This is a genomic window from Rheinheimera sp. KL1, assembly GCF_001275035.1.
GTDB lineage: Bacteria > Pseudomonadota > Gammaproteobacteria > Enterobacterales > Alteromonadaceae > Pararheinheimera > Pararheinheimera tangshanensis.
This window is the reverse complement of the sequence record NZ_LAMX01000006.1, coordinates 57672-113838: the sequence shown is the minus strand read 5'-3', so window position 1 is coordinate 113838 and position 56167 is coordinate 57672. Positions and strand designations below refer to the sequence as shown.

59 protein-coding genes and 1 pseudogene (2 of these 60 only partly in view) are annotated in these 56167 nt (G+C 47.1%); 32 read left to right on the top strand and 28 right to left on the bottom strand.

The features are described 5' to 3' along the window. Together WH43_RS02695 and ilvN are read left to right on the top strand one after the other, a co-directional pair. Positions 1–549, top strand: the 3' end of a protein-coding gene (locus WH43_RS02695) for an acetolactate synthase 3 large subunit (RefSeq protein WP_053423115.1). 1191 nt of this gene lie to the left of the window's left edge; the window shows 549 of its 1740 coding nt (coding positions 1192–1740); its start codon lies off the left edge, out of view; it ends in the stop codon at positions 547–549. Between the two features lies 1 nt (position 550). Further along, positions 551–1042, top strand: a complete 492-nt coding sequence (ilvN, locus tag WH43_RS02690; protein ID WP_053423114.1) for an acetolactate synthase small subunit — start codon at positions 551–553, stop codon at positions 1040–1042. Positions 1043–1103: 61 nt separating this feature from the next. Here the strand turns inward: ilvN and WH43_RS02685 are convergent, their stop codons facing one another. Further along, the gene (locus WH43_RS02685) at positions 1104–2396 is read right to left on the bottom strand and encodes a cation:proton antiporter (protein ID WP_286049411.1); all 1293 of its coding nucleotides are present in this window, start codon (positions 2394–2396) and stop codon (positions 1104–1106) included. Between the two features lie 187 nt (positions 2397–2583). After that, a complete protein-coding gene (locus WH43_RS02680) occupies positions 2584–3828 on the bottom strand; it encodes an NRAMP family divalent metal transporter (RefSeq protein WP_053423113.1) in 1245 nt (414 codons plus the stop codon). Positions 3829–3995: 167 nt separating this feature from the next. Between WH43_RS02680 and WH43_RS02675 the strand changes: the two genes are divergently transcribed. After that, positions 3996–4259 carry a hypothetical protein gene (locus WH43_RS02675; RefSeq protein WP_053423112.1) on the top strand — a complete coding sequence of 88 codons (264 nt, stop codon included), beginning with the start codon at positions 3996–3998 and terminating at the stop codon, positions 4257–4259. A gap of 215 nt (positions 4260–4474) precedes the next feature. Here WH43_RS02675 and WH43_RS02670 read toward each other — a convergent pair whose 3' ends face one another. Beyond that, entirely contained in the window at positions 4475–5041 is a 567-nt protein-coding gene (locus WH43_RS02670) for a GNAT family N-acetyltransferase (RefSeq protein ID WP_082335657.1), read from the bottom strand. 78 nt (positions 5042–5119) lie between these two features. Between WH43_RS02670 and WH43_RS02665 the strand changes: the two genes are divergently transcribed. Both WH43_RS02665 and WH43_RS20245 read left to right on the top strand, forming a co-directional pair. Further along, complete coding sequence (locus WH43_RS02665) at positions 5120–6460, top strand: NAD(P)/FAD-dependent oxidoreductase (protein WP_053423111.1); 1341 nt, start codon at positions 5120–5122, stop codon at positions 6458–6460. Between the two features lie 80 nt (positions 6461–6540). Beyond that, the gene (locus WH43_RS20245; RefSeq protein ID WP_286049410.1) at positions 6541–6732 is read left to right on the top strand and encodes a hypothetical protein; all 192 of its coding nucleotides are present in this window, start codon (positions 6541–6543) and stop codon (positions 6730–6732) included. Between the two features lie 168 nt (positions 6733–6900). On the opposite strand, the gene WH43_RS02655 is transcribed toward WH43_RS20245, so the two are convergent. Continuing rightward, positions 6901–7413 (bottom strand): substrate-binding periplasmic protein, encoded by a 513-nt coding sequence (locus tag WH43_RS02655; RefSeq protein ID WP_053423109.1) that lies wholly within the window; start codon positions 7411–7413, stop codon positions 6901–6903. A gap of 76 nt (positions 7414–7489) precedes the next feature. Here WH43_RS02655 and WH43_RS02650 point away from each other — a divergent pair, with 76 nt between their 5' ends. Together WH43_RS02650 and WH43_RS02645 are read left to right on the top strand one after the other, a co-directional pair. Next, on the top strand, positions 7490–7765 hold the full coding sequence (locus WH43_RS02650; protein ID WP_053423108.1) for a GNAT family N-acetyltransferase: 276 nt from the start codon (positions 7490–7492) through the stop codon (positions 7763–7765). A gap of 81 nt (positions 7766–7846) precedes the next feature. Then, positions 7847–8383: a glycine zipper 2TM domain-containing protein gene (locus tag WH43_RS02645; RefSeq protein ID WP_053423107.1), complete on the top strand. Its 537-nt coding sequence runs from the start codon at positions 7847–7849 to the stop codon at positions 8381–8383. A gap of 644 nt (positions 8384–9027) precedes the next feature. On the opposite strand, the gene WH43_RS02635 is transcribed toward WH43_RS02645, so the two are convergent. Further along, positions 9028–9363, bottom strand: coding sequence for a YceK/YidQ family lipoprotein (locus tag WH43_RS02635; RefSeq protein WP_053423105.1), 336 nt, complete (start codon positions 9361–9363; stop codon positions 9028–9030). Positions 9364–9821: 458 nt separating this feature from the next. Here WH43_RS02635 and WH43_RS02630 point away from each other — a divergent pair, with 458 nt between their 5' ends. The 6 genes from WH43_RS02630 (at position 9822) to WH43_RS02605 (ending at position 18443) form a co-directional block, all read left to right on the top strand. Continuing rightward, positions 9822–10205 (top strand): DUF1294 domain-containing protein, encoded by a 384-nt coding sequence (locus tag WH43_RS02630; protein WP_082335656.1) that lies wholly within the window; start codon positions 9822–9824, stop codon positions 10203–10205. Between the two features lie 97 nt (positions 10206–10302). Further along, the gene (locus tag WH43_RS02625) at positions 10303–11472 is read left to right on the top strand and encodes a dipeptidase (protein ID WP_053423104.1); all 1170 of its coding nucleotides are present in this window, start codon (positions 10303–10305) and stop codon (positions 11470–11472) included. Positions 11473–11497: 25 nt separating this feature from the next. Then, a complete protein-coding gene (locus WH43_RS02620; protein WP_053423103.1) occupies positions 11498–14818 on the top strand; it encodes an MHYT domain-containing protein in 3321 nt (1106 codons plus the stop codon). After that, on the top strand, positions 14818–15798 hold the full coding sequence (locus WH43_RS02615; protein WP_053423102.1) for a response regulator: 981 nt from the start codon (positions 14818–14820) through the stop codon (positions 15796–15798). Before WH43_RS02620 ends, WH43_RS02615 begins: the two co-directional genes overlap by 1 nt. A gap of 115 nt (positions 15799–15913) precedes the next feature. Then, positions 15914–17842: an alpha/beta hydrolase family protein gene (locus WH43_RS02610; RefSeq protein ID WP_053423138.1), complete on the top strand. Its 1929-nt coding sequence runs from the start codon at positions 15914–15916 to the stop codon at positions 17840–17842. 61 nt (positions 17843–17903) lie between these two features. Further along, a complete protein-coding gene (locus tag WH43_RS02605; protein ID WP_053423101.1) occupies positions 17904–18443 on the top strand; it encodes a hypothetical protein in 540 nt (179 codons plus the stop codon). A gap of 13 nt (positions 18444–18456) precedes the next feature. Here the strand turns inward: WH43_RS02605 and WH43_RS02600 are convergent, their stop codons facing one another. From WH43_RS02600 to WH43_RS02585, 4 genes are all read right to left on the bottom strand, one after another. After that, positions 18457–19023, bottom strand: a complete 567-nt coding sequence (locus tag WH43_RS02600) for a GNA1162 family protein (RefSeq protein ID WP_053423100.1) — start codon at positions 19021–19023, stop codon at positions 18457–18459. Between the two features lie 119 nt (positions 19024–19142). Next, positions 19143–19430 (bottom strand): cell division protein ZapA, encoded by a 288-nt coding sequence (locus WH43_RS02595; protein WP_053423099.1) that lies wholly within the window; start codon positions 19428–19430, stop codon positions 19143–19145. Positions 19431–19432: 2 nt separating this feature from the next. Beyond that, a complete protein-coding gene (locus WH43_RS02590) occupies positions 19433–19681 on the bottom strand; it encodes a hypothetical protein (RefSeq protein ID WP_053423098.1) in 249 nt (82 codons plus the stop codon). A gap of 127 nt (positions 19682–19808) precedes the next feature. Then, the gene (locus tag WH43_RS02585) at positions 19809–20003 is read right to left on the bottom strand and encodes an alternative ribosome-rescue factor A (RefSeq protein ID WP_053423097.1); all 195 of its coding nucleotides are present in this window, start codon (positions 20001–20003) and stop codon (positions 19809–19811) included. Between the two features lie 281 nt (positions 20004–20284). Here WH43_RS02585 and WH43_RS02580 point away from each other — a divergent pair, with 281 nt between their 5' ends. From WH43_RS02580 to WH43_RS02570, 3 genes are all read left to right on the top strand, one after another. Further along, positions 20285–20836 carry a porin family protein gene (locus WH43_RS02580; RefSeq protein ID WP_053423096.1) on the top strand — a complete coding sequence of 184 codons (552 nt, stop codon included), beginning with the start codon at positions 20285–20287 and terminating at the stop codon, positions 20834–20836. A 144-nt stretch (positions 20837–20980) separates the two neighbouring features. Beyond that, positions 20981–21634 carry a DsbA family oxidoreductase gene (locus tag WH43_RS02575; RefSeq protein WP_053423095.1) on the top strand — a complete coding sequence of 218 codons (654 nt, stop codon included), beginning with the start codon at positions 20981–20983 and terminating at the stop codon, positions 21632–21634. 31 nt (positions 21635–21665) lie between these two features. Next, the gene (locus WH43_RS02570) at positions 21666–22613 is read left to right on the top strand and encodes a M14 family metallopeptidase (RefSeq protein WP_053423094.1); all 948 of its coding nucleotides are present in this window, start codon (positions 21666–21668) and stop codon (positions 22611–22613) included. A 62-nt stretch (positions 22614–22675) separates the two neighbouring features. Here the strand turns inward: WH43_RS02570 and WH43_RS02565 are convergent, their stop codons facing one another. After that, positions 22676–24811: a TonB-dependent siderophore receptor gene (locus WH43_RS02565; protein ID WP_082335654.1), complete on the bottom strand. Its 2136-nt coding sequence runs from the start codon at positions 24809–24811 to the stop codon at positions 22676–22678. A gap of 155 nt (positions 24812–24966) precedes the next feature. Continuing rightward, positions 24967–25308 carry an FKBP-type peptidyl-prolyl cis-trans isomerase gene (locus tag WH43_RS02560; protein ID WP_053423093.1) on the bottom strand — a complete coding sequence of 114 codons (342 nt, stop codon included), beginning with the start codon at positions 25306–25308 and terminating at the stop codon, positions 24967–24969. Between the two features lie 126 nt (positions 25309–25434). On the opposite strand from WH43_RS02560, the gene WH43_RS02555 reads away from it, so the two are divergent. Continuing rightward, entirely contained in the window at positions 25435–26310 is an 876-nt protein-coding gene (locus WH43_RS02555) for a substrate-binding periplasmic protein (protein WP_053423092.1), read from the top strand. A 2-nt stretch (positions 26311–26312) separates the two neighbouring features. On the opposite strand, the gene WH43_RS02550 is transcribed toward WH43_RS02555, so the two are convergent. Further along, positions 26313–27593, bottom strand: coding sequence for a nitrate regulatory protein (locus WH43_RS02550; RefSeq protein ID WP_053423091.1), 1281 nt, complete (start codon positions 27591–27593; stop codon positions 26313–26315). Positions 27594–28046: 453 nt separating this feature from the next. Between WH43_RS02550 and WH43_RS02545 the strand changes: the two genes are divergently transcribed. Next, a complete protein-coding gene (locus tag WH43_RS02545; protein ID WP_053423090.1) occupies positions 28047–28901 on the top strand; it encodes a formate/nitrite transporter family protein in 855 nt (284 codons plus the stop codon). A 2-nt stretch (positions 28902–28903) separates the two neighbouring features. After that, a complete protein-coding gene (locus WH43_RS02540; RefSeq protein WP_053423089.1) occupies positions 28904–30616 on the top strand; it encodes a bifunctional protein-serine/threonine kinase/phosphatase in 1713 nt (570 codons plus the stop codon). A gap of 22 nt (positions 30617–30638) precedes the next feature. Here the strand turns inward: WH43_RS02540 and WH43_RS02535 are convergent, their stop codons facing one another. From WH43_RS02535 to nirB, 4 genes are all read right to left on the bottom strand, one after another. Further along, a complete protein-coding gene (locus WH43_RS02535) occupies positions 30639–31835 on the bottom strand; it encodes an alginate export family protein (protein ID WP_053423088.1) in 1197 nt (398 codons plus the stop codon). A gap of 96 nt (positions 31836–31931) precedes the next feature. After that, positions 31932–32810, bottom strand: a complete 879-nt coding sequence (gene cobA / locus WH43_RS02530) for a uroporphyrinogen-III C-methyltransferase (protein WP_053423087.1) — start codon at positions 32808–32810, stop codon at positions 31932–31934. 83 nt (positions 32811–32893) lie between these two features. Next, complete coding sequence (gene nirD, locus WH43_RS02525; RefSeq protein WP_053423086.1) at positions 32894–33253, bottom strand: nitrite reductase small subunit NirD; 360 nt, start codon at positions 33251–33253, stop codon at positions 32894–32896. A gap of 1 nt (position 33254) precedes the next feature. Continuing rightward, entirely contained in the window at positions 33255–35816 is a 2562-nt protein-coding gene (nirB, locus tag WH43_RS02520; RefSeq protein WP_053423085.1) for a nitrite reductase large subunit NirB, read from the bottom strand. Positions 35817–36402: 586 nt separating this feature from the next. On the opposite strand from nirB, the gene WH43_RS02515 reads away from it, so the two are divergent. Then, the gene (locus WH43_RS02515) at positions 36403–37758 is read left to right on the top strand and encodes a Fic family protein (RefSeq protein WP_053423084.1); all 1356 of its coding nucleotides are present in this window, start codon (positions 36403–36405) and stop codon (positions 37756–37758) included. Between the two features lie 17 nt (positions 37759–37775). Continuing rightward, positions 37776–38255: a hypothetical protein gene (locus tag WH43_RS02510; RefSeq protein WP_053423083.1), complete on the top strand. Its 480-nt coding sequence runs from the start codon at positions 37776–37778 to the stop codon at positions 38253–38255. Between the two features lie 56 nt (positions 38256–38311). Here the strand turns inward: WH43_RS02510 and WH43_RS02505 are convergent, their stop codons facing one another. Together WH43_RS02505 and WH43_RS02500 are read right to left on the bottom strand one after the other, a co-directional pair. Next, a complete protein-coding gene (locus tag WH43_RS02505) occupies positions 38312–39274 on the bottom strand; it encodes a S41 family peptidase (protein ID WP_053423082.1) in 963 nt (320 codons plus the stop codon). Between the two features lie 64 nt (positions 39275–39338). Then, positions 39339–39743, bottom strand: a complete 405-nt coding sequence (locus WH43_RS02500; RefSeq protein ID WP_053423081.1) for a hypothetical protein — start codon at positions 39741–39743, stop codon at positions 39339–39341. A 361-nt stretch (positions 39744–40104) separates the two neighbouring features. Between WH43_RS02500 and WH43_RS02495 the strand changes: the two genes are divergently transcribed. From WH43_RS02495 to WH43_RS02485, 3 genes are all read left to right on the top strand, one after another. After that, positions 40105–41115 carry a branched-chain amino acid aminotransferase gene (locus tag WH43_RS02495; protein ID WP_286049414.1) on the top strand — a complete coding sequence of 337 codons (1011 nt, stop codon included), beginning with the start codon at positions 40105–40107 and terminating at the stop codon, positions 41113–41115. 143 nt (positions 41116–41258) lie between these two features. Next, on the top strand, positions 41259–41627 hold the full coding sequence (locus WH43_RS02490; protein WP_053423079.1) for a PadR family transcriptional regulator: 369 nt from the start codon (positions 41259–41261) through the stop codon (positions 41625–41627). Beyond that, positions 41624–42394, top strand: coding sequence for a permease prefix domain 2-containing transporter (locus WH43_RS02485; protein ID WP_053423078.1), 771 nt, complete (start codon positions 41624–41626; stop codon positions 42392–42394). The genes WH43_RS02490 and WH43_RS02485 overlap by 4 nt, the downstream gene beginning before the upstream one ends. A gap of 49 nt (positions 42395–42443) precedes the next feature. Here WH43_RS02485 and WH43_RS02480 read toward each other — a convergent pair whose 3' ends face one another. Further along, the gene (locus WH43_RS02480) at positions 42444–43667 is read right to left on the bottom strand and encodes an NADH:flavin oxidoreductase/NADH oxidase family protein (protein ID WP_053423077.1); all 1224 of its coding nucleotides are present in this window, start codon (positions 43665–43667) and stop codon (positions 42444–42446) included. Between the two features lie 413 nt (positions 43668–44080). Between WH43_RS02480 and WH43_RS02475 the strand changes: the two genes are divergently transcribed. Both WH43_RS02475 and WH43_RS02470 read left to right on the top strand, forming a co-directional pair. Next, positions 44081–44572, top strand: a complete 492-nt coding sequence (locus tag WH43_RS02475) for a hypothetical protein (protein ID WP_053423076.1) — start codon at positions 44081–44083, stop codon at positions 44570–44572. Further along, positions 44572–44787 carry a helix-turn-helix transcriptional regulator gene (locus WH43_RS02470; protein ID WP_082335653.1) on the top strand — a complete coding sequence of 72 codons (216 nt, stop codon included), beginning with the start codon at positions 44572–44574 and terminating at the stop codon, positions 44785–44787. The genes WH43_RS02475 and WH43_RS02470 overlap by 1 nt, the downstream gene beginning before the upstream one ends. A gap of 105 nt (positions 44788–44892) precedes the next feature. On the opposite strand, the gene WH43_RS20240 is transcribed toward WH43_RS02470, so the two are convergent. From WH43_RS20240 to WH43_RS02460, 3 genes are read right to left on the bottom strand one after another with little or no spacing between them, the layout of a single operon-like run. Beyond that, positions 44893–45084 (bottom strand): hypothetical protein, encoded by a 192-nt coding sequence (locus WH43_RS20240; RefSeq protein WP_286049409.1) that lies wholly within the window; start codon positions 45082–45084, stop codon positions 44893–44895. After that, the gene (locus WH43_RS20235) at positions 45069–45332 is read right to left on the bottom strand and encodes a hypothetical protein (RefSeq protein ID WP_286049408.1); all 264 of its coding nucleotides are present in this window, start codon (positions 45330–45332) and stop codon (positions 45069–45071) included. Before WH43_RS20235 ends, WH43_RS20240 begins: the two co-directional genes overlap by 16 nt. Continuing rightward, positions 45289–45900, bottom strand: coding sequence for a nucleotidyltransferase domain-containing protein (locus tag WH43_RS02460; protein ID WP_053423135.1), 612 nt, complete (start codon positions 45898–45900; stop codon positions 45289–45291). Before WH43_RS02460 ends, WH43_RS20235 begins: the two co-directional genes overlap by 44 nt. 206 nt (positions 45901–46106) lie before the next feature. Here WH43_RS02460 and WH43_RS02455 point away from each other — a divergent pair, with 206 nt between their 5' ends. The 4 genes from WH43_RS02455 (at position 46107) to WH43_RS02440 (ending at position 48221) form a co-directional block, all read left to right on the top strand. Further along, positions 46107–46397, top strand: coding sequence for a nucleotidyltransferase family protein (locus WH43_RS02455; RefSeq protein ID WP_053423075.1), 291 nt, complete (start codon positions 46107–46109; stop codon positions 46395–46397). Next, positions 46394–46762 (top strand): HepT-like ribonuclease domain-containing protein, encoded by a 369-nt coding sequence (locus tag WH43_RS02450; RefSeq protein ID WP_053423074.1) that lies wholly within the window; start codon positions 46394–46396, stop codon positions 46760–46762. Before WH43_RS02455 ends, WH43_RS02450 begins: the two co-directional genes overlap by 4 nt. A gap of 371 nt (positions 46763–47133) precedes the next feature. Beyond that, the gene (locus WH43_RS02445; protein ID WP_053423073.1) at positions 47134–47760 is read left to right on the top strand and encodes a hypothetical protein; all 627 of its coding nucleotides are present in this window, start codon (positions 47134–47136) and stop codon (positions 47758–47760) included. Positions 47761–47927: 167 nt separating this feature from the next. Continuing rightward, positions 47928–48221, top strand: coding sequence for a hypothetical protein (locus WH43_RS02440; RefSeq protein ID WP_053423072.1), 294 nt, complete (start codon positions 47928–47930; stop codon positions 48219–48221). A 12-nt stretch (positions 48222–48233) separates the two neighbouring features. Here WH43_RS02440 and WH43_RS02435 read toward each other — a convergent pair. Beyond that, a pseudogene (locus tag WH43_RS02435) lies at positions 48234–48428 on the bottom strand (threonine ammonia-lyase, biosynthetic); the annotation flags it as partial. A 116-nt stretch (positions 48429–48544) separates the two neighbouring features. On the opposite strand from WH43_RS02435, the gene WH43_RS02430 reads away from it, so the two are divergent. After that, a complete protein-coding gene (locus WH43_RS02430; RefSeq protein WP_053423070.1) occupies positions 48545–49486 on the top strand; it encodes a hypothetical protein in 942 nt (313 codons plus the stop codon). Between the two features lie 79 nt (positions 49487–49565). Here WH43_RS02430 and ilvA read toward each other — a convergent pair whose 3' ends face one another. The 4 genes from ilvA to ilvG all read right to left on the bottom strand — a co-directional run bounded on the left by ilvA (position 49566) and on the right by ilvG (position 55152). After that, on the bottom strand, positions 49566–51071 hold the full coding sequence (gene ilvA / locus WH43_RS02425; protein ID WP_152342768.1) for a threonine ammonia-lyase, biosynthetic: 1506 nt from the start codon (positions 51069–51071) through the stop codon (positions 49566–49568). 77 nt (positions 51072–51148) lie between these two features. Further along, on the bottom strand, positions 51149–53002 hold the full coding sequence (gene ilvD, locus WH43_RS02420; protein WP_053423069.1) for a dihydroxy-acid dehydratase: 1854 nt from the start codon (positions 53000–53002) through the stop codon (positions 51149–51151). Between the two features lie 222 nt (positions 53003–53224). Further along, positions 53225–53497 (bottom strand): acetolactate synthase 2 small subunit, encoded by a 273-nt coding sequence (gene ilvM / locus WH43_RS02415; RefSeq protein WP_053423068.1) that lies wholly within the window; start codon positions 53495–53497, stop codon positions 53225–53227. Then, entirely contained in the window at positions 53494–55152 is a 1659-nt protein-coding gene (gene ilvG, locus WH43_RS02410) for an acetolactate synthase 2 catalytic subunit (protein WP_053423067.1), read from the bottom strand. The genes ilvM and ilvG overlap by 4 nt, the downstream gene beginning before the upstream one ends. Positions 55153–55589: 437 nt before the next feature. Here ilvG and WH43_RS02405 point away from each other — a divergent pair, with 437 nt between their 5' ends. After that, positions 55590–55850, top strand: a complete 261-nt coding sequence (locus tag WH43_RS02405; RefSeq protein WP_053423066.1) for a DUF1289 domain-containing protein — start codon at positions 55590–55592, stop codon at positions 55848–55850. Between the two features lie 10 nt (positions 55851–55860). Here the strand turns inward: WH43_RS02405 and WH43_RS02400 are convergent, their stop codons facing one another. Next, on the bottom strand, positions 55861–56167 hold the 3' portion of the coding sequence (locus WH43_RS02400) for a hypothetical protein (protein ID WP_053423065.1). Its footprint extends 224 nt past the window's final position; the window shows 307 of its 531 coding nt (coding positions 225–531); its start codon lies beyond the right edge, outside the window — the gene reads right to left on this strand; its stop codon occupies positions 55861–55863.

Genomic DNA, 56167 nt, shown 5'->3' with positions numbered 1-56167 from the left:
GTCACGTCCGACGTAGGCCAGCACCAGATGTTTGCCGCTCAGTACTACAAGTTTGATAAACCCAATCGCTGGATCAACTCAGGTGGCCTCGGCACTATGGGCTTTGGTTTACCTGCCGCTATGGGCGTCAAACTGCATTACCCTGAAGCTGAAGTAGTCTGCGTCACAGGCGAAGGCTCTATTCAGATGAATATTCAGGAGCTGTCGACCTGTAAACAATATGGCTTGAATGTAAAAATCATCAACCTGAATAACGGTTATTTAGGCATGGTCAAACAGTGGCAGGACATGAACTACGACAGCCGCTACTCCAGCTCTTACATGGATTCCTTGCCTGATTTTGTCAAACTGGCCGAAGCTTATGGCCATGTGGGTATTCGTGTCACCAAAGCTGAAGAGTTAGAGCCTGCGTTAGAGCGCGCTTTTGCCCTAAAAGACAAGCTGGTGTTTTTAGATATTCATGTCGACCCGACCGAGCATGTCTATCCAATGCAAATACCAGGTGGTGCTATGAATGAAATGTTTTTAAGCAAAACGGAGCGGACTTAAAATGCGGCATATTTTATCTGTATTGCTGGAAAACGAGTCCGGCGCTTTAGCCCGTGTGGTGGGTTTATTTGCTCAGCGCGGTTACAACATTGACTCGCTCACTGTCGCGGCAACAGAAGACCCGACCATCTCGCGTCTGACGCTGGTGACCCGCGGTGATGATCAGGTGATAGAACAAATTACCAAGCAGCTGCATAAGCTAATTGAAGTAGTGAAATTGACTGATTTAAGTGAATCTGCTCATATCGAACGTGAGCTAATGATGGTCAAAGTCAAAACCACAGCTGAACAACGCGAAGAAGTAAAACGTTGCGCAGATATCTTCCGTGGCCAGATTATTGATATCACAGCAAATACCTACACCATTCAGGTAGTAGGCACTTCGGACAAACTGGAAGCTTTTATTCAGGCGTTAAACGGCACGCAAATACTGGAAACAGTCCGCAGTGGTGTGTCTGGCATATCCCGCGGTGAACGGACTTTGAGTTTGTAATAACCCTGGTTTTAATTCGATGAATAAAGCGGACCGAAGTCCGCTTTATTATTTTAATGCTCTAGCTTTGGTTTTCACTTGCAACCTGCGCTGATACAGGGCTTTTATCCAGTACTTGCTTTTTCATATGCCGGCCATACACCAGCTCAAACAGTGGTGTGGCCATCAGTGTGGTCACTATCGCCATCAGCACCATTATGGAGAACAACGCAGGTTCTATCACGCCAAACTTCAGCGCTATATTGATAATAATCAGCTCCATCAGGCCACGGGCATTCATTAAAGCACCAACAGCCATAGCGGTTCTATTGTCGCTACCAGTGAGACGGGCCGCGGCCCAGCAGGCTATGCCTTTAGCAAAAACTGAAGCAGCCAATATCACCAGAGCAACAGACATCACTTCCCAATCAGCCAATATAGTCAGCTGGGTTTTTAAGCCTGAGTAGGTGAAAAACATCGGTAATAAGACAAAAATGGTGATTTTTTCTAAACGTTTACGTAAGTGCTCCACTATGGCACCACGGGGCATGGCGATACCTAAAATAAAACCACCAAAAACAGCATGCAGGCCAACCCATTCCATCGAATAGGCAGAGATAGCAAAAAGTACTAGCAGGAAAGCAAACTGCCCCCAGCTTATTTCGCCTTTGGCTTCAATCCTGTCGGCCAGAGGCTGCAACCAGCCCGTGACTTTGGTAAACATTAAACTGGCGTACGCCACACCGCCCACGACAGCTTTGACCGCTAACAAAGCACCACCACCAAAACTAGCCAGCACCACAGCCATTACAGTCCAGGCCGCGGCATCATCTATAGCACCGGCCGCCAGTGCCAGAGCACCCAACGAAGTACCAGATAAACCCCGCTCGTAAATAATTCGGGCCAACATAGGGAAAGCGGTAATAGCTATAGCAGCCCCTAAAAACAATGCTGCATTGCCGTAAGAAATATCTGCGGCAAATAGGCCTGGCATGTCCAGCAGCCAAATACATAACAAAGCTGCAACAGTAAAAGGCACCAGCATACCAGCCAAAGAAACTGCAATAGCACTGCGGGCCTGTTGTTTAAACAAGCCGGTATTAAATTCCAGCCCGACTAAAAACATATACAAACCTACGCCTACCTGAGCGCCAAAATACAGCACAGGCATAGTGTCGGCAGGGAATATCTGTTGTTGAATATCTGGCCAGAACAAGCCAAATAACGAAGGACCTAACACCACGCCCGCTATCATCTCGCCAACTACTTTCGGCTGACCAATAAAACGCGCCAGATAACCGAAAAGTTGCGCCGCGACCAAAATAACAGCCAGTTGCAACAAAAAGGTGCCCACAAATTCCAATGAATTCATCATTTATACTTCTATTATCGTTGATGTATAGGTTGTTGTTTTATCGGGGAAAAGGTTGTGTTCTGTTGCCTTGCTGCCAGTTTAAACCGGTCTCTGAATTCGAGACTACAGAGCGGTTTAAACCAGCGCAAGCAGATTTGTGTAAATACAGCTTAAGCGAATGATTGTATGGGCATTTTATTTATTCAGGTTATTTACTCAGGTACCACCAGATAAACAGCAACGCAAAACCAAATAAATAAGTTAACCCTAGCCAGGATAGCAAGCGGATCCAAGGTTGCATCAGATGCTTCTGCTGACCCCGCATCAGACGATAATTCAGCCAGGCAAAGACCGGAGTCGTGACAAAAGCCAGACTCATGGCAAAAGTAAGCATAGGGCCAAGCGTAGATTTAAAAAACAAAATTACCGCCATACCAGAAGCAGCCTGCGCCAGCAGCCAGTAGTTGTAGCTATGTTTTCGTTCTGCTTTTTGCCAGCCTAAAAGTTGAAAGGATTCATTGATAGTACGGGCATAACCATCCAGCACCGTCAGCGTAGTACCAAACATACAAAGAAAAGCGACCAAAGCCACTAACAGCTTTGACCAATCACCTATAGTGCTGGCATACATGGAAACAAACTGGTTGGTGTACGCAGCGCCTGCTAATTCAACTTTCTGATCCGAGCCATATTGCACCAAAGCACCTAAAGCCAGAAATACCAATGCCAGTGCTGTCGTGCTCCAGTAGCCTAAGTTAAAGTCAAATAAACCATCTTGTGTATTCACCGGCGTATGCTGCTGCTTGGCTTTGAGCCACAACGAGTTAATAGCGGAAATTTCAATAGGAGCAGGCATCCAGCCCATCAGCGCTACTAAAAAGCCCAAATACATCAACTGCCATGGTGAAGGGCCGACAAAATCTGCTGCCGCCGTTGGACCTTTGTTAAAGGCGATGATAGCCGCAGCCACTGTAGTGATCGTTAGCAATACCATCACCCATTTGGAAACCTTATCGAGTAACTTGTATTGACCTGCTAATAAAATCAGCAAACATACCGCTAACAAAATCAAACAAAGCAGAGTCAGAGATAACTGCACCGGCATAAAAAACTGCAGCAAACTAGCGGTCAGTAGCAACACGCCAGCTGTATTAACCACAGCAGCTATTAAATTCAGCCAGACAAAACTTAATAAATAATCCCGGCCTTGTTTTTGATACCCCTCAAGCAAGGTTTCACCACTGTGCAGACTGTACTCCACTCCAAAACGGAAAAAGGGGTACTTCAACACGTTCACCAGCAAAATCAGCACTGCCAGTTGCCAGCCAAATAAAGCTCCAGCCTGAGTGGAAGCCACTATATGTGAGCCACCAATAGCAGCAGTAGCCAATAAAATTCCTGGCCCTAAGGCTTTTAGCCTGCTGTGCCAGTTCGACGAATATCCCTGTTGCATAAGTTTTTGTTTTTATATTTAAAAAGTCGTGGCCCAGCTTAGCCAAAGCCAAAGTGGAACACCATCAGACTCACGGAAAAAATTCAGAGGTCGGTCCTTCGGCTTGCCGCTTTGTCTATGCTCTGGCATGCTGCGCCCTTAGATACATATGCTTGGGAAAATACCGAATGAGTCAGGAACCCTTAGTCGATCAGGAAATTATTTTTGAAGTGCTGGAAAATCAGCTAGCCGACAATAATCCAAAACAAGTGAAAGAAACCCTGATGCGTCTCTGCATGACAGGCCACAGCAGGGAAGATGCTTTGGAACTGATGGCCTGCGCCTTGGCACCAGAAATGGAAGCCGTGATTGAACGTAATGAAACGTTCAATTTGCAGCGTTATATCGAACATCTGGCGTTATTACCGGAAATGCCCTGGGTGACAGAATAAGCTGGCTTAGTACAGGCAGAACGCTGGACGGGCGGGGAAAAACCCGCGCTGCTGCAGCGCCAAGGACGCAGCATAAAATCCAAAGGCATTGGGGGTGCAGCAAGGCGACAAGCGAGTAAATCCCCATGAACATAGTTGTCCTATGTGATTGGGGTGAATTCTTTATTGTAAGAGCAGGCAGTCAACGCCGCTGCAGCGCCAAGGACACAGGATGTTCAGAAATAGATTATCATCTCGGCAGCCTCACACCGACAATCAAAACCGCAACGCACGCATTCATAACCGTTGTGGCTGTCTTGCCGCCATTTATCCGGATGAATTTTTACCAACTGACCACCTTGTTTGGTGAAATACTTGACAGCGGCATTACCCGGACTTTGTCTCCATAAATGCGCCACTCCTGCTTTTGCTCCTTGCTGTTTCAGCGCAGTGATAGAGCGGTTCATCAGTTCACCGCCAATACCCCGCCCTTGCCAAAGTGGCGCTATGGTATTGCATTTAAAGTAGCTGGTATCAGCTATAGCGGTTTGCCAAAGATCAGTGCTGCACCACAGATCAGGTTGCCATTGCCCTGCTGCCCAGCATAAACGAAACCCCACAAGTTGCTGATCAGCATAGGCCACGAAGCTGGCATCTATGCCTTTTTTGATACTTAACTGATGGTAATAAGCCAGCGACTGAGCATCCAGATAGCCATCACCATGTACCTGATTGGCTAATTGCAACAAGGCCACGTAATCCTGCAACTGCAGCTGGCGGTACTCAATAGCGCTGGAAAACATAAAACACTCTTGGTTTTTTCTATAGTTCTTGCCATGATCGCCAAAATGCTCATCCAATACAACTAAAAGGAAAAACGGATGTACGACCCGCTGCTAGACCCCCATCCAGGCCAGGGCCAACCTTACCCGAACAGTTATTGGGCTGCTCATTCAGGCACAGCTCCTGCGGATGATGGTCAGTTAAAACAGGATTTATCTGTTGACGTGGCCATTATTGGTGCTGGTTATACCGGCTTGTCCTGTGCTTATCATCTGGCGACCGGGCATAATGTCAAAGCAGTGGTGCTGGAAGCCAATCAAACCGCTTGGGGCTGCAGCGGTCGTAATGCAGGTTTTGTACTGAAATCTTCGGGTCGAAAACCTTATTCAGTGATGCGGGCTCAGTATGGCGAAGCCGCTATGCATGGTATTTACCGGGAATTTTGTGAAGGTCTTGAAACCGTCAAATCACTGATCGCTACAGGCATAGATTGCGACCAGCAGGAAGCAGGTTATCTGCGAATGGCACACAAGCCCTCTATGGTAAAAACTCTGCAGCAACAAGCCAGCTTATTACAAAAAGAGTTTGGTTATCAGGTGGAGTTGTTCAGCCGTGATGAACTGCACCAGAAATTTGTCGCAGACCAACATGCATACGCCGCCTTACGTTTTTATGATGGTTTTGGGGTGAACCCACTGAAACTGGCCTGGGGTTATCAACAACTAGCGCGACAAGCCGGAGCTAAGATTTATAGCGCCAGCCCTGTCACCGATTGGCAACAGCAGGGTGAGCAGCAGTTGCTGATCACGCCACAAGGCTTAGTGCGGGCCAAAAAAGTAGTGATCGCCAGTAATGGTTACACACCCAAACTGTTGCACAGTGGCGTGCAGTCCCGCACTTTGCCTGTGTTATCACAAATTATTGTCACTGAACCTTTGTCTGAAGCTCAACTGGCGGCCTGCAACTTTTTAACCTCGCAGGTGATTATGGATACCAGAGCACTGAAGTATTACTACCGCAAGCTGCCGGATAACAGAATTTTGTTTGGTGGTCGTGGCGCTATTACAGGCCAGGGCGCTGAAGATCCTTATTTTGCGAAACGTCTGCTGGAAGTACTTAAACTCAGCTTTCCGGCTTTGCAATCGCTGCGTTATGAGTACAGTTGGTCAGGCTGGATTTGCATGACGCTGGACGATATCCCCCATTTGGCACAGGCCGATGATAAAGGCAATGTGCTGTACAGCATGGGGTACTGTGGCAGCGGCCTGACCTTTTCAGTGCAGGCTGGTAAACGTTTGGCAGAAGGTTTAATGGGTATCGCTTTGCCGCAAATCCCGCTGTATCAGACTGCTTTGCCAAAATTCCCGCTACCTGCACTGCGACGTTTAGGACAATGGGGTTATTTTCACTACGGTATGGTAAAAGATCGCTGGTTTTGATGGCCCACGCAGCAAGTGTTTGGGGTAATTCAGCAGACTGAGGTAAACTAAGCGCCATATCTGGCGTGAGAAAAGAAATCATGAGTTCAAGCAAAGCGTTAAAAAAGAAGATCAGTAAAAGAGCTAAACAAAAGAAAAATATTCTGGTGAAAAACTCTATCCGCCTGAAGCAAAAGGCGGAGGAAGCTCAGGCCGCCTCAACGGAGGCTACAACTGTGGAGCCTGCAGTTGCTGATTTACATCCGAAAAATACTTCAGCTGCAGCTGAGTAAAAACAGGCTCTTGCTGTACTTCAGCCAGAGCCTTATTAAATTTGTTTCTTAATCTCTCATTTTTAAAAGCAGCACTATATAAGCTGGCTGGAAATACAGCAGCTATATCAAAAGGTTGCATACTCTGCCCTGCTTCTTTGGCGTAATAATAAAAGATGTTTCTGTCCATCACCACCACTCGCAACGCTCCAGTAATAACATTTGTAGCTGCTGACTTTGGTTGGCTACTTCCTGATAATTTGCCATAAAAGGCACCAGTTGCTGGTATTCCGGGCCCAGCAGGATACGGGCATTGTGAAAAGCGACCACAGAATAAGGTTTTAGCTGCGCTAATTGATGCAGTTGTAAGCTTTTTGAGGCAAGACTAGCCGCAACATTCTGATAACGAATATAGGGTTGTGAGTAATACAACTGTGGCTGTGCTTGATCAGGTTTTTGTAACGTGGCGATGTCTGCTTTGCCATCCAACATCAGATCTTTGATTCGGGCATTAGGCACATGTAAAAACACTGCGTCATAACCCATTTTTTTCGTCAGTAAACGTAGTAAATCCAGTTCGTAACCAGAGCTATCGTTCAAATCTATATAAGGAGGTTTATCCAGTCCTACCAGTATGGTCAGTTCAGTCTTAGCTTGCAGACTAAAACTAAAGGCGATACATAAAAACAACAACCATCTCATGCGTATACCTCTATGCCAACCGGAAGAAAGTCTTTAATCTGAATCAAATGTTCCTTAGCCATCAAAGGCAATCTTAATGTCAGAATCAGTTGCAGTCAGGCACTACCCCCAAGAACAGCGGTTTGTAATTCAGTGGGTCAATGAACAAGCGGAACTTTTATATAGCCTTGACCTAAATAGCCGGAAAATCAACTTTTACCGCACTTATGTTCCGGAAAGTGCCAGAGGGCAAGGTTTGGCCCGAAAATTGGTTGAGACTGGTCTGCAATGGGCTACAACGCAAGGCTATGAAATAGAGGCAAGTTGCTCTTATGTGCAAAAAACTGAACCTTGGCCTTGCGATTCAGTTTGAGTACAGCTTGACGCGCCTAAACTCCTGTCAACTTGATTGCTAAAGGCAATTGAACTTTATAACAGTGAATTGAGGTACAGCATGAACAAGTCTCTTATTGCAGGTTTAGTAGTAGGTGGTATCGCCGTTACTGCTTTAGGCTCTATGGCAGGCTACAGTTATTTAGACAAAGAACCGGAATATGCGGAAGTCGTGGCGAGTAAAGCCGTATATGAAAGCTATAACGTCCCGGTTGAACAGTGTACCGATCAGATAGTGCAACAAAAGAAAGCTGTCCAGGACCAACACCAAATCGCAGGAACAGTATTAGGTGCTGTAGTCGGTGGTGTGCTGGGTAACCAGGTCGGTGGTGGTTCAGGCAAAAAGATTGCTACTGTTGCAGGTGCTGCGGCTGGTGGTTACGCCGGCAAGCAAGTGCAAACTGACATGCAAAACAAGGATGTCGAAGCGACAACACGCCGCGTCTGTAAAACAGTACAGAAACAGGAAAAGCGAGTCATAGGCTATGATGTCACTTACCTGCTGGACGGTAAAGTCCACAAAACCCGTTTAAATGAAGAACCGGCTGAGCGTATTCCGGTAAAAGATGGCCAGCTGCTGACAGCAAGTGCCAACTAAGCAAAATTCATAGTGTGTCCGCAAATGCCCCTTAACGGGGCATTTTGTTACTTAACCTGAACTCGGGTTAATGAGTGTCGGCGCTCTTTGATTTAACCAATAAAACCCATGAAGTAAAATTATAGCTTTTAAACGCTGGACTTTTTACCGACGGAATGTGCAGATTTTTGTGGATCTCAAGGCGCTTTGTCGTGCGCCATAGCGAGCTATGGTTAGACGGAGCAACGCAGAGAGGCGCAAAAAGATGCATATTCAGCGACGCGGCTTATCCCTAGTTCAGGTTACTTCACGCAAGCATTTTAGAAATCATCCCTTTTATTTTTCCGTTTTCCTTGCGGCTTACCTAAACCAGACCTACGGTGCTAAAAGAACATGTGCTCTCACATTAGGTTCTTTGTCCTGTGTCTGCGGTACACTTCAAAAGTTTGGCCGCCGTTTTTTTGCTGAGCATAGCTCTGTTAAGCTCACCTGCAAAAGCGAAGACAGTACTGTCTCACGAACAAATCGCCCATCTACAGCAAAAAGGTAAAGTCACCTATTGCATTGATCCTCACTGGCTACCCTTTGAAGCCTTATCAGAGCAAGGTCAATATACGGGGATTTCAGCCGAGGCCACTTGTACGGCACGATAGTAAAAACACGCTTTAGCGCACTACTTTAAGTGAACCATCCTTCAGCTGACGGCTGATAGTGTAAGGCAAAGCAAGAGTATCAGTGACAGCGCAAAGTAGTGTATCTATAGCCCAGACAGGCACGTCCGCCGCAGTGGTATAGCTGGTTTTATTTGGCTCGCCATACATCTGGCAAAAGTTATGTGAAACTCCGCTATAAATCCGGGGAATAGAGTGGCAATAACTTTTCTTATCGTTGTAGCTGATGCTGACTTTACCCTGATCAGGAGCCAGAGTTTTGACCGTACCACAACCAACGAAAAACAGGGTTAGCGTGAACAGGCTAAGAGCGTGGATCTGTTGTTTCATTTAATTTCCTTTTATTAACTATATTGAATTTGCCAGCTCTAAAGCACCTGCCCCAAAAACCAGCAACAGCGCCGTTTTCTATGCCTGCTTTTTACACAACCATGGTCGATATTGATAACTTCAGTTAAAGCACCTCCCACTTCAATTACATTTCTTACCATTTATTAACCTTATTTCCAACTACTCCTGTAAGACCATCCCAAAAGAGGGAGCTCTGCTGGATAGATCAGAGCTGCTAAATGCAAACAAAGCGCAGCGGGTAGTAGTCAGAGAGTTCATAGAGTTTTCCATTCAGAGACGCACAGAACAAAGTCTGGCTGGAGTGAAACATATCTTCAGAAAAAACAATAACAAAGAGCTCTGGTTCAGCAGCATTTCAGCTAGTATTCTTTAGAGTCAACAGGCTTTATAACCTCTTTGCTCTGAACTCTTATCAAAGGCTTCCAAAGGATCAGTCCATGCAATCGAACACCAGCACTTTACGCTTTAGTTTAAAACTCAGTATTGGCCTTTTTGTGCTGCTGACCTTGTGGTTGCTTTATCTGGACTGGCAATTATTAGTACCGGCCTGGTTGAAATATGTATTCTTGTTGATCAACGCTGTGGCCTTGTTTGGTTACTGGCGCGATAAAAAAGCGGCGGAACAACAGGCTTGGCGCACTCAGGAAAGCACATTGCTGCTATTAGGTTTAGCGGGTGGCTGGCCAGCAGCTTTTGTCGCTCAGCACTGGTTGCGGCATAAAAACCGTAAAGTCAGTTTTCAACTGCTGTTCTGGCTGACGGTATTACTCAACACTTCAGCTCTGTATAGCTTATGGTTATCTGGCTGGTTGCTGCCATAACAGCAAAAACTGCGACCAGATAGCTATACCCAAAGCACAAAGCGCGATAGATTAAGAAAAAAATAACTGCATTGCAGTGAAAACTATCGAGGGATCTATGCGCTTTACTCTACTTAGTATCAGTTTAATAGCCGCTTTGAGTTTGCAGGCTCAGGCCGTGGACTTCACGCAACAAGCGAATAAAATCGCCCAAAATACGCTTATTATCGACACTCACATCGACGTGCCTTACCGTTTATATGACGACTGGGAAGATGTGACCAAAGCCACCAAAAGAGGTGAATTTGATTACCCCCGCGCCAAAGCCGGTGGTTTAAATGCGCCTTTTATGTCGATTTATATTCCATCCTCTTATGAGAAAAAAGGTGGCGGTTATTTGCTGGCGAACCAATTAATCGACAATATGGAAGCTTTGGTAGGCCGCGCGCCGGATAAATTCGCCATGGCCTACAACAGCGCCGATTTAGCCAAACACTTTAAAGAAGGCAAAATATCTTTAGCCTTGGGGATGGAAAACGGCACACCCATTGAAGGTAAATTGGAAAACCTGCAGCACTTTTATGACCGGGGTATTCGTTACATCACCCTCGCTCATTCTGAAAGCAATCATATAGCCGACTCCAGCTACGATTTACGCCGCCAGTGGAAAGGTTTAAGCCCTTTTGGTAAAGAGCTGGTGAAAGCCATGAATGAAACCGGAGTGATGATTGATATCTCTCATGTGTCTGACGATGCCTTTTATCAGGCCGTTGCGATCAGTAAAGTACCGGTGATCGCCTCTCACTCTTCATTACGCGCTTTTGTGCCGGGTTTTGAGCGCAATATGGACGATGACATGATCAAGGCGTTAGCAAAAAACGGTGGTGTGATCCAAATTAACTTCGGCTCGGCTTTTGTCGTTTCAGCAGCCAATCAATGGGGCTTGCAGCGGGACGGTGCGTTTAAAGCCTCAGGCCAAACCGATAAAGACGCTTTTACGGCAGAGTATAAAAAGAAAAATCCTTATCCATTTGCCTCTTTAGAAAAGGTGCTCGACCATATCGACTATGTAAAAGATCTGGTCGGCATCGACTATGTCGGCATAGGCTCTGACTTTGATGGTGTAGGTGATTCCTTACCTGAACAGTTAAAAGATGTGTCTATGTACCCTAACCTGATCCGTGGCTTATTAGAGCGTGGTTACACAGAGCAGGACATTGAAAAAGTACTGTCCGGCAATACATTGCGGGTTTGGCGTGCTGCAGAGGATTATGCAGCTAAACATTAATACAGCGTAGTAAGAGGTTAAAGTAATGGATTGGTTACGTCAGTTGTTCGAGCACCCGGCCGATCCATTACTGCTCTGGGGTAGTTACGATCTCAGTTTGGTGCTGCTGTCGTTTTTAATAGCTGTGTTTGCTTCTGCCATGGCGATGCAGGTGACAGCTCAGGCCATCAGTGTCAGTAAAAGGTCGTTGCGCCTGATGATGCTGGGCAGTGGCAGCATCGCTCTTGGCGGCGGTGTCTGGTCGATGCATTTTATTGGCATGCTGGCTTTTACCTTATGCACAGACGTCAGTTATCACTTCGGTATTACCGCTTTGTCCATGCTGCCCAGTATTGCTGCCTCCTGGGTGGCGATGGATCTTATTAGTAAAAAACACCTTAGTCTGCCACAGCTGTTGCTCGGAGGGCTGCTGGTAGGCGCGGGCATAGGTACTATGCACTATGCCGGTATGGCCGCAATGCAAATGTCAGTGGCGTTGCGTTATGACTTAGCCATCTTTTTACTCTCTATTCTGGTGGCTGTTGTACTGGCTATTCTCGCTCTTTGGATCCGCTTTGGCTTAAAACGCTTAAATCTGGCCCCTCACTGGCTGACGCTATTAAGTAGTGTAGTGATGGGCGCTGCTATCAGTGGCATGCATTACACCGGCATGGCGGCGGCACGCTTTGTTCCGCCAGCAGGTTTTCAGCCAGACTATCAGGCCGGTGAACTCCCTATGGTGCTGGCGATGGGCATCACCTTTACCACTTTGCTGCTCAGCAGCTTAGTGGTCGCTATAAATCTGTTATTGAAGTACCGGGAAGCCAGCGCAGCAGCCAAAACCAATGCAAGCCGTTTGTTGGCGATGATGGATACAGCAGTCGATGGCATAGTCACTATTAATACTCAGGGGTTGATCCAGGGCATGAACAAAGCCGCTGAAAAAATTCTTGGCTGGACTCAGGCAGAGTTGCTGTATAAAAACGTCAATATCCTCACTCCCGCTGCTATCCGCCCTGATCACGACTCCTACTTAGAGAACTACCTGCGTACAGGCGAAGCGAAAATTATAGGGGTAGGCCGTGATGTGGAAGCTGTGCATAAAGATGGCCATACTGTGCCGGTGCGACTGGCAATAGGTCATGCCAAATTACCGGATGAAGACATTTTTGTCGCTTTTATCACTGACATCAGCAGCCGCCTGCAAATGGAACAGGCACTGAAAGAGAATGAAGAAAAATTCCGCTCTTTAATTGGCAATATCCCTGGAGCAGCTTATCGCTGCCTGTTTAATGAAAACTGGGATATGGTATTTATCAGCGATGCGATTGAAACCTTGTCCGGCTACCCAGCCAGTGACTTTATGTTGCCGTCTCCCAAACGCAGTTGGTCTGATCTAGTGCATCCGGATGACAGAAGCACCACTACTCAGCTAGATCTATATCAGGGACATTTCACTATTGAGTATCGGATCAGGCACAAAGATGGCTCCATCCGTTGGATATTGGAATATGGCGAGGCCATTAAATCTGCACAAGATGAAATAGTCTGGCTGGACGGTTTTTTGATGGATATCAGTCAGCGCAAGCAAATGGAAGTGGAGTTGCTGCAGGCAAAAAACAAAGCGGAGCTGGCCGCTGAAAGTCGCAGTGCTTTTCTGGCCAATATGAGCCATGAAATCCGCACGCCAATGAATGCCATTATTGGCTTCAGCGACTTGTTATTAAGCTCAGATTTGTCTTCTGAACAGAAAAAACATCTGGCTACTATCCATGGTTCAGCCCACTCGTTATTGCATTTACTCAACGATATTCTCGACAGTGCCAAGCTGGAAAAAGGCAAACTGGAGCTGGAATTGCAGGATTTCTCTTTGCCTGCCGTGCTGGATGCCGTGGTGTCCACTTTGTGGCTTCAGGCGCGGAAAAAGCAGCTGGAGTTAAAGCTGGAGCTTGACCCGCAACTGGGTGAGTTTTATTACGGCGCGCCAGATCGGCTACGTCAGGTGCTCACCAATCTGATTGGTAATGCAATTAAATTTACCGACCAGGGCTCGGTACGGGTTCAGGTTGCCCCTAGTTCGCAGCAGCAGATCAAATTCAGTATTGAAGATACCGGCATAGGTATAGCGGCTGATCGTTTACCACATATTTTTGATGCCTTTACTCAGGCCGACGCCTCCATGAGCCGTCGTTTTGGCGGCACAGGTCTTGGCACCACCATCAGTAAACAGCTGGTCGAACTGATGGGCGGACAGATCACAGTGCAAAGCAGCGAAGGGGTTGGTAGCTGTTTTGAATTCAGTCTGCCACTGAAGGAGGGTAAAGCCAGTACTGCACAGCAACAAGGTTATGTCCCCGCCCTGCCTGCGCTGAACGTGCTGATTGCTGATGATATTCCACAAAATCTTGAATTGCTGAAACTGCTGCTACAACGAGCTGGTCATCAAGTGGTCGCTGTAACAGACGGCATCGAAGCGGTTCAGACAATGCAACAACAGCAGTTTGATTTGGTATTGATGGATATCCAGATGCCACATTTGGATGGTTTGAAAGCCTGCCAACAAATACGGCAGTGGGAGCAACAACAGAACAAAACCCTGTTACCCATTATTGCTTTAACAGCCAGCGTGCTGGATGACGACAAAACCGCAGCGAAGGAAGCAGGAATGCAGGGCTTTGCCAGCAAGCCGATAGATTTTGCCGCTTTATGTTTTGAAATCGCAAGGGTGCTGGCTATTGAAGTCCGGGAGCCTTTGTCACTGCAGGTACAGACAACCTCCTCCGATCTATTAGTGAATGTCCCCAAAGCGCTACAACTTTGGGGCAATCTGGCAACCTATCTGCCCCAACTGCACGCCTTTTTGCAGCAACAACGGCAAACAGTGCTGCTCGCTTTAGAACAGCTTAACTGTGGCGATTATCAAGCCGTACAACAACAAGCTCATGCTATCAAAGGCGTCAGCGCGAATTTAGGTCTGGATCCGCTGAGCAAAGCCTGCGCCGAACTCGAACAAGCGGCACGGCAACAGCAACAGCAACGAGCCACAGAAGTCCTGGAAAAAATTCTGGCCTGCTGGCCTAAGTTTGAAGCCGAATACCAAAAGCTGCTGTCTGACCAACCTGCAGTACCAGAGGATCAGGTGCACCCACTGAATGATCAGCAACTGACTTCTGTGTTAAGTACATTACAACAGTCGTTATTGCACCATGAACTGGACGATCAAGGTATAGAGCAGTTGTCTCACTACAGCGGCGAACACCAGCCTATGATTCTAAAGCTACTGGATGCCATCAACGATTTTGACTTTAGTCTGGCCCTGCAACTGCTACAGCAGTTACAACAAAAGTTGGGTGGAGAACAGCTCTGATGACAGAAAAACAAAGCTTGTTACTGGTCGATGATGAACCCACCAATTTAAGAGTGCTGCGCACTGTGTTGCAGGAGCAATACCGTTTATTGTTTGCCAAAAGCGGCGAAGAAGCCTTACAGCTGCTGGAAAAGGAACAAGCGGATTTGATCCTGCTGGATGTCATGATGCCAGGCTTAACAGGTTTTGATGTCTGTGCCCGCTTAAAAGCCAACCCGCTTACCTGTGCTATTCCGGTTATTTTTGTCACTGCCTTAAAAGATGAGATGGATGAAACCAAAGGCTTTGAAGTAGGAGCTGTGGATTACATCACCAAACCTATCAGCCCTGCCGTAGTGCGGGCTAGGGTAAAAACTCATTTGTCTTTGGTGCAGGCACAGGAGTTAAAACAAACCCGGTTGCAGGTGATCCAAAGATTAGGCCGCGCTGCTGAATACAAAGACAATGAAACGGGCCTACATGTGATGCGGATGAGTCACTATGCGCAGGTACTGGCGCTGGCATATGGCTTTAGCGAACAAAAAGCCGAAGACTTACTGCATGCTGCTCCTATGCACGATATAGGCAAAATAGGTATAGCCGACAGTATTCTGCTCAAACCTGGCAAGCTGACAGCTGAAGAATACCAGGAGATGCAAAAGCATCCACTGATAGGGGCAGAGATCATTGGTGACTGCGAATCTGATTTACTAAAAATGGCCAAAGCTGTGGCTTTGTATCACCATGAAAAATGGGATGGTACTGGTTACCCCTTTGGCTTATCCGGTGAACAAATTCCCATCGAAGCCCGTATTGTGGCTTTGTCTGATGTGTTTGATGCGTTAACAAGCGCACGGCCTTATAAACAGGCATGGACCATTGAAGCTACGCTGCAGCACATCAGAGCGCAAAAAGGCCTGCACTTTGAACCTGTCCTGGTTGATTTACTGGAACAAAATCTGCAGCAAATCCTTGAAATTAAACAGCGCTGGGCTGAGTAGCTCACTTGAGTCTGCTGCGCTGATACCGTACATTGATGAAGCACGCTACAGCTCTGATCAACAGGCAGTAAAGGCAGAGCAGGTTGAAAACTACATCAATAAACAAGGACTTTGTATGAAGCACACTCCCCTTTACCTGGCGCTTTTTGCCGGCAGTTTACTACTCAGTGCCTGTGATAAAACAGCAAAAACCGATACCACCACTGTAGCTGCAGAGGCTGCACCGGACAGCAAAATGGCCGCAGTCCCTGCATACACGCCAGCACAGTTTTATGCCACCAAGTCCTATATGGGCAACGACATTAACCACAAAGCTGACGCGCTATTGGTGGCGTCCGATGAAACAGGTGTATTTAACCTGTACAAAGTCAGTCTGGATGGCAAAACCTGGACGCCGCTGACCCAATCCACCACCGAATCTATGTTGCCTGTAGGTTGGTTTCCGCAAGATGACCGCGTGCTCTACAAAGCTGATCAGGGCGGGAACGAACTACATCATGTCTATGTGCGGGAACTCGATGGCTCAGTCAAAGACTTAACACCGGGTGACAAACACAAAGCCGAATTTGTCGGCTGGACTGATGACAATAAATTCTGGCTGATGACAAATGAACGTGATCCTAAGTTTTTTGACTTGTACAGCTACGATAGCAGCAACTATCAGCGCACTTTGGTCTATCAGAACAATGAAGGCTACGACATTGGCGCGTTAAGCGATAACGGCCGGTATGTAGCGCTATCCAAAGAGCGCACCAATGCAGATAACAACCTGTATCTGCTCGATTTGCAAAGCACGGAAAAAAAACCAGTGCATATCACCCCGCATCAGGGCAATGTGTCGCATGGCATTTATGGTTTTAGCCGCGATAATAACCAGCTGATTTTTGGCTCAGACGAAAAATCAGAGTTTAGCGAAGCTTTTGCTTACAACATTAATGAAAAGGCCGTACAACCCTACAGCAAAGCCGACTGGGACATTATGTACATTGGCTTTAGCAAAGATAATAAATACAAAGTCGAAGCAGTAAACGCCGATGCCTCTACTCTCATCAGCATCACTGAACTTGCTACAGGAAAAGCCCTGCAGTTGCCCGAGCTGCCTGCCGGTGATTTACGCGGCGTGACTTTTTCTGATGACAGCCAGTATTTAAGCTTCTACGTCAATGCCGACAACAGTCCTTCGAATTTATTTGTCTGGAAATTATCTGAAACTAAAGCAGAGCGTCTCACTCAGGCACTGGATAAAGCCATAGATGAAAATGTGCTGGTAAAAAGTGAAGTGGTACGTTTTCCAAGCTTTGACGATTTAGCTGTGCCTGCACTGCTGTATAAACCGAAGCAAGCCAGCAGCACAGCCAAAGTTCCGGCTTTGATTTGGATCCATGGCGGCCCGGGCGGACAATCACGCACTGGCTACAGCCCTGCGATTCAACATCTGGTGAATCAAGGCTATGCGGTGCTGGCCGTCAATAACAGAGGCTCCAGTGGTTATGGTAAAACCTTCTTCCATCTGGATGATTTAAAACATGGCGAACACGATTTGCAGGATATTGTCTACGGTAAAAAGTACCTGCAATCATTGGATTGGGTGGCCACCGATCGCATTGGCGTGATGGGCGGCAGCTACGGCGGCTACCTGACCATGGCAGCTATGGCATTTACCGATGAGTTTAAAGTGGGAATCAATATTTTTGGTGTCACCAACTGGGTTCGCACCTTAGAGAGCATTCCAGCCTGGTGGGAATCCTTTCGCGAGTCTTTATATGCAGAACTGGGTGACCCTGCCAAAGATGGTGAACGTTTACGCCGCATTTCACCAGTGTTCCACGGTGATAAGGTGAAAAAACCAGTGCTGGTGGTGCAAGGTGCCAATGATCCCCGGGTATTGCAGGTGGAAAGTGATGAAATGGTAGCGGCTATTCGCGCGCAGAATGTACCTGTTGAGTATGTGTTATTCCCGGACGAAGGCCACGGTTTTATGAAAAAGGAGAACCGTATTAAAGCGCAGGAGGCTTATTTAGCCTTTTTACAAAAATACCTGTAGCATTTAACCAAGCAGGGGGCAGGCATAGAGCTCAGCCCCCGTTAACAACAACTTGAGTCTTATGAAAACCTATTCCAGCTTTGTTTTGATCAGCAGCTTGTTATTAACCTCTTGTGCTATGCCGCGCTACACGGAGCGGCTGCAGCAACCTATGCCTTTACCTGAAGGCGAATGGACTGTGACTCAGAGTAATCCAAATGACATGGAAAATGTCACAGAAATACGCTGGCAAGCGGTGGATTCAGACAACTATGTGCAAAGTTTTGTGTTTGAGCAACAGCCCAACAGCGATCTGATGAAAACCAAAACTATTGATGATCAACAAGGTCAGCGTAACTGTGATGAGCTGTTTGATAGTCAAATCTTAAGTACAGAGCCGGTCAATGGCTATCCGGCCTTGGTCTGGGTGTCTGAGTGTAAAAGCAAAAACGGCGCTTATTCCAAAATTCTGCATAAATCCATTGCCGGAAAACAGTCGCTTTATGTGTTTAACAAAGTTTGGCGCAGCTTACCTTTGCAAACCGAATGGGATCTATGGCTGGATTACACCCATAAAATCCAAGTCTGCGATAGCAACAGCAAAAGTCAGCCTTGCAAATAACTCCATTCTCAATTTAGCGATTAGCCGCCAGAACTTCCGGAAAGTTTGAAAAAGCTTGTTTGGTCACCACACTGGCGCGATTTTCGTAAGCCGTAGAGGCTTCAAAAAATGCTCTGTGGATCAGTTCAGACAATATATCGCCACCCAGAAACAAATGAGTTTTAGTGTATTTGTCCTGATGGCTCCAGAGCTCCTGATCTGATTTAGTCGACACCAGTTTAAACTCAAGTTCCACTACGGATTCAGCAGCGATCACAGCTGAGTAATCCTTATTCCAACGCTGAACATCAACATAAAGAACAGCATCAACATCTGTCAATGCAGGGACTTCCGTCAGCTGGCGTTGTTTGGCATCTACAATTTCAAAGCCGTGCTCTGCGACAATGTCCGGCACTTCCTTGTCAAAAGCCTGTACCAATTCGGCAGGCACGGCATCACTACCATGCACTACTATCATCAGTTTTTTTGGCGTTTCTTTATACAGCTGAGCGTATTTTTGCTGATGCTCTGCGGTTGAACTACAGCCGCTGAGTAGCGCCAGAGTAAGAGCAGCACTTAACCAGAGATTCGCTTGTTTCATAGGGTCCTTCCTTATCAGTCAATACAGGTTCTGTTGCGCCTGTAACTCACAGGCTTGATCACTAACTCTCATTCTGGCTGAGGCATCTGAACCAAAACTTAATCAGTTCAATAAACTGTTCATTTTTTAGCTTCGATTAACGCCATTAACTTCACCAAACGCTGCTGACATTCCTCTAACTGTGGGCTTTGTTGTGTTACCAGTTGCTGCCCCATATTTAAGGCGGCCAGCACTATGCTTTGTTCCATCGACAAATGTCCGGCACCCTGCCGTACCTGTGCAATTTTGCTATTGAGCAGCCGCGCAGACTCCTGCAACCCGGCTTGTTCATGCAAAGAGCAGCGCAACCAGTATTCCCGACCGGCTATCACTACTTTTTGCTCAACGACCAATGGCTGCTTTAACATGGTCAGGCCGACAATTGCTGTTCAAACAACGCCGTTAATTGCTGCAGCTTTTGCTGCGCCCGTTGCTTTTGATCATCCGATTCCATCGCATGCAACTGTAAGGTTTCCAGCTGGTCTGTGCTTTTTTTCAATTCCTGCTGCAACTGTTGCTCTTTTTGACCCAGTTGCTGTACTTGCGCTGTGAGCTGTTGATTCTCCGAAATTAATTTCTGAATTAACTGCTCTAACTTGCTGAATTCGGCTTCAAACATAAAATTCCCTTAATGCATTAGTGGGTTGAAAATTAGCTATCACAAGCGAGTCATTGCTTACCTGCAAAGGCAGAATGAACCTGAAGGGTTGAACCTGAGCTGAATAATAAGAAGGGAATGAATAAATTTAGCGGATGACACCAACAAAAAGGGCAGAGTGATCACACTTCTGCCCTTGTTTAAACTTCTGGCGGCTGTAGGAGCCTTTGCCTTTTTTCGCCTTCACCACCTGCATCTGAAATAACTTGCTGGTGACTAAAGCTTTGAGTGCATTATCCCGGATCTCACCGCGGCCATGCTCAGCCGTTGTCTTTTTTGCCATAAGGCCTCCTGTGTAAAAAACGCGCAAAGTGTAGAGCCAAAACTCAACGGAGTAAATCGCTGACACTGATTTATTTTAGCTCCATCGGCTTTGTCATAAAGCAACTCATCCAAGCCAGAAGAAGCCATGGAGTATAGATAGCCGACAATGAGCAGCAGTACTGAATCAAAAATCGTTAATCTCTGGTTCACAATAATTAACATAAATTCATCCAGGTCCTCTGATGGACAACTGGTATGCCCGGGAGGCCTACAGCGTTATCTAATTATTTAAGGAAAAATATGTTAAAAAAAATTGCAGTAGCATTGATGGGTTTAAGTTGTTCAACGGCCGTATTTTCGGCTCAGGCGGAACAACCTCTCTATTTTGGTGCTCAGTACAGCCAGCAAAGTGTTGATGATGCCGACTGGGATTTTGGTTTGGTCTCTGGTGTGGCTGGATATAAGTTTAATGATATTTTCGCCATTGAAGGCCGTTTCGGTGTGGGAGTGCAGGATGAAGAGTATTCAGGAGCATTAACCCGAGTCAAACTGGGCATAGATAACAGCTATTCAGTGCTCGGTAAAGCGTCCTGGCCAGTGCTGGAAACCTTATCTGTTTACGGTATAGCTGGTTTTAATAAAACCAAATACGACATCAATATCAATGATGAAGACGGCATACTGGACGACAGTCATAGTGAAGATGGTCTGATTTATGGCGCAGGCGCTGAGTTGCGTATTACTTCTAATCTGAGTATCAATTTTGAATACGCCGTCTTACCTGAATTAGGCGATGACGAAGACAACTTAGATGTAGACAGCCTAAGCACTGGTATTACCTATCGTTTCTAGCTTTATGACTCCCCAAGGCGGATCATGTCGCCTTGGGGTTCACGTCGAACACCGTCGGACTTGCGACAAAAATCCGTTTTAGTCTTGATATTCCCCGGCATGGTAACCAGATCCAACCTAATTCCCGCTGATTCAGGATCTGTGATGAAAAACCTGCATATAGATTTAGTTTCCGATATTGCCTGCCCCTGGTGCGCCATAGGCTATGCCCGGCTTGAAAAGGCCATGGACAGTATCAAGGACAAAGTTAGCGTCAGTATTCAGTGGCGTGCCTTTGAACTTAATCCGGATCCAAACTTAATCCCTGAACCTATTCTGCCTGCGCTGAGTAAAAAATATGGTCGCAGCGAAGCTGAAATGCGGGCGAATCAGGATTCGATGATCAAGGTTGCGACTGATCTTGGGCTGAACTTCGATAAAATGCAGCAACGCTTTACCTGCAATACCTTTGATGCACACCGTCTGGTGAAATGGGCTGCGGCTTTTGATAAACAAACCGCGATGAAACAGGCCCTATTTGAAGCATACTTTGGTTTTGCCGACGATGTATCCAAAGCTGAAGTTCTGCAACAGTGTGCGGAAAAAGCAGGACTTAATGCAGAGGAAGCGTTAACAGTGCTGCAATCAGATCGGTTTGTTGATGAAGTCCGGACCGAAGAAGCTCAGTATCAGCAAGCAGGCATCAGTTCAGTGCCGGCTTTTGTCATCAATCAGCGATACTTAATTTCCGGTGCTCAGGACCCAGCTACCTTGGCGGCGAGCTTGCTACAGATTGCCGATGAAATGACCACTGAATAACAATAAGCTGATTAAAAATAAAAGGTGCAGTATGAGCCCAAACAAAGACTTTATTTATCACATAGGCACTGTCGGCAAGCCCTGGGGCGAAGCGGAAAAACAGCAGTGGCTGAGTGAACAACAGATCAAACGTAGCTATAAAGACGAAGTGCTGACACCACTGCAGCAATTTTTGCCTAATACAGCTGAACTGCTGAATTACGGTACTCTGGATTACAGCGCTTTTAGTTTACCTGTCTATGAGCTTTTTGCTGTTCGCAGCAAAAACTGGCAAGAGGGTAAACCTGTAGTGCTGGTGACGGGTGGTGTACATGGTTATGAAACCAGTGGTGTGCAAGGTGCATTACAGTTTATTAAAGAACACTTCAATCACTACAGCGACAAAGTAAACCTCCTTGTTTTGCCTTGTATCAGCCCCTGGGGTTATGAAACCATCAACCGCTGGAATCCAAAAGCTGTAGATCCGAACCGTTCTTTTGGTGCAGAAAGTCAGTCCGACGAAGCCAGCCTGGCTATGGCTTTTGTCCGTCAGCATAGAGCGGAGGTTCTGGTACATATCGACCTGCATGAAACCACGGATTCGGATAACAGTGAATTCCGCCCAGCCAAAGCCGCCCGCGACGGCACTGTAAATCACAACTGGAATATTCCTGATGGTTTTTATCTGGTCGGTGATAGCAACAAACCGGAAACTGGATTTCAGCGCGCTATTATCGAAGCGGTACAAAAAGTCACTCACATAGCCGAAGCGGACGAACAAGGTTGTCTGATCGGTGAAAAGCTCGCCCAGTTTGGTGTAGTGAATTATCCAAAACGTGCTTTGGGTTTATGTGGTGGTATGACAGAGGCTAAATTTGTCACGACCACTGAGGTCTATCCGGATAGCCCGAAGGCCAGCCCAGAGCAATGCAATTCGGCTCAGGTGGCGGTGATTTGTGCAGGTGTGGATTACGCTTTAGCAAAAGGGTCAGAGTTTTAACTCTGACCCGCTCATCTGCGGCTTATTCAGGTATCAGGTCAGAGCCAAGGCTCTGCCCCTGATTAAAACGAGTAAGTCGCGCCTAAAGTGAAGTTACGTGGTGTGCCATAGCCGTATTGGTCAAAGAAACCAATCTGGCTGTAGTAAGTTTCGTCAAACAGGTTGTCGACGTTAAACTGTACAGACAACTGTTCTGTTACTTCATAACGAGCCATCAGGCTAACCAGGCTAAATGAATCCTGTCGCAGAATTTTTGGCGCTGTGCCGCTGTACTGCTCATCTTCCCAGCTGATGCCACCACCAATAACTAAACCTTGTAACTCATTAGTAAAATCATAGGTTGTAAAGAGGTTCAGCTTTTTACGTGGGTGATCAGTATTTACTTCAGTGCCAGCTGCGTCTTCGGCTTTAAACTGAGAATAGCCAGCAGAGATATTCCAGTTGTCCATTAACTGGCCAATCACCTCCACTTCAAAACCTTCACTTTCGACCCCCTGAGCCGCACGATACATAGCTTCAGGCAGATTGTTCCCTACAGGAGGAAAAGTGCCAATAGCCTGAGCAAGATTGTCCTGCTCCACTTTAAATACAGCAACGGCAGTTTGTACGGCACCATCCAGGAAAGAGCTTTTTAAACCTAATTCAGTGTTGGTGCCTTCCAATGGGTCAATAAACTCGCCAGAAGCGACACGGGCATTTTGTGGTTTGAAGATTTCAGTCTGACTGATATAAGCGTTATGGTTTGCATTCAGCTGGTACATTAAACCGGCGTAAGGTACAAACACGCTGTCATCGCCATAGTTTTCAACAACACCGTAATTTACACCAGTGCGCTCCCACTTCGACAAACGACCACCCGCAATCAGTTTTAAATCATCAGTCAAAGATAAACGAGTTGCCGCATAGTAACCATCCTGCTCTGTTTCTAAATCAACAGCCACAGCTGGAGAAGCAGAGAAGGTCGGCTCGGGATAGGTGCTACCTGTCCATTCATAAAAATTGCCTACAGGAACAGAAGCCGAGGTTTGGGCAAAAGTGACTGTATGAGCTTCCTGTTTGCTGTTTAATACACCAACGACAAACTCATGACTCTGCCCTAAAAGCTGGTAATCCCCTTTTAACTGCAGATCTAAGCTGTTTTGCGTGCTAACACCTGAGCTTTTATAAGGCCATGGAGACAAACCTAAACCTGTCTCTTTGTCTGGTGAGCCGAAAAGGTATAACAATTGAGTGTCTGCAGTATTTTGAGTCTGATTGAAACTGGCTTTCGCCTGCCAGCCATTAGAGAAGTTATGCACCAGATTGGCAAAATTGTTCTCGTTGGTAGAGGCCCAGTAAGTCCAATCAGCTGCGGAAGTGATGCTTCTGTCCCAATTGGTTGCAGTGCCATCACTAAACCAGGCGGCTAACCCACCCCAGGTCGAACCTTTAGGATCGTTGTCCTGATAGCTACTACCGAAACTAACAGAAGTTTGTTCCGTCAAATCAGCATCGACTACCCCATAAAGCACAGTTTTGTCGTCTTCAGGGATATCCATAAAGCTGTCACCGACTTCTTTTTTCGCAACTAAACGTACACGTACATCGCCTTCCGCATCTAAACCAGTCGATACATCAGCTGTGATAAATCTGTTACTCCAACGGCCAATACCCGCATTCACATAACCTTTCAACTCAGCTGAATTGGCGTGTTTACGCACTAAGTTAATAGAAGCAGAAGGATCACCAGCACCAGTCAGCAAACCTGTAGCACCACGCACTACTTCAATACGTTCATAAATCGACACGTCCGTGATGGTTTCGCCTGAATCTCCGGCTAAAGACCAGGCTAAAGGCACACCATCAATCTGATATTTATCAATATCAAAACCACGGGCGCTGAAGGTGTTACGCGTCGTATCCAACTGTTTAGCCGACACACCGACTGTCTGACTAATCACTTCATTGATACCGCTGAAGCCCTGGTCGATAATGCGCTGAGAAGTAATAACACTGACAGATTGAGGGGTTTCAAATAAAGACAAACCTAAACCAGTAGCCGTATCAATGTTTTCGTTAACAGTGTAGTGCCCTGTGACCGAAATCTTTTCAATTTCTTTTTCAGCCTTGTCATCTGCTGCCTGAACAGCACCCACCACACAAGCTAATTGCACAGCCAATACCACTGGCAGCTTTCTGAATTTCTGTTGTAACGCCATGATTACCCCCCAATAAAATTGAGCGAATAATACACTAATACGAATTGTTATCAACTAGATTTAGATAAACCACAGCGCAGTAAGAGCGCCGAATGTAAGTGGTTTCAAATTTATAACTGACTGATAACCAAAACATAACCACTCAGATATGAATGTCAGTCATCTCTGGTCAGCACTTCCAGCAGTTCTATCTCAAAAATCAGGTTTGAATTCGGCGGTATCATAGTGCCAATCTGGCGCTCACCATAAGCCAAATGTGCTGGCACCCATAACTTACGTTTGCCACCCACCTGCATGCCTTTTAAGCCTAAAATCCAGCCCTGAATCACTCTGTTATTGCTCAAAATACACTGAAAAGCTTCACCTCTTTTATGGGAGGAATCGAACTCTGAACCATCTTCCAGCCAGCCTCGATAATGAGCTGTGATTAAAGCCCCGCGTTCAGCTGCTTTGCCTTCGCCCACCACCACATCTTCAATTTTTAATTCGTCAGTCATCTCTTTACCCCCTTCAACTTTTGCTGCTGATTATAATCGGCAAAATAACATCAGCAGAAGACAGCCGACTAACCTTGTCGCTGAAATGTTCTATAGTTTCAGAAGCAACGCCATGGAGTGCATAAGATGTCTGTGATGATGGCCCGGTTCTATCCCCTAGTCTGTTTCATTTTTCTGCTGCTACCCTTTTTAAGTGGCGCTCAGCCACAACAAGTGATCTACTCCTGGCCTATGTCCATGTTGGGTGATGTCCGTGGCAGCTATCCGATTGCCTTGTTGCATCTGGCGATAGAGAAATCCGGTACTGACTATCAACTGGTGCCAAGCGGCCAGGTGATGACCCAGCACAGAACCTTGCGCCAGCTGGGTTCGAATAACGGCTTGGATGTGGTCTGGACTATGACCTCTCCGGAACGGGAAAAAGAGTTGCGGCCTATTCGTATCCCTATAGACAGAGGCTTAATAGGCTGGCGTTTATTGCTTATCCATCAGGACAATGAGCAAAAAATTCAGCAACTGGACGAAAGGCAGTTAAAAAACAGTCCCTCCGTGCAAGGCAGCGACTGGCCTGATTACCCTATTTTAAAAGCCAATCATTTTCGGGTATTAGGCAGCGGCGACTTTGATTCGATGTTTAAAATGCTCAAAGCCAGGCGTATTGATTACTTCCCTCGATCCATCACCGAGATCTGGCCAGAATTGCAACAAAGACCAGGCATGTCTTTGGCTGTAGCACCCAAATGGGTGTTACATTACCCAGCAGCTTTGTATTTTTTTGTGCAAAAAGACAATATCGAACTGGCCAATGCGATAGAAATTGGGCTGTTGCGCGCCATTGAAGATGGCAGTATGCAGCAACTGTTTTTACAACACTTCAGCAGCGCCATACAGCAGGCCGACTTAAAATCCAGAACTGTGATTCAATTAGCCAATCCCATTCTTCCCGCTGAAACTCCGTTAAAAAACAAAATGCTCTGGTTTGATCCTCAGCTAGGTTATTGAAACTAAGTATTCACAGGCTTTAACGCTTTTACCACCGCATCGGCTATCTCGGCAATACGACACTGTTGCTTCATGGCACTTTGTTGCAACTGGCGATAGGCCTGCTCTTCGGTCAGCTTTTTATACTGCATCAGCAATAACTTAGCGCGGTCTATCAGCTTTTGTTCAGTGATAGCACGGCGGGCATCGGTCAGCTCTGCATGCATCTGGCGAATATGTTGCGACTGTTCGGATAACAGCTGATAGAAAGATCGACTTGGCGCCTGAACACTTTGCTCACCGACAGGTTGCGGCAACACAGAAGCGCCATATAAACCCGGCATACTGGAGTCTATCAGTAAGGTTAGGCCTGAACTGGCAGGCAGCGCTGCTAATTCGGTCAGTTTGGACTGATGGTGCTGCAGTTGTTGCTGTGCTGCATCTACAGTGGCTGAAGTCAGTTGCTGTAATTGAGCGGTCAATTCCGCCTGCAATAAGTGCATGGCATCCATTCGTTCAGTCGCAAACTGATACCAAAGATCACTGACCGCAGGCACTGGAGCTTTAGTACCTGCCAGTTGCCGGATCATAGCTCTGAGTTGCTGCTGTTGTTTGGCTGCTGTGGCCTGCTCCAGCACATCCCACTGCTGCTGTTGCTCTGTGGTGGCAAATTCAAGAAATACAGCAGAGCTATGCTGCTGCGCCTGTTGCAGTAATAATAAACGCTCCGCTAACTCAGTGCTCAGTTGACCAGAAGCCAGACCCATAGCCCCCCAGGCGCGTTCCTGTCCGGCATATTCTTTGGTTTGCAGTAAATTGAATAAAGCCACCAGCTGACGGCTAATAGCTGCGTCACAAGATAAATCGGCAGACTCAAGCACCACGGCCAGCCAGGCGGCAATTAAGCGGCTACAGGCTTCGGTCGACTGCAATGCTGTACATTGCTGTTTACCCACCTGTTCGCGTAACTCAGCCAGATGATCCATACCTTGCAGCGCCAGACAGACTCCGCTTAATAAACGACTACTGTTGCACGATTCAGTTGCCTGCAGATACTGAGCTGTGAGTTGACTGCGTAGCTGTTGCTCTGCTTTTGTGCTGTGCACCAGCTGTTGCTGACGCTGTAATGCAAACAACTCAGAACCAGATGCCAGAAAAATATTGCTGATACCACGCTCACGCTGCAACTGATGGACCAGCTCACTGATAAGGGTCACCAGCAAACAAGTCTCTGAAAGCTGCTGCAGCGCTTTGATTTCCGCCTGTTTGGCGGCCAGCAGAAACTGAGCTGTCGGATGATTCATGGGCTGCCCTGGGTTGCAGATAGTCCCATACTCTAGCAATGCTTATTCCATACCCTTTATATCAGCCCGCAGCCCCTACCCATACTGGATTGCTGGCAAAAATCGACTTGGTTTTATCATGCAGCATAAAGCAGTAACGCCCCGTAATAGTGCATAAAATGCACAACAATGGCACCTCCCTGTCGCACTAACTCAAGCTCAGCCTTGCAAAAGCTAAGCAAAATCAAGGCATTGATATAAAAACCTCTGCTGGCATTAAAGTTGCTCAGTGAAATAGGCAGAGGTGCTCTACACCTCCGAACATAGAAACACTAAGCACTACCCATACAAAAATGATATTCAGGACAAAGGCGTCCCGAGATCGGCTGGCAACAGCATGATCCGGACGCCTTTTTTGTTTTCAAAAAACACGACCTGAACAAACCAACAGTAACAACAGGAAGAGGTGAAGCTATGGCTTATTTAGTACCAGCCGAATTTGTGACCAAAATGGTCGATGCCGGCGAATCCAAAATTTTTATGTCGACCCGTGATACCTTGATCCGCTCTTATATGGCCGGTGCTATTCTGGCTTTGGCTGCAGTATTTGCAGTCACAGTAGCTGTCCAGACTGGCTCCTTTTTAGTCGGTGCCATGCTGTTTCCGGTCGGTTTTATTATGTTGTACCTGATGGGGTTCGACTTACTGACAGGTGTCTTTGTATTAACGCCACTGGCTCTGCTCGACCGTCGCCCTGGTGTCACAATACAAGGCATATTACGCAACTGGGCTCTGGTGTTTAGCGGTAATTTCCTTGGGGCTTTAACTGTGGCCGCCATGATGGCTTTTGTCTTGACCATGGGCTTTCATCTGGAACCAGACGCCGTCGGACAAAAACTGGCTGGTGTAGGTGAAGCCCGTACTTTAGGTTATGCCGAACATGGTGTGGCTGGCTGGATGACCATATTCCTGCGGGGCATGTTATGTAACTGGATGGTGTCTATGGGGGTGGTTGGCGCTATGATTTCCACTCATGTCAGCGGCAAAGTGCTGGCGATGTGGATGCCTATTATGTTGTTCTTTTTTATGGGTTTTGAGCACTCAGTGGTCAATATGTTTTTGTTCCCTTTTGCCATGATGATGGGCGGTGATTTCTCTGTGATGGATTATCTGATCTGGAACGAAATCCCAACGGCTTTAGGCAATCTGGTCGGTGGTTTAGCCTTTACCGGTTTAACCCTGTACAGCACTCACTATAAAACAGCACCCAAACGTCAATTGGCCCCGAAACCAACAGAAAGCCCGGCAGCAGCTTTGGCCAAAGCCTGATCATGCTGTTGTCAGCCTCCTTACAAGTCTCCATAGGCCAGCATTCTGTTGCTGGCCGTAAGGCGTTAAATCAGGACAGTTTTGGCGCTTATCTGCCGAAAGAGCCGGAACTCAGCAGCAAAGGCATCACCTTGGCAGTAGCAGATGGCATCAGCACCAGCACTGTCAGCCAGATTGCCAGTGAAACTGCGGTAAAAAGCTTTCTGGACGATTATTACTGCACCAGCGACGCCTGGTCAGTGCCTCATGCCGCCTTACAAGTGCTTAAAGCCAGCAATAACTGGTTGTATGCGCAAAGCCGCAATGGCCCTTTTGGCTCAGACCCGGACAAAGGTTATGTCTGTACTTTTAGTGCCTTAATCTTAAAACAGCGCCACGCCCATTGGCTGCATGTGGGGGACAGCCGGATTTACCTGCTGCGCAACCAGCAACTGGAGCAACTAACCAGAGATCATCGTGTCTGGCGTGGCAGCAGCAGTTTTTTAAGTCAGGCGCTTGGCGCGGGCGCTGTGCTGGAACCGGATTATCAAAGTATTCCTTTGCAGCAGGGGGATTTGTTTTTACTGGCGACAGATGGTTTGTTTGAGGTGTTGCCAGAGGCTCAGTTGATCACTTTACTGGAAGCTGAGGCAGATTTACCTCTGCTGGCTTTGCAACTAACCGAAGCTGCTTTAGCAGCAGGTAGCCAGGACAATATCACTCTGCAATTGGTGCGTATTGAGCAGTTGCCGACCGACAACAATTTACCTCAGTGTCTGGATCAACAATTACCTTTACCTGCCTTGCTACAACCGGGCGATACACTGGATGGCCTGGAGGTGATAAAAGCGCTACAACAAAGCAGTCGCAGCCATGTCTATCTGGTGCAGGATACAAATACAGAACAGTTGCTGGTACTGAAAGCTCCATCCACAGATTTAGCAGAACAGCCGGATTATCTGGAGCGGTTGATGCGCGAAGAATGGATAGCTAAAAGAGTCAACAGCCAGCATGTCATGCGTTCAGCCAGTATCAACAGGCCCCGCACTGCGCTTTATACCTTATTTGAGTATGTCGAAGGCCAGACTTTAAAACAGTGGCAGCTGGATCACCCTAACCCGACTCTGGAACAAGTGCGGGGTATTATTGAACAGCTGGGTAGAGGCCTGCAGTCGCTACACCGCAGTGAAATTCTGCATCAGGATATTCGTCCAGACAACCTGATGATCACACCGCAAGGCATAGTGAAAATTATCGATTTTGGTGCTGCCCGGCTGGCTGGCTTGCAAACCGATGACGAAGTAGCAGGCGACATTCCAGGTACAGCCTTGTACACAGCGCCTGAGTATTTTTTAGGTCTAGCGGGTACAGAGCGGTCGGATTTATATTCGCTGGCAGTGCTTACCTACCAACTCCTGTCCGGCTGTTATCCTTATGGCGCTGATGTTGCTCGGGCTAAAAGCAGCAAAGCGCAGAAAAAACTGCGTTATCAGTCAGTGTTAAGTAAAGACAGCGAACTGCCAATCTGGCTGGATCTCACCTTAGAAAAAGCGCTGCACCCCGACCCGAATAAACGTTATCAGGCTTTGTCTGAGTTTTTATACGACTTGCGCCACCCCAATGCTGAGTTTCAAAAGCCACTGAGCTTAATTGAGCTGCATCCGCTTTGGTTCTGGCAATGTATTTGTGTATTGCAAAGCTTAGTGATCCTCTATTTAGTGGCTGCCGCGAATTAAACGGACAGCCATTTCACTTGCTTTAATACTTAGCCAACCACTGTAACCAGAATTTGCTGGTGTCTGTATGCAATAAATTCGCCTGATAATCCGCGTATTTCAGCAAGACCGCGTGCTGAGCGTTCAGGTTATAACTCAGCTGCAAATCCAGCTCTTTGCCATAATCCGCCTCACCTTCCGCAGCATCCAACCAATGATAAAAGGCCATCAATTCCAGCTGGTCCAGTTTATAACCCAGTTTCAGATACTTATCTTCAATGCCGTTGGCAGGGGTAGAGAGAAACTTATCAGCAAGACCCTGAAACTTATGCAAAGTAGCCAGCGGTGTAGCAAAACCTATGCTGTTGTCAGAACCCAAGACTTCAACCCCAAGCCCACTTTGCCATTGGTCCAGCCAAAGGTTAGCTTCCACAGTCCAGTACTCTGCGTCGTAGGAATTTGGGTTATCGCCTGCATCCTGCTGGCGGGTGTAAGAGCCATACAGCATATAACGGCTGCTTGGGGACAACACCTGACTGTACTGATAATCCAGCCCCAGCGTTTGGTTTGACACTAAAGGCGCATCGTCAAATTCCATCTGATACACAAAAGCGCCGAGCTGATGGTTAGAGTTGGGCTGATAACGTAAATCCAGCAAATGTAAATCCGAACTCCAGTCGCCTTGTGGGCTTTTGCTGCCAAAGACCCGGTTCACTTTACTACTGTAGCTGTAATCTAGTTTGAGTTCAGCAGATAAACTCGTCTGATAACGCACTGCATCAAAGGTCTGTTCGTTCTGGCGCCAACCTACACCACCAACAAAACGTTCATTGGCTAAGTTAATACGCTGGCGACCAATTTTTAGTGTCTGCTCACCACTTTGATACATTACAAAAGCCTGATTTAAATCAGCACCAGCAGGGTCAGCCACCAGTGGATAAGTCGTTTTGCCATTGATACTGTCGTTGTAATTTTTATCCCCTATCGCAGCGACATAATCAAATTCGCCACCTGCTGACCAGCCATGACTGAATTGTTGCGTCAGGCTAAAACGAGACAACAGCGTGCTGGCCAAGGCATTTTCGGCAAGACCATCCTGATCCACAGCTTCCAGCCGGTAACGGAATAACATCTTTAGTTCTGGTGCAGTGAAAGCGCTAGAAGCAGTTTCAGCAGCACTGACTGAAACTGCAGTGCAAGCAGCCATTACAGCCAAAGCGGGCAAAGAGTAACAACGCATACAAATTCCTTCTGTTAAGGCTAATTTTTGGCAAAGCTTCGCCTGCTGGCGCTTTAAAGCAGCCAGAGGACAAAACGAATCAGGTTTTACGAAGGGTTAGCTGGTCACAGTGAGCTGTTGCAACAAGCTCAAATCCACTTTCATCCGTTGCTTCAGCACCTCGCCCACCACAATCAGGGTTGGGCCATTCAATGGGAAAGCAGCAAGACGATCACTGATATCAGCCAAAGTACCCTGCAGCTGGCTTTGCTGTGGGGTACTGACCTGATCCAGCAGCGCAATGGGCGTATAGTCCGGCCAGCCAACTGAAACTAAACCGGCACAGAGTTGCTGCAAGCGGTTCAATCCCATATAAACCACCAGGGTTGGGTTAGAACCATTGGCTCTGTATTGATAACCAGACCAGTCGGGTTGTTTAGAAGGATCTGCAAACTGCGCCGTTAAAAACTGCACTGAAGTAGCACAACCCCGGGCAGTCAGCGGAATACCGCAATAAGCCGAAGCAGCGCAGGCGCTGGTGACGCCTGGCACTATCGCAAAAGCAATACCTGCCTGTTCTAGCGCTGCGGCTTCTTCCGATACCCGGCCAAAAATCGCTGGGTCGCCACCTTTGAGCCGCACCACTAAACCACCTTGCTGGCCATATTCCACAAGCAACTGGTTAATCTCTTGTTGTGGCATGGCATGACGGCCGGCTCTTTTGCCGACAAAAACTTTTTTGCAGCGCCGTGGCGCTATTGCCAACAACTCAGCCGACACTAAAGAGTCAAACAACAGCACATCAGCCTGTTGCAATAAACGCTGGGCTTTGACTGTGAGTAGTTCAGGATCACCAGGCCCTGCACCTATCAGCACCACCTGACCTTTGCCAGCTGGTTTTTGCTGCTCTGTTGCTGCTGTTTCACCTTTCCAGTTCCAGCCTGATAGCCATTGCGCTGTCAAAGGTGAACGCAATAAATTACTGATTACACTCATGTTGCTACCACCCTTTCTTGTCTGCTTTTTTTGGCCTACGCCTTGTCCTTTGCCTTTATCGAGGATGTCTTTGAATCCTGCGATCAGGCCGCTGATGCTTGTTGATTTTGTAATTCAGCATTCAGCCATACTCTGCCCTGTTGCAACTTGACGCCATACACAGGGATCACCACTTCGGGCTGTTCTAAGCACTGGCCTGTCGTTAGGTCAAAATGCTGTTTATACAAAGGTGACGCCACTACGATTTGCTCACCTATAGAACCCACCATACCGCGCGACAGCACATTCGCCTTACCCAAAGGATCGTAATTACCCACAGCGAATATCTGCGGTTCGCCCTGCAGTTCCAGCAAAAATACAGCCACTTGCTGCCCATTCAGCAAAGCGCAAATACCACTGTTTTCGACTAAGTCTTCAAAAGCACAAATATCAGTCCAGGCCATATTAGTTCTCCTCTGCTAAAGCCTTTACAGGCAGCTCTTTAATCGGAATTTGTTGTTGCCATTGGCGTTTTTCTTCTGCGGTCGCAGGGCGGATTTGTGCACGCTCTTCGACAAAAACGATGTTTTCATCCGCATCCGGACTATTTACAAACTGACGGAAACGTTTCAGCGCTTGTGGGTCGTCCAGCGTGGCTTTCCATTCGCAGGCATAGGTATTCACTAAAGCCACCATCTGGTTTTCCAGCTCTGCAGCTATTCCCAGCTCGTCGTCGATAATGACTTTACGCAGATAGTCCAGGCCGCCATCCAGTTTTTCCATCCAGACCGAGGTGCGCTGCAAACGATCCGCAGTGCGGATATACAACATCAGAATGCGGTCTATGTAGCGGATTAAGGTGTCAGTATCGAGGTCGGTAGCAAATAAGTCGGCGTGGCGTGGTCTCATGCCGCCGTTACCGCAGACATACAGGTTCCAGCCGTTTTCGGTGGCAATAATGCCAATGTCTTTGCTTTGCGCTTCGGCACATTCACGGGTGCAACCCGACACTGCCATTTTGATTTTGTGTGGCGCTCGTAAGCCTTTGTAGCGGTTTTCAATGGCTATGGCCTGGCCGACACTATCCTGCACACCATAACGACACCAGGTACTGCCGACACAAGATTTGACGGTGCGCAACGACTTGCCATAGGCATGGCCTGTCTCAAAACCAGCATCCACTAAACGCTGCCAAATAGCGGGTAACTGCTCTAAACGGGCGCCAAACAAGTCGATACGCTGACCACCGGTAATTTTGGTGTAGAGGTTAAAATCGAGTGCCACCTGACCTATCACCAGCAGTTTTTCTGCGCTAATTTCACCACCTGCTATACGAGGCACCACTGAATAGGAGCCGTCCTTTTGCATATTGGCCAGGAAGGTATCGTTGGTGTCCTGCAAACCTATATGAGGTTTTTTCAGCACATAATCATTCCAGCTCGATGCCAGAATAGAACCCACAGTTGGCTTACAAATATCACAGCCTAGGCCCTGACCATGACGGCTCAAGAGTTCAGCAAAGGTTTTAATACCGCCGACCTGGACTAAATGCAGCAATTCCTGACGCGAATAAGCAAAGTGTTCGCAGAGATGATTTTTCACCTCCACGCCACGGCTTTTTAACTCGTCATCCACTACGGATTTGAGCAAAGCAGTGCAACCACCACAGCCAGTACTGGCCTTAGTGCAGCTTTTGATACTGGCTAAATCGCAGCAACCAGAGTCCATAGCCGCCACTATGTCGCCTTTGGCCACGTTATGGCAGGAACAAATGGTGGCGCTATTGGGTAAAGTTAAAGCCGCTACAGGTGTGCCGGCCGCGGCAGGTAAAATCAGTTGCTCCGGCTGTTTTGGCAGCAGCATATCGTTGAGAGCATATTGCAGCAGACTGTCATAGTTACTGGTATCACCGACCAGCACAGCCCCCAGCAGGCGTTTACCGTCGGAGCTTACCACCATTTTTTTATAGATTTGAGCACGTGGATCTGTGAATACGTAACTTAAAGCGCCGGGCGTTCTGGCATGGGCATCGCCAATAGACCCCACCTCCACACCCAGTAGTTTCAGCTTGGTGCTCATATCAGCACCGCTAAATTTTTGCTCGCCCCCTGTAAGTTGGCTGACCACCACACGCGCCATCTGATAACCAGGCGCCACCAGTCCAAAAATCTTTTGCTGCCACAAAGCACATTCGCCTATGGCGTAAATATGGGGGTCGGAGGTTTGGCACTGATCGTTGACGACAATGCCACCTCTATCACCTACAACTAAACCACAGCTGCGCGCCAACTGGTCATAAGGCCGGATCCCGGCAGAAAACAACACTAAATCCGTCTCTAAACTTTCACCATCAGCAAACTGCAACTGATAACGACATTCAGCACCAGCTACTATGGCCTGAGTCGCTTTGCCGGTATGCACTTGCACACCCAAATCAGTAATTTTCTGGCTTAACATCTGGCCGCCGCCCTGATCCAGCTGCACCGCCATCAGTTGTGGCGCAAACTCCACCACATGAGTCTGTAAACCGAGTTGTTTCAGCGCATTAGCCGCTTCCAGCCCTAGCAAACCGCCACCTATCACCACCCCAACTTTGCTCACCGCAGCGCTTTTTGCTATCGCGTCTAAATCCTGCAAAGTACGGTACACCAGACAATGCGGCTGATCATGACCAGGAATAGGCGGCACAAACGCATAAGAGCCTGTAGCCAGCACCAATTCGTCGTAATAAAACTGACCACCCTGACTGGTCACCACCAATTGCTGCTCGCGGTTGATTTGCTCCACCCAACAATTTAAACGGTATTGAATAGTAGCCGCCTGATAGGCTTCTTCCGTGGTTAACGCCAGTTGCTCTGTGCTAGTGCCACTGAAATAGCCGGATAAATGCACCCTGTCATACGCCAGCTGAGCTTCACCACAAAGCACAGTAATGTGCGCTGCAGGGTCTTTGGCTCGTAATTGATCAACAAAATGATGCCCCACCATACCGTTGCCGATCACCAGAATTTGTTTGGTCTGCTGCATTTTTATATCCTTAAGGCCTTTAGCGGCTGACTCAACCACCAAATTTCGCCCATAAAAAAAGCCCGGTTCTGCCCCCCCAAAAGGTGGTCAGAAACCAGGCTTCGTTGCCCGTACACAGCCAAAGCTATGCACTTCAATTCAAATTGTGTTGCGCTCGCTTTAGCCAACGCGCTCGAAAAACTCTCTGACCAGATCAAAGCACAAAGAATGCCAGTTTATTAACTAGCTGATTTTATTGAGTAATGGCTAATTTATACGCAGATTCCCACCAAAACCTTGCGTTGAATTGGTGCAAAATGGCACCGGATTGAGGCATGCAAGAACTATATAGCATCATCTAATTGAGCATTTGGCTAAGATGGTAATTCGCTTTGGAAAGCGACAGGTTTTGCGTTAAGTCGCAATTTCGTTCACAAAAACTGTTAAAAACGCAATTAAAAACGTTTTAATTAATTCATTTAAAACAAATAGATAAATGAAAAATTTCTTTTTAGAAATTACGAAAACTCAATTTTTAAAATTTGCGTTGAAATTTAAACCAATCTGTTTAAACTCAATTTTAAGAATTTTAGTTTTGTGGTGAGTTATGGCCAGAATAAGACCTCCGGTTCCTTTTAGTGAACTAATTACTAAATTATCAACGGATACTTTGTTGCCGCTCATGCAAAAATACAAAGCAACAGACTCTACTGGTGCTTATCTGCATTGGGACAAATTTAAGTGGAAAGTCGAAAAAGGCGATAACGATCAAACGGCCTGGGCTGCTACCAAATTAGCCAGGAGATCTACCATCAAATATATCCCTGAACTGACAGGTAAAAATGAAACAGAACATTTTAACTATTCAGTGCCGGATTCGCTGTATGCCAAGCTGCATTACATAGACAAAATCACAGGGGGTGGTCAGGTTTTAGGTGATGCCACTTTTATTACCGGACATGAAAAAGACAGGTATTTGGTGAAGAGCCTGATGATGGAGGAAGCTATTACTTCGTCTCAGTTAGAAGGCGCGGCCACTACACGTAAAGTTGCCAAAGAAATGCTGGAGACGAACAGACCGCCCAGAGATAAATCAGAGCAGATGATAGTGAATAACTATCTGTTAATGAAAAAGGTTTTCGAGAAAAAACACGAGGACTTATCGGTAGATCTATTGCTGGACTTGCATCGGATAGCAACCTATCAAGCCATTGATAATAATGCGATATCAGGTGAGCTTCGCACGGCCAACGACATTAGTGTCAGAAATAGTTATAACGAAATAGCCCATGAACCGCCTTGCTTCACTACGCTTAAAGAGAGGCTTATCAAGCTATGCGAATTTGCCAACAAGAACAGTGATGGCCAGCAATCAGACCAATTTATGCACCCGCTGGTGAAAGCTATCATCCTGCATTTTATGATTGGTTACATTCACCCTTTTGGCGATGGTAACGGCAGAACTGCCAGAGCCTTGTTTTATTGGTCCATGCTCAGATCTGGGTACTGGCTGTTCGAGTTTGTATCTATTAGCAAGCTGCTCCAGGAGAAAAGAAGCGACTACGATGCAGCCTTCATTTATACCGAAACAGACGAGCTTGATCTCACTTACTTTCTATATAATCAGGCCGACACTGTGGTGAAAGCAGTTGACGCTTTGCAGCTTCATATCAAAAACAAGAAACAAGAGTTTTACCAGTTTATGAGCTGGATAGAACGCAGCCCATTGGCTAAAAAACTAAAAACTGTGCAGTTGGACCTGCTAAAAGAAGCAGTCAAAGAACCGGGTAAAGAATTTACATCTAAACAAGTAGCTACTCAGTTTGATATCTCAGAAAACACCGCCCGTAGCCATTTAAATGCGCTGGTCGATGCCAATCTATTAGTGGCAGCCAAAGCCAACACGGGGAAATCTGTTTTATATGTGGCACCAGCTAACCTGCAGGCCAAGTTAAAAATTTAACAGTTCAAGGAAGAATGATGCAAAAGCCGCAAATCCGCTGGAGAAATCAAACTCCGTCACGTTCATCGCTGAAACTCGGCTGGAAACAGCTCAGCAGAAACGCCAAAGTGGCGCTGATTATGTTCAGCTTGGTGTACCTTGGCTTCTCCATTTATCGCAGCCTCGAACAACAGAGTGCTTTTAACTTAGTGCTGTGCATAGTTTCTATAAGTTCTCTAACAATAGCTATTTTGCAAGCTAAAGGCTTCCCCAAAGAAGAGCTGGGCAGTCTGATAAATGAGCTTAAAATGGACAACAACACTATTTGGATAGGTGACTACCCACTGCCGGATACAGTACGCAAAGTAGTGATAGGTCGGGCCGACATTCAGGGCCCAGCCTTCTTACAGCTGGCCTGGAATCACGGCCATCAATGGATATTTCCGTTGGATGAGCTGCAGCAAGTACGGCACTTTTTCCGTCAGCATGCACCTCAGATAGAAATAGTTAACGAATAGATGAATACTGCTAAACAAGGGCCTGCTGTCCTGTAAGAACTGCAGGCCCTTCATTTTTAACCGCTCTTATTTGCCAACCTCAAAGCCGTATAAAGCGCCATTTCAGCTGTCACTTTGATATTTGGCTCCACGCCAACGCCTTCAAAGTTAGTGCCTGTAATTGGGTTCACCGGCCTGTACATGGGAATACGCACAAAAAGCCAGTCGTTGACTTGAGCTGCGCCCGTGTAATGCGCCAGACCAGCGCTGGTTTCCCCTATCACTATAGCGCGGCCAAGTTGTTGCAGCGTATAGCTAAAAAACTCGCCTGCGCTGACCAGCCCGTCACTTTGCAAAATATACAGTGACTTGGTTTTTAGCAGTTCTGCATCCGGCACGGCCAGACTTCGTATTTGTTCTGTGCTTTTACCATTACGGTCAAAAACATCCCATAACAAAGTACCTTCGGGCACAAAATGACTGACCAGATACTGCACCAACTGCGGTGAACCACCACCGCTGTCACGCAGGTCGATGACAATATGATCACTGTGGCTTAAAAATACCAAAGCGGCATGTCCCACTTTATGCGCTTCTTCAGCTTGCCAGAATTTATGCAACTTCAGATAACCGACATTGCCCGGCAGAATACGCGCCTGCTCAAAAGCAAAGTTATTATTTTTAAGCGGATCAGTCTCTTTTAAACGATGCGAAACGCCACCTTGCTCGGCTATTAAAGCCAGATTCAAATGGCCATCCCCACTGTGCTGGCGTATTAAATCCCCCACTTTGGCAGCAAACTGCTCTTGGGTGGTGATATCAGTCAAAGCCCCTTTTTGCTCTTGTTGCTGCAGCTGCGCGCTGACTTTTAGTGCAGTGTCGGGGAATACATACTGCTCATTCAAAATACGAGTAATGCCATCAATACTGGCAGCACGTTCATCTGGAGAAAGAGCGGTGCTTGCCTGAACAAACAATGGAAAAACGAAAGCGATAAGCAGCACCGGAACCAGGCGCTGCCTTTTTAAGAAAGAAATCATAACTACCTCAAATAACTGATAAAAGCTCTGTAAAACCCTTATAAAACTAAATAAATAGTCACAGTCACTTGAGTGAAAGCTGATAATAAAGCCGTTTTTTGTGCAGATTAGCGTCGTGCCATAACGCCAGCCGAAAACGCCGGCCAGGGCCTGCGCGAATAAACCAAAGCAAGAACAGAAAACACAAAGGAAGGAGCAGAGGAATTAACATCAAAGCCAGTTTGCCAAATTCCAGCACCAATTGGTAATCGGCCTGCTGTTTCTGATGCAAAAACAATAAAGCCGGGCTGCGCTGAAGTTGTTGTAACAAAGGCGCTTCGCCTGTATCTGCAGGCACAGTCCATAGCTGCTGATAAGCAGACACTTGCGGCTCTACTTCAGACGCATGATGCAAAAACGCCAACAACCAGACCAAAGCACAGCTTGCCAGCAGTAATTGCACACACTTAAATAAGCGGGTCCTTTGCATACATATATCCATAGAGAATCTGAATAGGATATAAAGCCCGATCCGGATAAAAACAAGCTTCTGATCACAACAAGATGCTGTAGTGAAGAAGATTGCCACATTGCTAAGTGACAAAACTATGCTTCACCAAACCCAGTAAAGCTTTAAATATCCAGCACTCAGAACATGAAACGGGCAATTAGTTGATGCCGAATACAGCAAGCCTGAGTACAATAGCTGTGCGTTGATAATTCTCAGGGTTACTTAACTTAATAGACCAAGGCCGTGGCAGAGCATCAGGCTCAACGCCGCTATAAAGCCCCAACCCATATAACAAAGCGCACCCTATTTTAATCGGGCCAGCCAATACTGGCCCTCGAACATCAGCAGGAAAGAAAAAATGGCAGCTTTTGGTAGTGTATTTATGCCTGAAATGGCAATGGCCCGTTTTGATGGTACAGCTTGGGGTCAATCGGCAATCGTCTCGTCCGACAGCATCAGCCTGCATCCGGGCGCTCATGTGTTGCATTACGCCAGCACCTGTTTTGAAGGCTTAAAGGCATTCCGCCATGAAGATGGTTCTGTGGCAATTTTCCGTATGGACAAAAACATTGCCCGTATGCAACAAAGCTCAGAATTATTATCTTTGCCTACCTTCGACGCAAAACTGCTGAGCCAGATGATCATCGACATAGTGCGTCATTACGCCGCCGATGTGCCAACTCCACCAGGTTCTATGTATATCCGCCCAACTCATATCGGCACTGAACCTGCTATTGGTAAAGCTGCAACTCCTACCCTGACGTCTATGTTGTATGTGTTGTTATCTCCGGTTGGTGATTATTTTGCCGGTGGTAGCCGCGGTTTACGTCTGCTGATGGAAGACAATGCCCGTTGTGCTCCTCATATGGGCATGATCAAAAGTGGTGGCAACTACGCCAGCGCCTTGTTCCCAACGATGCAAGCTAAAGCCAAATACCAGGCCGATCAGGTATTGTTCTGCCCGAACGGTGATGTGCAGGAAACAGGCGCAGCCAACTTCCTGTTGATTGATGGCAACGAAATTATCACTAAAGCACTGGACGCTTCTTTCCTGCACGGTGTTACCCGCGACACTATTCTGACGCTGGCCCGCGATTTAGGTATGAAAGTGTCCGAACGTGAACTGACAGTGGAAGAGCTGTTAGAACGCGCCGCCAAACCAGGCACTGAAGCAGCCTTGTCAGGCACAGCAGCTGTATTAGCGCCGGTTGGCACTCTGATCCACCAGGGCAAAGAATACAAAGTCGGCAACGGCGAACCAGGCAGCACTACAGCCAAACTACGTCAAACCCTGAACGATATTCAGTGGGGCAAAGCTGCAGATACACACGGCTGGTTGACGAAGATCTAATCTGAGATACAACCAACACTCAGGGGCGGGTCTTGTACCCGCCCGTTTAAAACTCCAATCTGATCCTGAACTGTTGTTTCCCCTCCTTGCCTTTCTTTTTCATTTAATCTACTTTGTAGAGAATATTTACTAATGGACTAGTTATGGCCCAGGACAAATTTATTGGCGAGATGGAACATATGGTTCTATTGGCCGTATTGCGGCTGAACGAACAAGCTTATGGCAGCCAGATACGCCAGTGCCTGGCCGATACGGCGGGCCGCGATCTCAGTATTGGCGCTTTGTACACCACACTAGAGAGGTTGGAACAAAAAGGTCTGTTAAAAAGCCGCTTAGGTGAAGCCACTGCAGAACGAGGTGGCCGCGCTAAAAAGTACTTTGCAATCACAGCCGAAGGTCAGCAAGCGCTGCACCGCAGCAAACAGGCGCTGGACAGCTTGTGGCAAGGACTGGCGCTAAGACAGGGCGCTTCAGTTACAGTCCCACAGAATGGAATGGAGTTTCCGGCATGAAGCAATCTGGGTCAGAGCACCACACTAAGCTAACCTCAGCAAAACGCCCACTTTATCCAGAAGGTTTACCATCAGGCCCGCTGCCGCCTGCGCTGCAACCTCCTTTGTTATGTCAGCTATTGCTGGAATGGGTTTTACCTGATGCACTGCAAGAACCAGTTTTAGGCGATTTGCAGGAAGAATTTATCGAACGACAACAACAGAGCCGCAGCAGCGCCTGCTGGTGGTACAGGGGGCAGACGGTTTCAACCTGCTGGCATTTTTTGCATCAAACCAAAGGAGATTGGCTGATGTTGGTTTTAAGTATGGTATTTTTTATTGGTATATCTTTATGGGCCATGTTTGTATCCAACCCGGCAGACCCATGGACCTACTATGACTTTGTCTCTCTGGTGCTGATTTTTCCTTCCGCCTTGTTATTTGCAGTAGGCGCCACCTCACGCCGCACCCTGCAACAAGCTGTAGCCTTTTTAATGAACCCGGGCGCAGCTGCGGAGCCTGTGGTGTATCAGCAAATCCGCCACTTTTTCGATGTGATGGGCCAAAGCGCCTTACTGCTTGGTTTTTTCAGCACCTTAATAGGCGTTGTGGCGATAGCCAATGCCATGACAGCAGAGAATTTTGCCGCCAGTTTTGGTCCGGCCACCGCAGTCTGCTTACTGACACTGCTTTATGGCAGCGGCCTAAAAACACTCTGTTATGTTGCCGCTCAAAAGGTCAGTTTTACTGCCCGCGAAAACAGCCGTGATGACAGTGTTTTGGGTTAAATCTGGAAAAAGCACAATGCAGAATCTGCTGCTTGGTGCTTTTTCATGCTCACAACCCCATCTGTTTTTTATAACGATGACTTAAACGGGCCAGCCTGATTTGATCCAACACCAACATAGCCAGAGGCCAGCGCCGAATCGACCAGGACGGCAAAGCACGGCCGAGGCGACGTAACATCAATCGTGTATACGCCATTTTCGCCAGCGACTGCAGAGGTTTTTTAGCAAAACTAAAGGCAGGTAAAACCGGGCTTACTGCTTCGCCTCGTTGCCAACGATTAGGTAAATCCGGCACCAAAGCTAAAGCTGTAGCTATACCCACTAAAGCCACACCATTTTGCAGCACCTGCTCTGCCACTTCCGGCCTGCGAATACCGCCTGTCACCATCAAGGGCATTTGCGCAGATTGCTGCAGTTCTTTGGCAAAGTCTAAAAAGTAGGCCTCACGCGCCAGCGTAGAGCCATCGCGACTGTCGCCCTGCATAGCTGGAGCTTCGTAGCTACCGCCTGATAACTCGACAAAATCCAGCCCCAGCGGGTTTAACCATAACAACACCTGACGGGCATCCTCAGTGGAAAAACCACCGCGCTGAAAATCTGCCGAATTCAGCTTTAGGCTGATAATAAAACTAGCAGGCAATTCAGCGCGCAATAACCTAACCAGCTCAAGCAATAAACAAGCCCGGTTCTCTAAAGAGCCACCGTACTGATCCTGGCGCTGATTCACCAGCGGCGATAAAAACTGACTCAGTAAATAACCATGAGCCGCATGAATTTGCACTCCGGCAAAACCAGCCTGTAACGCCAGTTGGCTACTCAACAAAAACTGTTGCTTAAATTCGGCGATATCATCCAACGTCATAGCTCGGGGGTTGGCAAACATTTTGGAGAACTGGCCTAAATCCAAAGCGACAGCTGAAGGTGCTATCGCTTCTTGCCCTAAACTTACCGGCATTTGCCGCCCAGGATGATTCAGCTGCAAAATCAGCTTAGTACCGTTTTGCTGTCCTGCTTCGGCCCAGCTTTGAAACAAAGCTAAATCTGACGCGGCATCCAGCACCACACCACCAGGACCTGTCAAAGCTTTACGGCTCACCATCACATTGCCGGAAATCAATAAGCCTGTGCCACCTAAAGCCCAGCATCGATATAACTCAATCAACTGCGCCGAAGGATTCTGCCCTGCAGCCGCCATGTTTTCTTCCATAGCGGCTTTTACCAGCCGGTTTTTCAGCTGCACGCCATTAGGCAGATTCAGGCTTTCAAACAACATAGTTACACCTCTTGGTATTCATCTTTTTCAACCTTCATGGCTATTTGGCCCGATAAAACAATACCGCTTTATCGATTAAACGGGCTATTTCGTGCACATCCAAGCCTGGTTGGGTTTCAGCAATAGCAAACCCAACACCTGACGGCGATAAACAGTAAATCCGTAAGAGCAGACACAGCTGCACCAAATGAAGCTAACTAAGCTACGAATGCAGCCTTTTAGGCTTCATCCGTCAATTTAAGTATCAGCTAAAAATGATAGAGCCGTATCTGCGCGAAAATTCTGATACTGATGCTCTGTCTTACCTCACAAAATTGCAACCTTAAGGTATCAAAAAAACTTGACATTGATACCTAAAGGTTTCATATTGATACCTCAAGGTATCTGGACTTAATAAAAAAGGAACAGTCATTATGGCTAGATGGACTATTGAAGATCAGGAAAATTGTGTCAAAGCTGCTATCTCCGGCGCACTGTTTTTTGCGCTGCTAACCGGCTTTCAATTGTTAAGAGACATCAGCTTGTTTTGGTTTGAGCTAAAAACAGTCAGTGATGCTTTTGGCTTTGGCGTGTTATTTTCGGTGATTTATTTTCTGGTCAAAGTGACCAAACAACCCGGCTTGCTGTCTTATGGCTGGAAAATCCGCGAAATATGCGGTGATTTTCAGGATGAGTATTTACGCAGCCGTTTTCAACGCGCCACCACACTGGCATTTCACTTAATGCTCACGATAGCGTTTGCGGGGTACGCTGCAACCAATTTAATCAACAAGCATGGCGACCCACAGTGGATCTCATTTCAGCTGTTTCCATTGCTGACGATATTCATCGGCACCCTGAGCTTTTATCTAAGTTTGCGCACAGTGCTGGATGAGCAAGACGAAACAGCGCAGGAAACCAAGTGATGGAAGAGCAACAGCTGTATAACAGAATTGCACAGCTGCGCGCGGCCAGAGGGCTGTCGCAGCAGCAACTGGCCGACGCTATTGGCGTATCGCGTAAAACCATCAGCACAGTAGAAACCGGCCGTTTTACACCTTCGGTGGTGATAGCTTTGCAAATGGCGCGTTATTTTGAAGTACCGGTAGAGCAGATTTTTAGCTTTGATGGGTTTAGGTGAGAAGTTTAGAGCAATGCTGTAACAAAGCAGCCGGATAAGAGCGTCATGGTACCAAGCTCTTATCCAGCGTTTTAAACCGCAATCGGATACACAAAACTACAGCTTCTATTCACTAAGCTTCAACCAGCTTTCTGTTAAAACCAGTAGTTCTTTTGCCTGCTTGATACACTCAGCAACAACAGCATCTTCCACCAGATCGCCAGAATAATCCGCGACATTACGCTGCTTACGCAAGGCATCCAGAACTATAAGCCTGTCTGTATCTACACCCACAGTTTTCACTAAAGATTGCAGCATGCTTTATGAAAAGTCGCCTGGTGGTGCCCAGGTTTACTGGTCAGGGTTCGAAACCCGGCGGCCTGCAACGCAGCATTCGACAGTTGCATTATGGCTTTGTAAGCGGCGTCAAAGCGGTTTTCATTGCTTAGTTCAGCAAGCTCTGAGTCTTTAATATTACGTTGTGCAGCTTCAATCAGCCGCTGAATTGCGGCGCTATCAGGGTTAATACGTTCCAGCAGTTTGCCAATCAGGTTGTCTAAGGTCATCCTTGTCTCCTGCGATCATCAGTAGCGGATTAGCCAGCAGTTCACGGATAAAACCGGATTGCTCCGCCAGCGCTTTCTGCCATTCGGATACTGAATATAGTTTAGGATTGATCTCGCGACCAAGCTGTTGCTGCACCGGATACAGGCTTTTTACTGCATCAACAAAACTCAGATCTCCCACCAGCAGCAGGTCAATATCACTGCTGGCTGTGGCTTTGCCGCTGGCGACAGAACCAAACACAGCAGCAAACTGCAATTGATCAGATACGGGCGACAAAACCTGTCGTAATACATCAGCCAAACCGCTAGTTTTACGTAGAATACTGGCGAGCTCTTCATACACCACACAGCTGGTGTCGGCCTGATAACAGAGCTGATTCCCTTGCTGTGTTTTTTTCAAAATGCCCGCCTGCGCCAACTTCGTTAGCTCTTTATGCAAAGTGCCGGGTTGGGTAGAAGTTAAACGGGCAATTTCGCGCACATGCCAAGCTTGGTCGGGTTTTAGCAATAACAAACCCAACACCTGACGGCGATAACCAGTAAAAAGCAAATCTGTAAGAGCAGACACAGCAACACCAAATGAAGCCAAATAAGCTACGAATGTAGCCTTTTAGGCTTCATTCGTCAATTTTAGAATCGGTGATAAGATGCTAGATCTTCAGCTAACATCTACACCATCTAAGCAAGGCGCTCAATCCGTGGGTTGTATGTTATTGTTCACAAGGCTAAAATCTGTTCAACTTCAGCAGAGAGCTCTTACGGGGAAACACAGGTATGAAACCTTCAGTTGCCTTAGCCACACACCGCGAAGAGATCCGTCGGGTTGTTACGGCTCACCATGCCCGCAATGTGCGGGTCTTTGGTTCAGTGTTACAAGGCACAGATACAGAGCAAAGCGATTTGGATTTGCTGGTCGACCCCACACCAGAAATGACCCTACTCGACATCGGCGCAATCCGCCACAAACTGCTGAAACTGCTTAAAGTTCAGGTGGATGTATTAACACCCAATGCTTTACCTGAAAAATTCAGATCTGCAGTGTTAGCGGAGGCCAGGCAGATATGAGCCGTGACCAACAAAGGTTACAGGACTATTTAGCTCATATACTGCAAGCTATTGAACGTATTGACCGGTACTGCGAAGATCTGTCAGAGCTGGATTTTCTACAAAACGAACTGGTTCAGGACGCCGTTATTCGTAATTTTGAAGTTGTAGGCGAAGCTTGTAACAATATCGAAAAACATTATGCCGACTTTGCTGAAGCTCATCCCGAATTACCCCTTTCCAGTGCATACCAAATGCGTAACGCCATCGCACATGGTTACTTCAAAGTGGATTACGAGTTAGTCTGGAAAACCATCCAATCTGATTTACCCACTCTTTATGAATTAATTCAACAAGCAGAGCAGACTTTGCAACGTGGCCAGTAGTAAGTAAGACTATAATTCCCGAAAAAGTGCTTGCCGTTACTGAAAAGCTGAATTAACTTGGTTCTAAATGAGTTACAACCCTACCCAAAGTAATTAGAGTTGCAGCGCGGCGGCAAGTGAGCGAGTCCCCAATCACATAGATGCACTATGTGATTGGGGCGAGAAAACGCAGCCAACAAAGCTGCGGCTTCAAGAACGAAGGGTAGGTAACGAAGTTGCCGGAAAAGGAAGTCATGGCAGTTCAGTTCTTCTTGGCGTTTCAGCCTTTAGATCTCCCGCTTTATACCTTCCATTTTTCATCAGCAACTTCAGATTCAATTGAGGCATAGGGCAAAACCTGACACCGGTTTTCTGGAAGCAATGCAAAAAATATGATTTCAAAAAAAGATGTATATCCAAACTATGTGTACTTTTTGATCTGCTTAGGATTGATTGGGGTAGGCGGGGTGATTTTTAGTATTCCAGAGCTAACGCTTGATGTATTAAACAAAGTTGCGGGTATTTTATCTTTTTTCATCACTTTGATGGCTGCAATTTTCGCTTATATGGCTATTGATCGATGGAAGAAAGCAAGGGAATATGACACTGAACAAGCACACAAAAAGGCTATCGCTAATTCAAAACTCAAATCACAAGCTAAATTAAGATTTATTTACTCTAAATCCTGTTTTATTGTCCAAGATAATGCTGGTAAGTACCCTGATTTTAATACCCGTAAAGCTGTTTGTCTCGCTGAAGTTTTGCGCGTTTACAGAGCAGCAATTCTTGAAATCGGCGATTATTTTGATGAGTTAAATTATACAGAGCAGTCTTTAACATCATATGCTGATCTAGCATGCCTTCCTTTTGATAAATCATCATTAGTACTTCTTGGAATTAAAGAAATGACTACGTTTCAACTAAATCTAGATAAGGTTTGCACAGATGACGAGTTGATATTTGAGGTCGGCTTAAGTATGAAAAGAATGTTTGATTTAATAAATAGCAAATACAAATAGCACGCAAAACTCCGAAAAATAGTAGGTATGCGGGCACTAGATCTCCACAAAATAGTTTTGTATTGAAATAAGCTTGCAACCGATCACAAACAGCAAACTCCGCTATAAACTCCAATAAAAATGGTTACAAGCAAAGAAATTTATTGCTTTGCTTGATGGAGAAAAAAATGACAAATGAAACTTATACCAAATTTATAACCGCAGATGGACAACCATTCGTTACCAAAGACGATTTTGATTTCGCTGTACTCTCAGAGAATATGCAAAAAGCAGTAGACTATATAGAACAAATACCACCGGATGCGAAACAAGCAGTGAAGGATTTCATTAACGACAAAATAGAACTAATAATGGAGCATATAAGCGATTTGTCTAAGCTAGATATCACCAGCGAAGTAATCGATAAAATCCCAAATGTCATAGAATATTTGAAACTGGTTTTAGATTATTGCAATCTGTAATAACACTTGAGCCAACACATAACCAGTAGCTGCACCATGATTCCGGTAATGAAACAGAGTGATATTCCACTTTTCGCCCAGGGTGTTGAGGAAGTTCATTAAAGCGCCCGGGTATTCCGGGAAGTTGAATTGGTAGACCTGCACTTTGACTAAACGGGGTGGCATGCCGCCGACCATACGACGGACGTGTAGTTTGGCCAGTTCGTTCAGTTGTAGTCATGTTTAAACTATTGAGCGATATCAATAAATTTGTTGTTTTCTCCAGCATCAATACAGATAATCCCGATAAAGGAAAATAAGTTAATAATTTTTATGGAGAATCGATGAAGTACTACGCTATCGCACTTCTTGCAGTATTAATAAATTCTGGCTGCTCAACAACTGAAGGTGGCCGGGTCTTTACTCTGGCTGACAATGTGCATTCTGAAGAATCACAAAACATACCGACTGTAAAGACCAAGACGTTTTCATTCAAAATCAGCGGGATCTCGCAACAAGAGGTGAAAGATAAAATTATCGCTGATTTAAAAGCGCAGGTAGAGGTAAAAATCTCCAATCAACCCATTCAGGCCAGAAAAAAAGCCGATGCCTTTAGCGATGTGATCACTTCATTAAATCAGCAAGGCAACAATACAAAAATCAAACTCTATGCCGACATAAAGTGGCGTATAACGGAGCAAGGTTTACTGGTTTCTTATGAAAGTAATCAAGATTATGAGTCACGGAAAGCGCTGGCGTACCAACGTTTCGCCATTGATTTTGACTTTAGCTACGACGAAAAAAGTGAACTACTGACCCTGACGATAACAACACCAGACAAGTACTTGTCGCGTAATGGCAATTTGGGCGGAAGCCCGATGATTATTCCGCCTTATGATGAAACCCAATTCATTGCGCATGTAGTGGACACATTTAATAGCTTACACATAGATCGAATTGGCTATCACAAAGAGAAAACTCTCCGTGGCGACTTTATCGTTAACTACAAAGATGACTCGGTCTACGCTAACTTTATCCAGTTGGGAGTGAACAACACTACAGAACATAAGATTGAAAAAACAGCGTCTATCTTTCTGAAAAAAGGCGATATGCAATACGTCACTAATGTCAGTGTTTATCCATACAGAGATACCAAAACGAAGGTCGTCTATGAATGTCACTTAAAGAGTGCACATTGGCTGAACAGCGACGGCACTGTCAGCTTTGAGAAGTTTCCAGAACAAAAGGAAATAGAAAAAATGCTGTGGGATATTGCCAATAAATAAGTCAGTACAAACTATCTAATTGGCATGTTCGGAATTCAACACGGGCGACCATAAAGGTCGGCCCATACCGTTCCGGACTTTAATCAGCCGTCAAAAACACCTTATAAGCCCCATTGCTGGTAACCAACCGATACTCATACCCCAAAGTATCCAAATGCTCAGCAATTTCGTCATGATCAGCAATCTCAAACCCAGCCAATACATCCCCAGTGGCTGCGCCGTGGTTGCGGTAGTGGAATAAGGTGATATTCCATTTTTCGCCTAGGGTATTGAGGAAGTTCATTAGCGCGCCTGGGTATTCCGGGAAGTTGAATTGGTAGACCTGCTCTTGCACTAAACGTGGTGGCATGCCGCCGACCATATGGCGGACGTGTAGTTTGGCCAGTTCGTCGTCGGATAAATCCTGATAGTCGTAGCCTGCGGCTGATAAGGCCTGATTGACCTGTTGCAGCTCTTCTGCGCCGTGCCGTAGTTTGATGCCAACAAAAATATGGGCTTTGTTGTCGCTGGCGTAGCGGTAGTTAAATTCGGTGATGGCGCGGCCGCCTAAGGTTTGGCAGAAACGGCGGAAGCTGCCTTTTTCTTCCGGAATGGTAACGGCAAAAACCGCTTCTTTTTTCTCACCTAGTTCGCAGCGCTCCGACACATAACGCAAGGTATCAAAGTTCAGGTTAGCGCCACTCAAAACTGCGCTGAGGTTCTGAGTTTGAGTTGCTGTAGCTGCGTACTTTTTCAGGCCAGCTAAAGCCAAAGCACCGGCAGGTTCTGCGACTGCGCGTAAGTCGTCGAAGATGTCTTTGATAGCGGCGCAAATTTCGTCGCTGGAGACTGTGATCACATCGTCGCAGTATAAATGCGCCAGTTTGAAGTTCTCGGTGCCTATACGTTTTACCGCCACACCATCGGCAAATAGCCCAACTCTGTCTAATGTGACAGGCTCGCCTGCGTCCATCGCGGCTTTTAAGCAGGCGGCGTCGTCTGGCTCTACCCCTATAACTTTGACGCCCGGCATTACGGCTTTGATATACACCGCCATACCGGCCAATAAGCCACCGCCGCCGACCGGAATAAATACCGCGTCCAGTTTGTTATGTTGGCTTAATAGCTCTTTGGCGACTGTGCCCTGGCCAGCGATGACATCGGCATCGTCAAAAGGTGGAATATAAGTGGCGCCCTGAGTGTGGGATAACTCGATGGCAAACTTATTGGCTTCGTCAAAGGCGGTGCCGTGCAGCAGCACTTTGCCGCCAAGGGCTTTGACTGCTGCTACTTTGATTTCTGGTGTGGTGATAGGCATCACAATAGTGGCGTTCAGGCCCAGTTTGCTGGCCGATAAAGCCACACCCTGAGCATGATTGCCTGCCGATGCACAGACCACGCTAGCCCCAGGCTGTTGCTCACGCACTTTATGTAATTTATGAAAAGCGCCACGCAGCTTAAAGGAATACACAGGCTGCATATCTTCGCGTTTTAAAAATACATGTTGGCCAATACGCTGGCCGAGTTTTGGCATAGCCTGCAGCGGGGTTTCTATCGCCGCCTGATACACAGGCGACAATAAAATTTCGCGTAAATACTGCTGCATCAGCGCTGGGTTTGGTGCCGGGCGCTGCCAGTCTGCTGCAGTTTTGCTTTGATCTTTTATTGCTTGTACCACGGCACTCATAAGCTTTCCAATTTACTCAAATCACGCACTGCGCCTTTGTCGGCACTGCTTGCCAGCATGGCGTAGGCTTTTAAGGCTGGGCTGACAGAACGCACGCGGTCTACTGGTTTCCAGCCTAAAGCACCTTTGGCGTCCATAGCAGCACGGCGTTCTGCCAATACGGCATCACTGACACCAATGGCAATGCTGCGGTTTGGAATATCAATGGCAATAGCGTCGCCTTCTTCGACCAGCGCTATGGCACCGCCGCTGGCGGCCTCTGGCGATACGTGGCCTATAGATAAACCCGAAGTACCACCGGAGAAACGGCCATCTGTGATCAACGCACAAGCTTTGCCTAAGCCCATAGACTTTAAGTAGCTGGTTGGATACAACATTTCCTGCATGCCTGGGCCACCTTTTGGCCCTTCGTAGCGGATAATCACTACGTCACCTGCGACAATTTTACCGGCCAGAATGGCGTCTACTGCGCTGTCCTGACTTTCAAAAATACGGGCGCGGCCGTTAAATACCAGGTTTTCTTTTTCCACACCTGCAGTTTTTACGATACAGCCGTTTGGCGCTAAGTTGCCGTATAGCACAGCCAAACCACCGTCCTGGGAATAAGCGTGTTCTTTGCTGCGGATACAACCTTCAACGCGGTCGTCATCCAAAGTCGGGTAACGGCAATCCTGCGAAAAGGCCTGAGTGGTGCGGATACCGGCAGGGCCTGCGCGGTAGAAGTCTTTTACCGCCTGATCCTGGGTCGTCATAATGTCGAAACGCTCTAATACATCACCCAGCGACGAGCCTGCTACATGAGGCGTATTGGGGTTCAGTAAACCGGCGCGGTTTAATTCGGCCAGAATAGCAATGACACCACCAGCGCGGTGTACGTCTTCCATATGGTATTTTTGCGTGCTTGGCGCCACTTTGGATAAATGCGGCACTATGCGTGATAAGCGGTCTATGTCGCTCATGCCAAAATCCACTTCGGCTTCTATAGCGGCAGCCAATAAATGCAGCACTGTGTTGGTGGAGCCGCCCATGGCGATATCCAGCATCATGGCGTTTTCAAAGGCAGTTTTATTGGCGATGCTGCGTGGCAAAGCGCTGGCGTCGTTCTGTTTATACCAGCGGTTGGTCAGGTCCATAATGCGCTGGCCTGCACTGATAAACAGCGCTTTACGATCGGCGTGAGTGGCCAGCATAGAGCCATTGCCCGGTTGGCCTAAACCTAAAGCTTCGACTAAGCAGTTCATCGAGTTGGCGGTAAACATACCAGAGCAGGAACCACAGGTTGGGCAGGCGCTGCGCTCAATTTTTTCGCTGTCAGCATCTGTCACGTTGGGGTTGGCGGCCGAGACCATAGCGTCGACTAAATCCAGCTTGATGATCTGATCCGACAGTTTGGTTTTGCCCGCTTCCATTGGGCCACCTGACACAAAAATGGCTGGAATATTTAAGCGAAGTGCCGCCATTAACATGCCAGGGGTGATTTTGTCGCAGTTGGAAATACAGACCATAGCGTCGGCGCAGTGACCGTTGACCATATATTCCACCGAGTCGGCAATGATTTCGCGCGAAGGCAGGCTGTACAACATACCGCCGTGGCCCATGGCGATACCGTCGTCTATGGCGATGGTGTTGAATTCTTTGGCAATACCACCCGCTTCTTCTATAGCTTCAGCCGCCAGTTTGCCTAAATCGCGTAAATGCACATGGCCAGGCACAAACTGGGTGAAGGAGTTCACTACGGCAATAATAGGTTTACCAAAGTCGGTATCTTTTACCCCTGTGGCACGCCATAAAGCACGGGCTCCCGCCATATTGCGGCCTTCGGTGGTGGTGGCAGATCTTAACTTTGGCATATTTAGGTAACTCCAATTTAGTGTGTTCCCCTGCGTACTTGGAACCGCAGCGTTGTTGACTTCGCTCCTCGCCCCAGTCACATAGTGAACTATGCTCCTGGGGTCTCGCTCGCTTGTCGCCTAGCTGCGACTCCAATTACTTTGGTTACAGTTTGTTTGATTCGTGCTCCGCGTTTTGATATTTGACGCAGAGCCTTATTTATTTTTCTTAAGTTTAGCGGCTTAAGCCCGCATTGAGCCTGCTTTGGCTTGTGTCTGTTCAGACTCAACACAATCCAGAAATTCGATATCGTATAACTTGTTCAGCTGGTTGGTCAGCAGGCTGATTGGCTTGTCGCTGACGATAGACAAAGTCACCAGTAAGCCGCTGAAATCAGCCATAGGTTTCATTTCCATTCCGGCCACTTCAAAGCCACGGTAACGGGTGACCTGCAATAACCGCTCTAATACCACAGGTTGGTTTTTAGTCTGGATGGTTAGTACATGGTTGCTCATTGGGCTTTCTCCGTTAACATATCCTGATTGGCTGCTCCTGGCGGTACTAATGGCCAGACGTTGTCGGTTTCATCTATTCGCACGTGTAATAAGTAAGGGCCTGGCCAGGTAAACATGGCTTCCAGCGCCGGTAATACCTCGTCTTTGCGGCTGATGCTGTGGCCTGGTATGGCAAAAGCAGCGGCTAAAGAGACAAAATCCGGGTTGTCGGACAAATCGGTTTCGCTGTAGCGCTCGTTAAAAAACAGCTCCTGCCACTGTTTCACCATGCCTAAACGCTGGTTATCCACTATGACAATCTTCACCGGCAGGCGGAAACGCTTGATGGTGCCCAGTTCCTGCACATTCATCATAAAAGAGCCGTCGCCGCTGACTGCTACTACCGTATCTTTTGGTCGGGCTAACTGTGCGCCTATAGCAGCTGGCAAGCCAAAACCCATAGTGCCCAAACCACCACTGCTTAAGTGATTACGCGGGTGACTAAAGCTCATATGCTGCGCCACCCACATTTGATGTTGGCCTACATCGCAGCACACTACGGCGTTGTCCGGCATGCGTTCGCTTAACTGCTTCAGCATTAAAGGCGCGAAGATACGCTCACCCGGATGGTCATAACGCCAACCGTGCTGCTGTTTCATCGCCAGACAATGTTTTAACCAGTCTTCACAGTGAGTGGGTACTGACATCGCAGGCAAAAGCTCGCGCAAATCACCCAGCATGGCGCATTCGGCATGGCGTAATTTGTGCAGCTCGGCTGGGTCTATATCGATATGAATAACCTTGGCGTCGGGCGCAAAAGCGGCCAGTTTACCTGTGACGCGGTCGTCAAAACGGGCACCTAAACAGATTAATAAATCGCATTGCTGCACCGCCAAATTCGCCGCCTGAGTGCCGTGCATACCCAGCATACCCAGGTAATAAGGGTTTGAAGGCGGCACTGTGCCCATGGCTTTTAACGTAGTGACCGAAGGCATTGGGCTTTGGGTTAAAAAATCTTGCAGCTGCGCTACCGCATCGGCCATATGCACGCCACCGCCTATGTAAGCTATTGGGCGCTTGGCGTTTTGAATTAATAAGCGCGCCTGATCCAAAGCTGCAGCGGGTAAAAACTGCGGCTGGGATTCAGCGGCATCTTCCACTAAACGCGGTTTAAACTGCACTTCAGCCAGTTGCACGTCTTTTGGAATATCCACCAGCACAGGGCCTGGGCGGCCTGACATGGCCAGTTCAAAAGCTTCGTTTAAGGTGTGTTCCAATTCGGTCACGTCTGTCACCATAAAGCTGTGTTTGGTAACAGCCAGGCTTAAGCCTAAAACGTCGACTTCCTGAAAAGCATCTGTGCCCATCACGGCTTGGGATACCTGACCTGTGATGGCGACTAATGGCACTGAATCTAATAAAGCGTCAGCTAAGGAGGTGATTAAGTTAGTAGCGCCTGGGCCTGAAGTGGCCATACAAACGCCGACTTTGCCTGAACTACGGGCATAACCTATGGCAGAAAAAGCCCCACCTTGTTCATGACGGCACAGGTAGTGTTTGACTTTGCTCTGATACAGCGCGTCGTAGATTGGCATAATAGCTCCGCCGGGGTAGCCGAAGATATGTTCGACTCCCTTTTGCTCCAGCAGCTTGATTACCAGTTCTGCGCCTTTCATGATGTATCCCATCCTTTTCTATCGTTTGTTTGTCAGTACAACAAAACCTTTTTTCGAAATTTCCGGGGACCTTAAAACACAAAACCCCCGGACCTTTCGGTGCGGGGGTTTTGTTGAGAATTTTTTTGCTGCCTAAAATTCCAAACGCGAGCCCCCGCAGTGACTAATCACCACGATTACGAGGACCACAATAATGTTCAGAATAGAAGCTAAACGCATTTTTTAATTTAACTCTTTGGTTAAGTTTATCTTTATCTATTCGGCGGTGTTTTTACGTTAGGTGCCGAAAATTTGTGCCTATAGAAATAGCCGTCTACACATCTTAAGTCAACAACTATTTTTGCTTTTGGCGGATTTTTGTAAAAAAATTACAAAAGCTGCAATTTTAGGCAGAATAAGCCAAAATCTTAACCAGAGTGTGGTGCAGTGTTGGTGTAATGGATCAATTAGAGCTGTTTGACTTACCCAATCCTTGTATTGGGGTTTGCGAAAACAACAGCAGAGGTTATTGCCTCGGCTGTTTGCGCTCGCGTGACGAACGCTTTAACTGGCACAACAAACCCTTGGCTGAACGCTCACGTATTCTAAAACTATTGGAACAACGCAGAGCAAGACGCGATGCGGCACGGCTTGCAGGTAAGCCGGATCAGAGTCTTGAAGCTGATGTTGGTAGTACACCAGATATGTTTGGTTTCTGAATCTGTCTGCTCAAACCCGCGCTGTTGGCACGTTAGCGCAGTTACTGCGCGGTCTTTGCCAGTTTTCAGTGACGATCTGCTCGGACTGTTTGACTAACTCACCAGCAATAAACTCGTACACCATCGCCAGATAAGCGTAACCTATGGTTTCGTCTGAGCCTTCGTCAGTCAGGCAATGTTTATAATCTTTGTCGGTCAGCGGCACTTTGATAGCGCCACTAAACCAATGGGCTTTCAGCGGATACTGTTTTTCACTAAACAGCAACTGCGGATCTATGCCGACGGCTGCGGTTTCACAGTCAGCTTGCTTTAAAGTA

Bases quoted from the DNA above. Each gene is read 5' to 3' on its own strand.
- WH43_RS02655 (WP_053423109.1), bottom strand. From the start codon at position 7,413: ATGAGATGGTTGTTGTTTTTATGTATCGCCTTTAGTTTTAGTCTGCAA.
- WH43_RS02635 (WP_053423105.1), bottom strand. From the start codon at position 9,363: ATGAAACAACAGATCCACGCTCTTAGCCTGTTCACGCTAACCCTGTTT.
- WH43_RS02680 (WP_053423113.1), bottom strand. From the start codon at position 3,828: ATGCAACAGGGATATTCGTCGAACTGGCACAGCAGGCTAAAAGCCTTA.
- WH43_RS02610 (WP_053423138.1), top strand. From the start codon at position 15,914: ATGAAGCACACTCCCCTTTACCTGGCGCTTTTTGCCGGCAGTTTACTA.
- ilvM (WP_053423068.1), bottom strand. From the start codon at position 53,497: ATGAGCAACCATGTACTAACCATCCAGACTAAAAACCAACCTGTGGTA.
- WH43_RS02515 (WP_053423084.1), top strand. From the start codon at position 36,403: ATGGCCAGAATAAGACCTCCGGTTCCTTTTAGTGAACTAATTACTAAA.
- WH43_RS02405 (WP_053423066.1), top strand. From the start codon at position 55,590: ATGGATCAATTAGAGCTGTTTGACTTACCCAATCCTTGTATTGGGGTT.
- WH43_RS02605 (WP_053423101.1), top strand. From the start codon at position 17,904: ATGAAAACCTATTCCAGCTTTGTTTTGATCAGCAGCTTGTTATTAACC.
- WH43_RS02650 (WP_053423108.1), top strand. From the start codon at position 7,490: ATGTCAGAATCAGTTGCAGTCAGGCACTACCCCCAAGAACAGCGGTTT.
- WH43_RS02510 (WP_053423083.1), top strand. From the start codon at position 37,776: ATGCAAAAGCCGCAAATCCGCTGGAGAAATCAAACTCCGTCACGTTCA.
- WH43_RS02535 (WP_053423088.1), bottom strand. From the start codon at position 31,835: ATGCGTTGTTACTCTTTGCCCGCTTTGGCTGTAATGGCTGCTTGCACT.
- ilvG (WP_053423067.1), bottom strand. From the start codon at position 55,152: ATGAAAGGCGCAGAACTGGTAATCAAGCTGCTGGAGCAAAAGGGAGTC.
- WH43_RS02490 (WP_053423079.1), top strand. From the start codon at position 41,259: ATGGCCCAGGACAAATTTATTGGCGAGATGGAACATATGGTTCTATTG.
- WH43_RS02445 (WP_053423073.1), top strand. From the start codon at position 47,134: ATGATTTCAAAAAAAGATGTATATCCAAACTATGTGTACTTTTTGATC.
- WH43_RS02670 (WP_082335657.1), bottom strand. From the start codon at position 5,041: ATGTTTTCCAGCGCTATTGAGTACCGCCAGCTGCAGTTGCAGGATTAC.
- WH43_RS02455 (WP_053423075.1), top strand. From the start codon at position 46,107: ATGAAACCTTCAGTTGCCTTAGCCACACACCGCGAAGAGATCCGTCGG.
- WH43_RS02430 (WP_053423070.1), top strand. From the start codon at position 48,545: ATGAAGTACTACGCTATCGCACTTCTTGCAGTATTAATAAATTCTGGC.
- ilvN (WP_053423114.1), top strand. From the start codon at position 551: ATGCGGCATATTTTATCTGTATTGCTGGAAAACGAGTCCGGCGCTTTA.
- WH43_RS02585 (WP_053423097.1), bottom strand. From the start codon at position 20,003: ATGGCAAAAAAGACAACGGCTGAGCATGGCCGCGGTGAGATCCGGGAT.
- WH43_RS02560 (WP_053423093.1), bottom strand. From the start codon at position 25,308: ATGACTGACGAATTAAAAATTGAAGATGTGGTGGTGGGCGAAGGCAAA.
- WH43_RS02580 (WP_053423096.1), top strand. From the start codon at position 20,285: ATGTTAAAAAAAATTGCAGTAGCATTGATGGGTTTAAGTTGTTCAACG.
- ilvA (WP_152342768.1), bottom strand. From the start codon at position 51,071: ATGCAGCAGTATTTACGCGAAATTTTATTGTCGCCTGTGTATCAGGCG.
- WH43_RS02565 (WP_082335654.1), bottom strand. From the start codon at position 24,811: ATGGCGTTACAACAGAAATTCAGAAAGCTGCCAGTGGTATTGGCTGTG.
- WH43_RS02475 (WP_053423076.1), top strand. From the start codon at position 44,081: ATGGCTAGATGGACTATTGAAGATCAGGAAAATTGTGTCAAAGCTGCT.
- WH43_RS02665 (WP_053423111.1), top strand. From the start codon at position 5,120: ATGTACGACCCGCTGCTAGACCCCCATCCAGGCCAGGGCCAACCTTAC.
- WH43_RS02675 (WP_053423112.1), top strand. From the start codon at position 3,996: ATGAGTCAGGAACCCTTAGTCGATCAGGAAATTATTTTTGAAGTGCTG.
- WH43_RS02595 (WP_053423099.1), bottom strand. From the start codon at position 19,430: ATGTTAAAGCAGCCATTGGTCGTTGAGCAAAAAGTAGTGATAGCCGGT.
- WH43_RS02450 (WP_053423074.1), top strand. From the start codon at position 46,394: ATGAGCCGTGACCAACAAAGGTTACAGGACTATTTAGCTCATATACTG.
- WH43_RS02500 (WP_053423081.1), bottom strand. From the start codon at position 39,743: ATGCAAAGGACCCGCTTATTTAAGTGTGTGCAATTACTGCTGGCAAGC.
- nirB (WP_053423085.1), bottom strand. From the start codon at position 35,816: ATGCAGCAGACCAAACAAATTCTGGTGATCGGCAACGGTATGGTGGGG.
- WH43_RS20235 (WP_286049408.1), bottom strand. From the start codon at position 45,332: ATGACCTTAGACAACCTGATTGGCAAACTGCTGGAACGTATTAACCCT.
- WH43_RS02575 (WP_053423095.1), top strand. From the start codon at position 20,981: ATGAAAAACCTGCATATAGATTTAGTTTCCGATATTGCCTGCCCCTGG.
- WH43_RS02625 (WP_053423104.1), top strand. From the start codon at position 10,303: ATGCGCTTTACTCTACTTAGTATCAGTTTAATAGCCGCTTTGAGTTTG.
- nirD (WP_053423086.1), bottom strand. From the start codon at position 33,253: ATGGCCTGGACTGATATTTGTGCTTTTGAAGACTTAGTCGAAAACAGT.
- WH43_RS02630 (WP_082335656.1), top strand. From the start codon at position 9,822: ATGCAATCGAACACCAGCACTTTACGCTTTAGTTTAAAACTCAGTATT.
- WH43_RS02620 (WP_053423103.1), top strand. From the start codon at position 11,498: ATGGATTGGTTACGTCAGTTGTTCGAGCACCCGGCCGATCCATTACTG.
- WH43_RS02590 (WP_053423098.1), bottom strand. From the start codon at position 19,681: ATGTTTGAAGCCGAATTCAGCAAGTTAGAGCAGTTAATTCAGAAATTA.
- WH43_RS02480 (WP_053423077.1), bottom strand. From the start codon at position 43,667: ATGTTGTTTGAAAGCCTGAATCTGCCTAATGGCGTGCAGCTGAAAAAC.
- WH43_RS02615 (WP_053423102.1), top strand. From the start codon at position 14,818: ATGACAGAAAAACAAAGCTTGTTACTGGTCGATGATGAACCCACCAAT.
- WH43_RS02600 (WP_053423100.1), bottom strand. From the start codon at position 19,023: ATGAAACAAGCGAATCTCTGGTTAAGTGCTGCTCTTACTCTGGCGCTA.
- WH43_RS02685 (WP_286049411.1), bottom strand. From the start codon at position 2,396: ATGATGAATTCATTGGAATTTGTGGGCACCTTTTTGTTGCAACTGGCT.
- WH43_RS02550 (WP_053423091.1), bottom strand. From the start codon at position 27,593: ATGAATCATCCGACAGCTCAGTTTCTGCTGGCCGCCAAACAGGCGGAA.
- ilvD (WP_053423069.1), bottom strand. From the start codon at position 53,002: ATGCCAAAGTTAAGATCTGCCACCACCACCGAAGGCCGCAATATGGCG.
- WH43_RS02570 (WP_053423094.1), top strand. From the start codon at position 21,666: ATGAGCCCAAACAAAGACTTTATTTATCACATAGGCACTGTCGGCAAG.
- WH43_RS20245 (WP_286049410.1), top strand. From the start codon at position 6,541: ATGAGTTCAAGCAAAGCGTTAAAAAAGAAGATCAGTAAAAGAGCTAAA.
- WH43_RS02470 (WP_082335653.1), top strand. From the start codon at position 44,572: ATGGAAGAGCAACAGCTGTATAACAGAATTGCACAGCTGCGCGCGGCC.
- cobA (WP_053423087.1), bottom strand. From the start codon at position 32,810: ATGAGTGTAATCAGTAATTTATTGCGTTCACCTTTGACAGCGCAATGG.
- WH43_RS02440 (WP_053423072.1), top strand. From the start codon at position 47,928: ATGACAAATGAAACTTATACCAAATTTATAACCGCAGATGGACAACCA.
- WH43_RS02540 (WP_053423089.1), top strand. From the start codon at position 28,904: ATGCTGTTGTCAGCCTCCTTACAAGTCTCCATAGGCCAGCATTCTGTT.
- WH43_RS02545 (WP_053423090.1), top strand. From the start codon at position 28,047: ATGGCTTATTTAGTACCAGCCGAATTTGTGACCAAAATGGTCGATGCC.
- WH43_RS20240 (WP_286049409.1), bottom strand. From the start codon at position 45,084: ATGCTGCAATCTTTAGTGAAAACTGTGGGTGTAGATACAGACAGGCTT.
- WH43_RS02505 (WP_053423082.1), bottom strand. From the start codon at position 39,274: ATGATTTCTTTCTTAAAAAGGCAGCGCCTGGTTCCGGTGCTGCTTATC.
- WH43_RS02555 (WP_053423092.1), top strand. From the start codon at position 25,435: ATGTCTGTGATGATGGCCCGGTTCTATCCCCTAGTCTGTTTCATTTTT.
- WH43_RS02645 (WP_053423107.1), top strand. From the start codon at position 7,847: ATGAACAAGTCTCTTATTGCAGGTTTAGTAGTAGGTGGTATCGCCGTT.
- WH43_RS02485 (WP_053423078.1), top strand. From the start codon at position 41,624: ATGAAGCAATCTGGGTCAGAGCACCACACTAAGCTAACCTCAGCAAAA.